This is a genomic window from Streptomyces sp. NPDC028928 (genome assembly GCF_055564915.1).
This window is the reverse complement of sequence record NZ_JBVHVI010000001.1, coordinates 541,963-591,309: the sequence shown is the minus strand read 5'-3', so window position 1 is coordinate 591,309 and position 49,347 is coordinate 541,963. Positions and strand designations below refer to the sequence as shown.

The 49,347-nt window shown below is 73.0% G+C and carries 40 protein-coding genes and 3 pseudogenes (1 of these 43 only partly in view); 31 read left to right on the top strand and 12 right to left on the bottom strand.

Annotated features, from left to right (window positions below):
• Positions 1 to 181: 181 nt before the first annotated feature.
• On the bottom strand, positions 182 to 580 hold the full coding sequence (locus ACZ4U1_RS02680; protein ID WP_467898738.1) for an ACT domain-containing protein: 399 nt from the start codon (positions 578 to 580) through the stop codon (positions 182 to 184).
• 209 nt (positions 581 to 789) lie between these two features.
• On the opposite strand from ACZ4U1_RS02680, the gene ACZ4U1_RS02675 reads away from it, so the two are divergent.
• The 4 genes from ACZ4U1_RS02675 to ACZ4U1_RS02660 all read left to right on the top strand — a co-directional run bounded on the left by ACZ4U1_RS02675 (position 790) and on the right by ACZ4U1_RS02660 (position 4,692).
• The gene (locus ACZ4U1_RS02675) at positions 790 to 1,512 is read left to right on the top strand and encodes an FAD binding domain-containing protein (protein ID WP_467900042.1); all 723 of its coding nucleotides are present in this window, start codon (positions 790 to 792) and stop codon (positions 1,510 to 1,512) included.
• Between the two features lie 98 nt (positions 1,513 to 1,610).
• Positions 1,611 to 3,053: an MFS transporter gene (locus ACZ4U1_RS02670; RefSeq protein WP_467898735.1), complete on the top strand. Its 1,443-nt coding sequence runs from the start codon at positions 1,611 to 1,613 to the stop codon at positions 3,051 to 3,053.
• Positions 3,054 to 3,105: 52 nt separating this feature from the next.
• Positions 3,106 to 3,621, top strand: a complete 516-nt coding sequence (locus ACZ4U1_RS02665; protein WP_467898732.1) for an AAA family ATPase — start codon at positions 3,106 to 3,108, stop codon at positions 3,619 to 3,621.
• A gap of 201 nt (positions 3,622 to 3,822) precedes the next feature.
• Positions 3,823 to 4,692, top strand: a complete 870-nt coding sequence (locus tag ACZ4U1_RS02660; protein WP_467898730.1) for an MBL fold metallo-hydrolase — start codon at positions 3,823 to 3,825, stop codon at positions 4,690 to 4,692.
• Between the two features lie 78 nt (positions 4,693 to 4,770).
• Here ACZ4U1_RS02660 and ACZ4U1_RS02655 read toward each other — a convergent pair.
• Both ACZ4U1_RS02655 and ACZ4U1_RS02650 read right to left on the bottom strand, forming a co-directional pair.
• A pseudogene (locus tag ACZ4U1_RS02655) lies at positions 4,771 to 5,274 on the bottom strand (carbohydrate ABC transporter permease); the annotation flags it as partial.
• 108 nt (positions 5,275 to 5,382) lie between these two features.
• On the bottom strand, positions 5,383 to 5,511 hold the full coding sequence (locus ACZ4U1_RS02650; RefSeq protein ID WP_467898728.1) for a hypothetical protein: 129 nt from the start codon (positions 5,509 to 5,511) through the stop codon (positions 5,383 to 5,385).
• Positions 5,512 to 5,828: 317 nt separating this feature from the next.
• Here ACZ4U1_RS02650 and ACZ4U1_RS02645 point away from each other — a divergent pair, with 317 nt between their 5' ends.
• The 3 genes from ACZ4U1_RS02645 to ACZ4U1_RS02635 all read left to right on the top strand — a co-directional run bounded on the left by ACZ4U1_RS02645 (position 5,829) and on the right by ACZ4U1_RS02635 (position 6,976).
• Positions 5,829 to 6,086 carry a DUF6400 family protein gene (locus tag ACZ4U1_RS02645; protein ID WP_467898726.1) on the top strand — a complete coding sequence of 86 codons (258 nt, stop codon included), beginning with the start codon at positions 5,829 to 5,831 and terminating at the stop codon, positions 6,084 to 6,086.
• The gene (locus tag ACZ4U1_RS02640) at positions 6,073 to 6,321 is read left to right on the top strand and encodes a hypothetical protein (RefSeq protein WP_467898724.1); all 249 of its coding nucleotides are present in this window, start codon (positions 6,073 to 6,075) and stop codon (positions 6,319 to 6,321) included. The genes ACZ4U1_RS02645 and ACZ4U1_RS02640 overlap by 14 nt, the downstream gene beginning before the upstream one ends.
• Positions 6,322 to 6,436: 115 nt before the next feature.
• On the top strand, positions 6,437 to 6,976 hold the full coding sequence (locus ACZ4U1_RS02635) for a hypothetical protein (protein ID WP_467898722.1): 540 nt from the start codon (positions 6,437 to 6,439) through the stop codon (positions 6,974 to 6,976).
• Positions 6,977 to 7,274: 298 nt separating this feature from the next.
• On the opposite strand, the gene ACZ4U1_RS02630 is transcribed toward ACZ4U1_RS02635, so the two are convergent.
• Together ACZ4U1_RS02630 and ACZ4U1_RS02625 are read right to left on the bottom strand one after the other, a co-directional pair.
• Positions 7,275 to 7,850: a Dps family protein gene (locus ACZ4U1_RS02630; protein ID WP_467898720.1), complete on the bottom strand. Its 576-nt coding sequence runs from the start codon at positions 7,848 to 7,850 to the stop codon at positions 7,275 to 7,277.
• Between the two features lie 115 nt (positions 7,851 to 7,965).
• Entirely contained in the window at positions 7,966 to 8,409 is a 444-nt protein-coding gene (locus tag ACZ4U1_RS02625) for an SsgA family sporulation/cell division regulator (RefSeq protein WP_467898717.1), read from the bottom strand.
• Between the two features lie 232 nt (positions 8,410 to 8,641).
• Between ACZ4U1_RS02625 and ACZ4U1_RS02620 the strand changes: the two genes are divergently transcribed.
• Positions 8,642 to 9,631, top strand: a complete 990-nt coding sequence (locus ACZ4U1_RS02620; RefSeq protein ID WP_467898716.1) for a pirin family protein — start codon at positions 8,642 to 8,644, stop codon at positions 9,629 to 9,631.
• A gap of 20 nt (positions 9,632 to 9,651) precedes the next feature.
• Positions 9,652 to 9,990: a GNAT family N-acetyltransferase gene (locus ACZ4U1_RS02615; protein WP_467898714.1), complete on the top strand. Its 339-nt coding sequence runs from the start codon at positions 9,652 to 9,654 to the stop codon at positions 9,988 to 9,990.
• A 368-nt stretch (positions 9,991 to 10,358) separates the two neighbouring features.
• On the opposite strand, the gene ACZ4U1_RS02610 is transcribed toward ACZ4U1_RS02615, so the two are convergent.
• On the bottom strand, positions 10,359 to 11,096 hold the full coding sequence (locus ACZ4U1_RS02610) for a YoaK family protein (protein WP_467900041.1): 738 nt from the start codon (positions 11,094 to 11,096) through the stop codon (positions 10,359 to 10,361).
• Positions 11,097 to 11,404: 308 nt separating this feature from the next.
• Positions 11,405 to 11,985: pseudogene (locus ACZ4U1_RS02605) on the bottom strand (hydrolase).
• A 590-nt stretch (positions 11,986 to 12,575) separates the two neighbouring features.
• Here ACZ4U1_RS02605 and ACZ4U1_RS02600 point away from each other — a divergent pair.
• Entirely contained in the window at positions 12,576 to 13,547 is a 972-nt protein-coding gene (locus tag ACZ4U1_RS02600) for an alpha/beta hydrolase (protein WP_467898711.1), read from the top strand.
• 20 nt (positions 13,548 to 13,567) lie between these two features.
• On the top strand, positions 13,568 to 14,287 hold the full coding sequence (locus tag ACZ4U1_RS02595) for an alpha/beta fold hydrolase (RefSeq protein WP_467898708.1): 720 nt from the start codon (positions 13,568 to 13,570) through the stop codon (positions 14,285 to 14,287).
• Between the two features lie 143 nt (positions 14,288 to 14,430).
• Here the strand turns inward: ACZ4U1_RS02595 and ACZ4U1_RS02590 are convergent, their stop codons facing one another.
• Positions 14,431 to 15,393 (bottom strand): hypothetical protein, encoded by a 963-nt coding sequence (locus tag ACZ4U1_RS02590; RefSeq protein ID WP_467898706.1) that lies wholly within the window; start codon positions 15,391 to 15,393, stop codon positions 14,431 to 14,433.
• A 192-nt stretch (positions 15,394 to 15,585) separates the two neighbouring features.
• Here ACZ4U1_RS02590 and ACZ4U1_RS02585 point away from each other — a divergent pair, with 192 nt between their 5' ends.
• From ACZ4U1_RS02585 to ACZ4U1_RS02555, 7 genes and pseudogenes are all read left to right on the top strand, one after another.
• A complete protein-coding gene (locus ACZ4U1_RS02585; protein ID WP_467898704.1) occupies positions 15,586 to 16,017 on the top strand; it encodes a hypothetical protein in 432 nt (143 codons plus the stop codon).
• Positions 16,018 to 16,157: 140 nt separating this feature from the next.
• Positions 16,158 to 17,282 (top strand): annotated as a pseudogene (locus ACZ4U1_RS02580) (PLP-dependent cysteine synthase family protein); the annotation flags it as partial.
• A gap of 461 nt (positions 17,283 to 17,743) precedes the next feature.
• Entirely contained in the window at positions 17,744 to 18,985 is a 1,242-nt protein-coding gene (locus ACZ4U1_RS02575) for an MFS transporter (RefSeq protein ID WP_467898701.1), read from the top strand.
• Positions 18,986 to 19,103: 118 nt separating this feature from the next.
• Positions 19,104 to 19,388, top strand: a complete 285-nt coding sequence (locus ACZ4U1_RS02570; RefSeq protein WP_467898699.1) for a heavy-metal-associated domain-containing protein — start codon at positions 19,104 to 19,106, stop codon at positions 19,386 to 19,388.
• Positions 19,389 to 19,647: 259 nt separating this feature from the next.
• Positions 19,648 to 20,763 carry a Gfo/Idh/MocA family protein gene (locus tag ACZ4U1_RS02565; RefSeq protein WP_467900039.1) on the top strand — a complete coding sequence of 372 codons (1,116 nt, stop codon included), beginning with the start codon at positions 19,648 to 19,650 and terminating at the stop codon, positions 20,761 to 20,763.
• Entirely contained in the window at positions 20,760 to 21,689 is a 930-nt protein-coding gene (locus tag ACZ4U1_RS02560) for a DUF6807 domain-containing protein (RefSeq protein ID WP_467898696.1), read from the top strand. The genes ACZ4U1_RS02565 and ACZ4U1_RS02560 overlap by 4 nt, the downstream gene beginning before the upstream one ends.
• Entirely contained in the window at positions 21,683 to 22,444 is a 762-nt protein-coding gene (locus tag ACZ4U1_RS02555) for a cupin domain-containing protein (protein WP_467898692.1), read from the top strand. The genes ACZ4U1_RS02560 and ACZ4U1_RS02555 overlap by 7 nt, the downstream gene beginning before the upstream one ends.
• Before the next feature lie 112 nt (positions 22,445 to 22,556).
• Here ACZ4U1_RS02555 and fxsT read toward each other — a convergent pair whose 3' ends face one another.
• Positions 22,557 to 26,117 (bottom strand): FxSxx-COOH system tetratricopeptide repeat protein, encoded by a 3,561-nt coding sequence (fxsT, locus tag ACZ4U1_RS02550; protein WP_467898689.1) that lies wholly within the window; start codon positions 26,115 to 26,117, stop codon positions 22,557 to 22,559.
• A gap of 188 nt (positions 26,118 to 26,305) precedes the next feature.
• On the opposite strand from fxsT, the gene ACZ4U1_RS02545 reads away from it, so the two are divergent.
• Positions 26,306 to 26,518 carry a hypothetical protein gene (locus ACZ4U1_RS02545; protein ID WP_467898686.1) on the top strand — a complete coding sequence of 71 codons (213 nt, stop codon included), beginning with the start codon at positions 26,306 to 26,308 and terminating at the stop codon, positions 26,516 to 26,518.
• 401 nt (positions 26,519 to 26,919) lie between these two features.
• Positions 26,920 to 28,137 carry an alginate lyase family protein gene (locus ACZ4U1_RS02540; RefSeq protein ID WP_467898683.1) on the top strand — a complete coding sequence of 406 codons (1,218 nt, stop codon included), beginning with the start codon at positions 26,920 to 26,922 and terminating at the stop codon, positions 28,135 to 28,137.
• Between the two features lie 82 nt (positions 28,138 to 28,219).
• On the opposite strand, the gene ACZ4U1_RS02535 is transcribed toward ACZ4U1_RS02540, so the two are convergent.
• On the bottom strand, positions 28,220 to 29,134 hold the full coding sequence (locus tag ACZ4U1_RS02535) for a hypothetical protein (RefSeq protein ID WP_467898680.1): 915 nt from the start codon (positions 29,132 to 29,134) through the stop codon (positions 28,220 to 28,222).
• Between the two features lie 97 nt (positions 29,135 to 29,231).
• Positions 29,232 to 30,128, bottom strand: coding sequence for a DUF6424 family protein (locus tag ACZ4U1_RS02530; protein WP_467898679.1), 897 nt, complete (start codon positions 30,126 to 30,128; stop codon positions 29,232 to 29,234).
• 247 nt (positions 30,129 to 30,375) lie between these two features.
• Here ACZ4U1_RS02530 and ACZ4U1_RS02525 point away from each other — a divergent pair, with 247 nt between their 5' ends.
• Positions 30,376 to 30,909 (top strand): AAA family ATPase, encoded by a 534-nt coding sequence (locus ACZ4U1_RS02525; protein WP_467898676.1) that lies wholly within the window; start codon positions 30,376 to 30,378, stop codon positions 30,907 to 30,909.
• 142 nt (positions 30,910 to 31,051) lie between these two features.
• Here ACZ4U1_RS02525 and ACZ4U1_RS02520 read toward each other — a convergent pair whose 3' ends face one another.
• Complete coding sequence (locus tag ACZ4U1_RS02520) at positions 31,052 to 31,531, bottom strand: SRPBCC family protein (RefSeq protein WP_467898674.1); 480 nt, start codon at positions 31,529 to 31,531, stop codon at positions 31,052 to 31,054.
• 264 nt (positions 31,532 to 31,795) lie between these two features.
• Here ACZ4U1_RS02520 and htpG point away from each other — a divergent pair, with 264 nt between their 5' ends.
• The 10 genes from htpG to ACZ4U1_RS02470 all read left to right on the top strand — a co-directional run.
• Positions 31,796 to 33,697, top strand: coding sequence for a molecular chaperone HtpG (gene htpG, locus ACZ4U1_RS02515; RefSeq protein ID WP_467898670.1), 1,902 nt, complete (start codon positions 31,796 to 31,798; stop codon positions 33,695 to 33,697).
• Positions 33,698 to 33,862: 165 nt separating this feature from the next.
• Positions 33,863 to 34,369 (top strand): SMI1/KNR4 family protein, encoded by a 507-nt coding sequence (locus ACZ4U1_RS02510; RefSeq protein WP_467898668.1) that lies wholly within the window; start codon positions 33,863 to 33,865, stop codon positions 34,367 to 34,369.
• Positions 34,370 to 34,708: 339 nt separating this feature from the next.
• The gene (locus ACZ4U1_RS02505; protein ID WP_467898665.1) at positions 34,709 to 35,938 is read left to right on the top strand and encodes a S1 family peptidase; all 1,230 of its coding nucleotides are present in this window, start codon (positions 34,709 to 34,711) and stop codon (positions 35,936 to 35,938) included.
• A gap of 100 nt (positions 35,939 to 36,038) precedes the next feature.
• On the top strand, positions 36,039 to 38,354 hold the full coding sequence (locus tag ACZ4U1_RS02500; RefSeq protein ID WP_467900037.1) for an AbfB domain-containing protein: 2,316 nt from the start codon (positions 36,039 to 36,041) through the stop codon (positions 38,352 to 38,354).
• Between the two features lie 88 nt (positions 38,355 to 38,442).
• The gene (locus tag ACZ4U1_RS02495) at positions 38,443 to 38,985 is read left to right on the top strand and encodes a DUF2269 domain-containing protein (RefSeq protein WP_467898663.1); all 543 of its coding nucleotides are present in this window, start codon (positions 38,443 to 38,445) and stop codon (positions 38,983 to 38,985) included.
• A 108-nt stretch (positions 38,986 to 39,093) separates the two neighbouring features.
• Positions 39,094 to 42,513: a DUF4132 domain-containing protein gene (locus ACZ4U1_RS02490; RefSeq protein ID WP_467898660.1), complete on the top strand. Its 3,420-nt coding sequence runs from the start codon at positions 39,094 to 39,096 to the stop codon at positions 42,511 to 42,513.
• On the top strand, positions 42,510 to 43,649 hold the full coding sequence (locus tag ACZ4U1_RS02485; protein WP_467898657.1) for an ATP-binding protein: 1,140 nt from the start codon (positions 42,510 to 42,512) through the stop codon (positions 43,647 to 43,649). Before ACZ4U1_RS02490 ends, ACZ4U1_RS02485 begins: the two co-directional genes overlap by 4 nt.
• Positions 43,649 to 46,237, top strand: coding sequence for a DUF5682 family protein (locus ACZ4U1_RS02480; protein WP_467898654.1), 2,589 nt, complete (start codon positions 43,649 to 43,651; stop codon positions 46,235 to 46,237). Before ACZ4U1_RS02485 ends, ACZ4U1_RS02480 begins: the two co-directional genes overlap by 1 nt.
• Positions 46,234 to 47,649, top strand: a complete 1,416-nt coding sequence (locus tag ACZ4U1_RS02475; protein WP_467898651.1) for a VWA domain-containing protein — start codon at positions 46,234 to 46,236, stop codon at positions 47,647 to 47,649. The genes ACZ4U1_RS02480 and ACZ4U1_RS02475 overlap by 4 nt, the downstream gene beginning before the upstream one ends.
• Positions 47,646 to 49,347: the 5' portion of a hypothetical protein gene (locus ACZ4U1_RS02470; protein WP_467898648.1), read on the top strand. 290 nt of this gene lie beyond the right edge of the window; the window shows 1,702 of its 1,992 coding nt (coding positions 1-1,702); its start codon is at positions 47,646 to 47,648; the stop codon falls past the right edge of the window. Before ACZ4U1_RS02475 ends, ACZ4U1_RS02470 begins: the two co-directional genes overlap by 4 nt.

The following is a 49,347-nucleotide window of genomic DNA, read 5'->3' as shown; positions in this document are numbered from 1 at the left end:
GGGAAAAGAAGAACGGGAAAAGCCCCGCCAACGCCCCCGCTGGTCTCGGCGGTGGGCGAAGGCTGGGGTGGTCGGGGGGTTCCTCCTGGACCGGCCGCCCCGCCAGGACCTTTTCACGTCCGGGGCCGGAAGCCACCCGGGGCCGGAAGCCGGGCCGGGACCGGCCTGGCGCCAGGACCGCTCAGCGGGCGGTGTCCGCCAGGCGCCCCAGGGTCTCCACCGCCCGCTCGGCCTGGTCGTAGGGCACGAAGAGGTGGTCGTGGTGGAAGCCGGCGACGACATTGCAGCTCAGGCCCGCGTCGGCCAGGGCGCGGGCGACGGCGGCGGTCAGGCCGACCGCGTCGAGCGCGGAGTGGACGCGCAGGGTGATCCACGCGGCGACGTAGTCGTACGCCATCCCGGCCGCGTCCGCGTCCGCCTGCGACACCACGAGGGTGAGGCCCTCCTGCTCGGCGACCGTGACCACCGGGGAGACACCGGAGGGTACGCCGCCCTCGGCCATGGTGAAGACATAGCGGCCCGGGTTCAATTCCGGTCGCATCTCGCTGAGCAGGGTGCGCAGATCAGTTTCGCCCGTCACATGTCCCACCCTAAGGGCCGCGCGGGAGGGCTGCCCGGCAGGGAGCAGCCGGTCCCCGCCCGGGCGCGCGTGGTGTGCTCGTGTGAGCCCTGGATGCGCCCCCTGCCGCGCGACAAGACTGCGCTGTCGGCGGACGGATGGCCGACTTCGTTCGCCCGACGTTCGAGCAGTTCGAGCAGTTCGAGCACCAGAAAGGCAGGGGGACCGCTGTGCTGTTGCGTCTGCCCACGTCCGTGACGGAAGCCCGGGAATGCCTGGCGGAGGGGGCCGTGCCGATAGGCGGGGCGACGCTCGTGTGGGCGACCTGGCAGCGGGACGGGTTTCCCGACCTGGCGATGTCGCTCCGCGAGCTGCCGGAGGCCAACGTGATCGGGCGGGACACCCTGGGCGGCGCCGTGGTCCTGCACCGGATCGACGCCCAGGTGCCCGACGTCCTGCGGCTGGCCGCCGCCACCGTCGGCACCGGTGCCGTACGCCGGACGGCGACCGTCGGCGGCAACGTGGTCGGCAGTACGCTGCGCTGTCTGCTGCCCGCCGCACTCGTCCTGGACGCCCGGGCGACGGTGCTGGAACCCGAGGGCGTCCGCGAGGCCGACCTGGCCGAGGTGGTCGCCAAGCGCCCCGTCCTGCTCAGCCTGCGCTGGCGGCCGCCGACCGCCTCGGCGTACCGCAAGATGCCCGGCGAGGCCGGCGGAGCGCCGCCCCTCGTCGTCGCCTCGGCCCTGCACGCCGAGCACGGGGCACCCGACCGCGTCCGGGTCGCCGTACGGGACGGCTACGACGTCCTCAGCGGCACCACCCGCCGCGCGACCGACGCCGAGGCGACCCTCGGCGCGCTGCGCGGCACGGCCCTCGGCGATGTGCCCGCCGCCGCGTGGGAGGCCGTACGAGCGCAGGTCGCCGGCCTTCTGGAGGGCCGCGGATCCGGCTGACGGGGCGGCTGTTTGCCGTCTCCGCAAAGAAGTTGGCCGACCGGCGTCACCCTGCCCGAGCCTGGCCCGGTACGACCCGTGTACCGGAGAGGCGGACGATGACCGTGACGACGACTTCCCCTGTTCAACCCCCGGCGCTGAGCAGACGCGGACGCTGGACCGTGCTCGCCGTCTGCTGCCTGAGCATGTTCCTGGTCGGCCTGGACACCACCATCGTCAACGTCGGCCTGCCGGCCATCGGGCACGGCCTGGACGTGGGGACACGCGGCCTGGAGTGGACCGTGGACGCGTACACCGTCGTCCTGGCCGGGCTGCTGATCTCCTCCGGCGCGCTGGCGGACCGCTTCGGGCGGCGGCGTGTGTTCCAGTGGGGGCTGACCGTCTTCGGCCTGGCCTCGCTGGCCTGCGCGCTGGCCCCGTCGGTGGGCGCACTGGTCGCGGCCCGCGCCGTGCAGGGCGTCGGCGCCTCGATGCTCAGTCCCGTGGCCCTCGCCATCGTGGTGAACGCCATGCCCGATCCCCGCGAGCGGGCCCAGGCGATCGGCGTCTGGGCCTCGGTGTTCGGGCTCAGCATGGCGGCCGGCCCGGTCACCGGCGGCGCCCTCGTCGCGGCGCTCGGCTGGCGGTCGCTGTTCTGGATCAACGCGCCGGTCATCGTGGCCGCCCTCGTGCTCAGCGCGGTGTTCGTGCCCGAGTCCCGGGCCGGGAAGGCGCGGCGGCTCGACGTTCCGGGGCAGCTCCTGCTGACCGTGACGATCGGGGTCTGGGTCGGCGTCCTCATCGAGGGACCCCGCATCGGCTGGACCTCGCCGGTGGCGCTGGCCGCCTGTACGGTCGCCACCGCGGCCACGGCGGGATTCGTGTGGCTGGAGTGCCGCCGGGACGAACCGCTCATCGACCCCAGGCTGTTTCGCGCCCCGGGGTTCAGCGGTGCCGTCCTCGGTGCCGTGGCCGTGTTCGTCGCCCTGAACGCGGCGCTTCTCCTGAACACCCTCTACCTGCAGCACGCCCGCGGATTCACCCCGCTGGCCGCGGGAACGGCGACCCTGCCCATGGCGCTCGGGGCGACCGTCTGCGCCCCGTGGTCCGGCCGTCTGGTCGGCCGGAGCGGCCCGCGGCTGCCGCTGTGCCTGGCGGGCGGCTTCCTCACCGCCGGCGGACTCTGCCTGGCCGGCCTGGACCAGGACACGAGCGTCGTCCTCCTGCTGGTCGCCTACCTGCTCATCGGCATCGGGTTCGGCTTCGCCAACGCGCCGCTCACCCACACCGCTGTCAGCGGGCTGCCGCCCGCCCGGGCCGGCGTGGCGGGCGCGATCACGTCCACCGCACGACAGATCGGCGCCGCCCTCGGCATCGCCCTCGCCGGCGGCCTGGTCGCGGACACCGGCCCGGCGGGACTCGCCCATGCCTCCCGTCCGGGCTGGCTCCTGGTCGCCGCCTGCGGACTCGTCGTCCTCCTCGTCGCCCGCGCCGCACGGCCCAAGCCCCGGGCGCGGAACGAGATGCCCGGTACGGCGCCGGAGGTGGCGCGGGCCCGCTGAGCACCCCGCGGGCGGTCGCCGGGCTGCCCGGCGGCGTGCCATCGTGGCCGACATGACCGGTGTGACGCGTACGGCGGGTACGGGTGGTTCGGCGGGTAGGTCGGGTTCGTCGGCAGACCCGGACCTGGCGGTGCTGGTCGGGCTGCAGGCCGCCGGGAAGTCCACCTTCTACGCGCAGCGCCTGGCCGACCGGTACGAGCTGGTCAGCAAGGACCTGTTCCCGCGTGGCGCCCGGAACAAGCAGGTCCGGCAGATGCGGCTGGTCGCGGAGCACCTGGCGGCCGGCCGGCCCGTGGCCGTGGACAACACGAACCCCTCGCCGCAGGAGTGGGGGCCGCTGGTGGAGGCGGCCCACGCCCATGGCGCGACCGCCACGGCCTACTGGTTCCCGCCTGACGTCACGGGCTCCCTGCGGCGCAACGCCGCGCGCGAGGGCCGCGACCGGGTCCCCGACGTCGGCGTCCTGGCCACGCTGAAGCGGCTGCGCAGGCCGTCGTCGGCGGACGGGTTCGACGCGGTGCACGAGGTGCGGTTCGACGGGCGGGGCGGCTTCGAGGTACGGCCCTGACCCACGGCCCTGACCCACGGACCGACCCGCCATCCCGATTGTCGGGATTATTCTGTTTGCCCCTTTCCTGGAATCGCGCGCCGAGAGCGCCACGGAACCGGAAACACAAGGTCAGCAGGGCCTACCGATTCGACGGCCGACGGGATACCCCTGGAAGGGCGGTCTCCGCCGAGGCCGCTTCCCCCTGGAAGGAGCCCAGCCGTGGACGGATGGTACGTGGACGACCGCTGCACCAACTGCGATGTGGCCCGGCAGTTCGCACCCGGGCTGATCGGCGAGGCCGACGGGAAGTCGCGGATCCTGCGCCCGCCGGCCGACGAGGCGGAGAACCGGCGCTTACACGCCGCGGTCTTCGCCTGCCCCACCCGCTCGATCCGCCCCGTGACCGGCCGGGCGGACCAGTCGCTGGACCCGTTCCCGCTCGCCCTCGACGACGGCGTACTGATCTGCGGGCACAACTCGCCCCACACCGCGGGCGCCAACTCCTACCTGCTCCGGCGGCCCTCCGGCACCAGCATGATGATCGACACCCCGCGCTGGAGCCGTGCACTGGCCGAGCGCTACACGGCCTTCGGCCCCGTCACCGATGTACTGCTGACCCACCGCGACCACGCGGCACACGGCCGCCGCTACGCCGACCACTTCGGTGCCCGGCTGTGGATCCACGAGGGCGACCTGGACGCCGCCCCCGACGCCGACCAGGTGATCCGCGGACTCGACCCGCTGGAGATCGCCGAAGGCGTCACCGTCCACCCCCTCCCGGGCCACACCCGGGGCAGCGTCCTCTACCTCGCCGACGACCGGTACTGCTTCACCGGCGACAGCTTCTACTGGTCCCGTACGACCGGTGATCTGGAAGTCGCCGAGAGCGTGACCTGGTACTCCATCGAGGAGCTGGCCGCGTCCCTGGCCAGGACGGCGGGACGGCTGCGCTTCGAGTGGGTCCTGCCGGGCCACGGAGACCGGCGCCGTCTGCCGGCCGACGAGATGGCCCGGCGCCTGCACGACCTGACGGCACGCACGCGCCTGCTGCACCCGCGCCCGATCGACTTCACGGCCGTCCGCTGGTGACGGCGGGCCGGCCTGCCGAAGTGCACGAGGAGAGGGGGCAGGGGTGACCGACGGGGGAGAGCCGCGAGGCACGTGATCCCCGGCTCCGGTACCCACTGACACATGGCGCTGGGAGAGGACGAGCAGCGCGGACGCGGGGAGGGGTGCCAGGACCGCGTTGGCCATGACGGCGTTCCACTGGTTCGTGTGGGCGCCGATGTACTCGTAGATGCCGACGGTGACCGGCCGGATTGTGTCCGTGGTGTTCAGGGTGAGGGCGAAGAGGAAGTCGCTCCAGGAGAAGAGGAAGGCGAAGAGGCCCGCGGTGATCAGCGCGTTGCGGCTCACCGGGAGCACCACGGACCACAGGACGCGCAGCCTCCCGGCGCCGTCCACGCGGGCGGCTTCGACGAGGTAGGAGTTCAGCGGCCCGAGGTCGGTGTAGGCGCTGTACAGCGCGTTGGCCACGACGATGCCCGGCACCATCTGGGTGACCAGGACGCCGAACGGCACGAGCGTGGTGCCCCGGAAGCGGAACTGGGCCAGCGCGTAGGCCGCCGGCGCGGCGAGGGCGAGGCTCAGCACCACGCTTCCGAGGGCCACGACACGAGGGTGAACAGCCGGTCACGTGCGGGCGGGCGTTTCACGGAGGTGGACAAGGGCGAAGGTGAGCAAGACGAGGATAAGGACGTTGCCCAGGGCGGCGCCGCGTCAGAAGTCGTCGTCCTGCTCGATGCGGGCGACCCCTCTGCTCAGCAGCTTCACCACCACGTGGTCGTCGTTGTCGCTGCCCGCGATGAGCCGCCGGGTGCGCAGGGCCCGCAGCGGATCGCCGTCCACGGTGACCGCCTGCAGCGGGCCCAGCAGCGACGCGCGTATCGTGCCGCACTCGACCTAGTACGCCCGCCGCCGGTGGGTGGGGACCGTCTTCGTGGTGTACAGGGCCCCGTGGTGTCGGTTTCCGGTGACGATGACTGCGGCGACATGATCTCCACCCTTCGACAGGCGCGTTTTCCAGACACACCGTGCCAGCGCGGCCGGCTCACCACATCACGTGAATCCGTGAGACCAGGAGTACGGGCAGCCGGACGTCGGCCTGGTGTGAGGTGCCCCACGGACCCTTGGCCTGGCCGAAAAACGTACCTAAGTTCGGTCATATGTCCAGCCAAGACGCCGCACGTCCCGCCGAGCCGCTCGACTTCGCCGTGGATCTCACCGGCCATGAGATGACCCGGCGCGCCCACGTGATGGAAGCGCTCGGCGCCGACTGGGACCCCGTCGAGGCGATGCGCGGCGAGGAGGAGGCGTACGACCTGCTGTACTCGGGTCTCGACGAGGAACAGCAGCGGATCTACGACACCCTCGTGGCGGCCGGTGTCCTCCCGCGGCGCGGGAGCGGCCGTGCTGCCCCTTGATCCCCAGGCGGACATCGGGCGCCGTGCCTGGGTGACCTGCCCGCACTGCGAGGACCACCGGGACTGCCCCACCTGCCGGGAGGGCCGCAGGTGCCGGGACCACTGGCGCTACCTCCTCGCCAACACCGGCAGCCTCCTCCACCTCCAATGCCCCTCGTGCACCCACATCTGGGACCACGAGACGGGCTTCGGCGCCACGCGCACCGCCTGGACCCGCCGGACCAGCGGCCTGTGACACACGGCGTGCGCGACGCCGGGCCCGTACCTCCCGGTGGGCCGCGCGCGTGCGCCGGGGCCGACGTGCCGGTGCGGTGATTGCCTCGGTGCGCGAGACCGGCCACCGTGGACCGGTGATTCTCGTTCCGGGCTGGATGTGGCAGCGGGGGCCGGTGAGCCGGGGTGTGAGCGCGGGTCTCGCCGCCGGTGTCTTCTGCGGCGCCTTCGTCCTCCTTGAGTCCGGGGCATGGCTGGGCGCCGCCGTCGTCTTCGTCGTCATGAGCCTGTTCCCAGGGATCCGGGTGGCGCGCCGCATGAACCGTCTCTGGCCCGAGGCCCGGGCCATGAGCGGCGCCGACCGGGCGGCCGTGGTCCGCGCCACCCGGCGCGGCGAGGCCGTCGACGACGCCCGGCTGGCACCCTCGGTCGTCGGGTACGCCGCCGCGCTGCACAGGGCCGCGGAGGAGGAACGGCTGCCCCGCTGGGTCGTCCTGCTCGTCACCGCGCTCGTGCTGGCCCTCGCCGTGCTCGACACCCTGACCGGTTCCACCGGCGAACTCATCGCCTCGTGGCTGGTGGTCGCACTCGTCGTGACCGAGCTGATGTGGGGGCCCCGCCTACGCCGCCATCTGCTGGCCCGGGCCGACCGGGCGGCGGCGTCGGCCCGTCCGTGACCCGGCCGGCGCGGTTCGCGCACGTGGCCGAGGTGGCCGACGGCCGTGGGGGTCCTTCCCGCGGACCGGTGTCTCGGCGACGGCCCGGGCCGGTACCGCGTGCACCGGCGTGCTTCGAGGGGCGCGGAGGAGCCGGGGAGCGGGAGACCGGCCGTTGCGAGGGGGCGGCCGATCGGCCCGCGCCGGCCGGCGGACAGCAGCACCTCGCCCACCATGCGCACACGCACCCGGCGGGATCGCGGTCGTGCGCTCACGGGCGCCCCCGCCGGTTCCGCCGTCGGCCGGCGCCCGGCCGGGCTCAGGAGCGGACGAGCGGGGTGTCCACCAGGTGTTCGGCCAGGAACCAGGCCTGGAGTTCGCCGGTGCGGATGATCTGCGAGACCAGCAGGTCGTTGGTGCCGTCGTCGCCCAGCTCGGCGACCCGTGCGGCCGCGTCATGGGCGTCGGCCAGGATGGTCTCGTGGGCCTCCAGCAGCCGGGAGAGCATCGCCGGGACCTCCTCGACACCGTCCGGCGGGCGCGGAATCGAGGTGATCTCGGCGACGTGCCGGGTGTCGCCCACCGCGACGCCGCCCAGGGTCTGGACGCGCTCGGCGAGGGTGTCCACGAGTTCCAGCTGGTCGCCGGCGTGCTTGTCCAGCAGCAGGTGCAGCTGGTAGAAGGTCGCGCCCCGCATGATCCAGTGGTGCTTCTTGTAGAGGCCGTAGAGGATCTGGGTGTCCGCGAGCACCTTGTTCAGGCGCTGGGCGGAGTACATGCGTGCCTCGTAGGACAGGGCGAGCGGGAACTGCTTGACGGTTCCGAACTCCTGGATGACCTCGCCCTTCTGGTGCAGCCACGGCTGGCTGCTCGGGTGCGTGGTGCCGGTGGTCATGTCGGTGCCTCCTGCGGATGGCGTGCTGTGCGTACGCCGTCGACGCTAGGGGCTGAACCACCGGGCACATTGCCCAGGAGCGCATGCGTCGGTGCTTGTCAGCGCACCGGCCGGGTCATTCGCTGCCGGCCATGAGCTGCTCCACGACGCGGTCCACGTCGATGTGGCGGTGCTCGGTGCCCGGCGGCACCATCGCGTGGGTGCGGCGCAGGAAGGCCGTGACGGCGGAGCCGGCGATCTCCAGGAGCGCGGCCCCCGTGTGTGTCCGGAGCAGGACGCGGACCGTGGCCGGATTCCGCCGGCGGTCCGGGAACACCACGACGTCTCCGGTCCCGGTGGGCCGGGTCAGCCCCTGGGCGAGGAGCGACCGGGCGAAGACCCAGTCGACGGAGCGGGCGGAGGGGGCGCCGAGGGACAGGCACACGGCGTAGGGATCGGCCGCCGTGTACCGGAGTTCGGCGGTGAGGGGCACCGGCGGTTCGTCGGCGACGGCGACGCGGACGCTCGTCGTGCATACGATCGGATCTTGGTCCGTGGTCTCGGCGGGATCGTGTCTCATGCGGGCCCCCTGTGGGCGACGGTTGCGGTTCGGTTCGTCGGCCCGTGCTCCGACGGGCCCGAGGTGGTGACGACCCTACGGCGGGCCTGGGGGGCGCCTTGCCGACGAGCGCACGGGTTGTTGTCCGAAGAGGAATCGCCATGGCGTCCGGTCCTGTCCGGGCGCATGATGGTTGAATATAGAACAATTACTGGGCGGAGAGAACCATGACTGGGTGGAGAGGTGGCCCCCGATGAGCAATGTCGAAACCGAGCCCGTCGAAGTGCGGTGCGGCACTGCGGTGGACGACGCACCGGCGGACCGGACGCCCCGGGTCGAGCTGCTGACCCCGCGGGATGTGCCCCTGGGCGGCCCCCGCGCGATGACCGTACGGCGCACGCTGCCGCAGCGGGCCCGGACCCTGATCGGCGCCTGGTGCTTCGCCGACCACTACGGCCCCGACGACGTCTCCCGGACCGGAGGCATGGACGTCGCCCCGCATCCCCACACCGGTCTGCAGACCGTGAGCTGGCTCTTCAGCGGGGAGATCGAGCACCGCGACAGCCTCGGCAGCCACGCCTTCGTACGGCCCGGCGAGCTGAACCTCATGACCGGCGGGTACGGCATCAGCCACTCCGAGGTCTCCACCCCGCGCACCACCGTCCTGCACGGCGTCCAGCTGTGGGTGGCCCTGCCGGAGGAGCACCGGGCCGCCCGCCGGGACTTCCAGCACTACGTTCCCGAGCCCGTGCGGACCGACGGCGCCGAGATCAGCGTTTTCCTAGGGTCCCTCGCCGGGTCCGCCTCCCCGGTGCCGACCTTCACGCCCCTGCTCGGCGCCGAGATCGTCCTCGGTCCGCGCGCGGCCGTCACGCTCGCCCTGGACCCCGGCTTCGAACACGGTCTCCTGGTCGACCAGGGAGCCGTCCGCGTCGCGGACGTCCTCCTGAACCCCGCCGAGCTGGGCTACGTCCACCCGGGCCCCCGCACCCTGACCCTCACGAACGAGTCGGACGGCACCGCGCGGGCGGTACTCCTCGGCGGCACGCCCTTCGAGGAGGAGATCGTCATGTGGTGGAATTTCATCGGCCGCAACCACGAGGACATCGTCAGGGCCCGCGAGGAATGGCAGAACTCTTCCGATCGTTTCGGCGCGGTCGAAGGATATCCGGGAGACCGTCTCCCCGCCCCCGCCCTGCCGAATGCGACCATCACCCCGCGCCGGAATCCACCGCGTCACTGACGCCCTTCGAAAGGCATCCGATGAGCCAGCCTTCCGCTGTTCCCGTGGTCGAGCACGCAGCCGCGAGAAACCGCTACGAAATCCTTGTCGACGGCAAGCGCGCCGGCCTCACCGCCTACCGCGACCGCGGTGTGCAGCGCGTCTTCCACCACACCGAGATCGATGACGCCTTCGCCGGGCAGGGCCTGGCCTCCCGGCTGGTCCAGGAAGCGCTCACCGACGTACGGAACTCCGGGAAGCGGATCGTGCCCGTCTGCCCGTACGTGGCCAAGTTCCTCAAGCGCCACGAGGAGTTCGCCGACCTGGTCGACGACGCGACGCCCGACGTCCTGCAGTGGCTGGACACCCAACTGGCCTGACTCCTCACGCACGGCGCCCGTGCGCCGCTCACACCACGGCATTTCCCGACGACCGGCGCCGGATATGCCCGTCGCCCGGCGCATTCCCGCACACACGCGAACGAGGTGTTGTGCGGAGCGACGGACAGGTGAGGACGAGTGGCCGCTCACCGGGAAAGGCCGGTACGTCCCCGATCCGTATGCCGGGATATCCGGTCGCCGCATTCGTGAGAAGCAGGGTCGCCCACGGCTCGCCGCGCGGCGTGGACCGTACGGCCGCCCGCGAGGTGCCCGGCGCCGGCGGCTGGCCGAGTGCCGGCGCGCGCTGACGCTGCGGTCCGGGGAGAACGTGCCCTCGTGGCGATCGCCGACTGATCGTCGCCCGTTCCTCAGGACGGCGGCCGGGTCCAGGCCGCGCCGGAGGCGGCCGGCCGGTGCGTCACCACGGAGGTGAGCGCCAGGAGCAGCAGGCACAGCATCAGGGTGAGCACGAGGTGGCCGTGCAGGACGAGCCCGGCTCCGGCGAGGGCGCCGAGCAGCATCGCCAGCACCGACAGGATCCGGCGCCCGGGCCTGGGCGCCGCCCCGCCCGCCGGGGCCGAGTCCGCGGCCAGACCGGTGAGGGTCAGCGTCAGCACGGTGGTGGTGAGGTCCGGGACCCCGAGGCGGCGGGCGACCGCGTTCTGCAGCCCCAGGGCGAGCCCCAGACACACGATCAGCGTGTACTCGACCCCGGTGGTGACCCGGCCGCCGGTGACCGCCGTGACGACGACGGCGACAGCGACCAGGGCCGTCTGCACCGCGGTGGCCGTCGTCAGCAACCGCCCGCGGTTCCCGGCGAACCGTGTGCCGAGGCTGCCGCCGGTCAGCGCGCCGAGGAGGAACGCCGCCGGCGCGACGACGGAGGCGAGCGCGGACAGCGTCGCCGCACCGCCCAGCGCGAAGCCGAGGAACACCACGTTGCCGGTCATGTTGGCGACGAAGACGTGCCCCAGCGCCAGACAGCTCACCGCGTCGACCAGACCGGTGACCAGGGTCAGCGTCAGCATCAGCGGAGGCAACGGGCCGTGAGGGTCCCCCTTGGGCGGTGCCAGCGTGCGGAGCGCGTCGGTCAGCAGGCCGCGCAGGGATCTTCCCTTCCGTCGCCGTGGGCGCCCGGTGCGGCACCAGGCGGGTCAGCAGCCCGCTGACCGGGCCGATCACGATCGCGGCGAGCGCGACCGGCACCGGCCACGGGGTGACGCCCAGCGCCGCATGCTGCTGTGCTGGGTGTCGATCAGCCGGCGGCGTGCCCGCCGATGAAGGCCTGCGCGTAACCTTCTGCACTCCGTGGCCGGCGATGAGGAGTCCCGCCACCACCCGGAGGACCAGCAGTCCCGCGTCCATCTCTTCCTGCCTGTTCCTGACTCGTCCTTGCTGCTGTGCTGGGTGTCGATCAGCCGGCGGCGTGCCCGCCGATGAAGGCCTGCGCGTAGACCAGGCCGAGGCCGTAGGCGCCGCCGTGCTCCTTGACGACCTCCGTCCCTGGATCATGCGCTGGACGGCGTGCTCGTGGGCCTGCGGGCTGACGCCGCCGGAGGCGTCGGTGACGACGTAGACCTCGTAGCCCTGGGCGATGGCGGAGAGCACCGGCAGGACGACGCAGACCTCGGTCCACAGACCGGCGATGACCAGCTTCTTACGGCCGGTCGCCTTGACGGCCTCGACGAATGCGGGGTCCTCCCAGGCGTTCCTCGTGGTCCGGTCGATGATCTTCTGGTCCGGGAACACGTCGGCCAGCCGCGGCATGATCGGACCGGAGAAGGACTCGGCGGCCACGGTGCTCAGCACGACCGGCACATCGAATGTCCTGGCGGCCTTGGCCAGACCGACGGTGGAGTTGATGATCGCGGTCCGGTCGCCGCTGCCGGTGCCGAAGAACATCTGCGGCTGGTGGTCCACGAAGAGGACCGCAGAGTTGTCCGGGGTCAGCAGGTCGGGGCTGGGGGACGCGGTGACCTGCGCGATGTCGACCATGAGAGTGCCTTTCCATGAGTAACGGCGCGGACGGGCGTCCGCGTCGGGCAACAGCCGTACGGTGGACGGGGGTTGTGGGTGCTCGTCCCACTCGGAGGACGAATCAGAGGACGAAGCAGGGATCGAAGGGGGATTCGACGGCATCGGACGCCAGACCGCGCCGCACGCGCCACGCCCGGTGCCGCTCCGACTCCGCGACGGCCTCGCCGAGGGACTCCGCCTGGCGCACTCGGACTCGGCGAGCCTCGGACTGGGCGAACGAGGAGCGCGACGACAGAAGCGGACGGCGAGCGGTGAGGCGCGGGAGACCGCCGTCCGACCGAGGGGCGTGCCGCGACCGCTGCCCTTACGCTAGGTCCCGGGAGCGTCGCTGTGTGTCCCGTCCGTGCACTGGCTTTTTCCCGCAGCGCACCGGATCCGGGGCGGGGGGCCGCCGTGCGCTGTGAGGACGTCGGGCGTGCGCTGGCGGGCAACCGCCGGGCGGACGGCGGCCCTACGGTGGCGGTCAGCGGCGCCGGAGTGCCCAGCACAACGATCCGGGTCGTCTGCCGGAACGACCGGCGTCCCCCTACGTAATGCAGGAGTTTCCCATGTCTGATGCCCAGGAGCCGGCGAACCCGGTGCTGGAACCCGCGGCGGCCGAGTTCGCGGCGGCGACCGCCAACCCGCCCTACCTGTTCGACCTGACCCCGGCCGAGGGCCGCAAGGCGGTCGACGAGGTGCAGTCCGGGGAGATCGACAAGCCGGCCGTCGACGAGGAGTGGATCACCGTCCAGGGCGGCCCCACGGGCAGCGCCCGGGCCCGGATCGTCAAGCCCGCCGGTGCCACCGGCACCCTTCCGGTCATCGTCTACATCCACGGTGCCGGCTGGGTGTTCGGCAACGCCCACACCCACGACCGCCTCGTCCGTGAACTCGCCGTCGGTGCGCGGGCCGCCGTCGTCTTCCCCGAGTACGACCTCTCGCCCGAGGCCCGCTACCCCGTCGCCATCGAGCAGAACTTCACCGTCGCCAAGTGGGTGGTGGAGCAGGGGGCGTCCAAGGGACTGGACGGCTCCCGGCTGGCCGTGGCCGGCGACTCGGTCGGCGGGAACATGACCGCCGCCCTGACCCTGATGGCCAAGGAGCGCGGCGGGATCCCGCTGGTGCAGCAGGTGCTGTTCTATCCGGTCACGGACGCGAACTTCGACACGCCGTCCTACCACCAGTTCGCCACCGGCTACTTCCTGCGCCGCGACGGCATGCAGTGGTTCTGGGACCAGTACACCACCGACGAGGCCGAGCGGGCCCAGATCACCGCCTCCCCGCTGCGCGCCACCACCGAGCAGCTCAGGAACCTGCCCCCGGCCCTGGTCATCACCGGCGAAGCAGATGTCCTGCGTGACGAGGGCGAGGCCTACGCCAACAAGCTCCGCGAGGCCGGTGTCCCGGTCACCGCGGTCCGCTTCCAGGGCATCATCCACGACTTCGTGATGCTCAACGCCCTGCGCGGCACCCACGCCGCCGAGGCTGCCATCGCCATGGCCGTCCGCACGCTGCACGCGGCCCTGCACACCGCCTGATCCCGAGGGGAACCACAGACATGACCGTCTCCACCCCCACCGTCGTCCTCGTCCACGGCGCCTTCGCCGACGCCGCCGGCTGGTCCGGGGTCATCGAGGAGCTGCAGAGCGACGGCATCCCCGTGATCGCTCCGCCGAACCCGCTCCGCGGCCTGGCGTCCGACGCCGCGTACGTCGCCTCGGTCGCCGCCCAGATCGACGGTCCGGTCGTGCTGGTCGGGCACTCCTACGGTGGTGCGCTCATCACCGTGGCCGGCGTCACGGAGAACGTCGTCGGTCTGGTCTACGTCGCCGCGTACGCCCTCGAAGAGGGCGAGAGCCTCGGTGAACTCCAGGGCCGCTTCCCGCTCTCCCCGCTGGTGAGCAACCTCAAGCAGTGGACGTACCCGGTCGCGGGCGCGGACCCCGCCGTCGAGGTCACCATCGCGGAGGAGGCCTTCCCGTCGGTGTTCGCCGCCGACGTGCCCGCGGAGGTCACGAAGGTCCTCGCGGTGGCGCAGCGCCCGCTCGCGGCCGCGGCCTTCGAGGAGAAGGCCTCCGCCGCCGCGTGGCAGACCAAGCCCTCCTGGGCCCTGGTGGCCGGCGCGGACAACGCCATCAACCCGGAGGTGGAACGCTTCGGCGCGAAGCGGGCCGGCGCGACCGTCGTCGAGATCGAGGGCGCCTCGCACGCGGTGGCCGTCTCCCAGCCGAAGGCGGTCGCCGACCTGATCCGCGAGGCGGTCCGCGCGACGAGCTGACCGCATCCCGGGAACGACCGCGCGGACGCCGCTCCCGCATGGCGTCCGCGCGGTCTCGCTTCCTGCTCGGGCTCGGGAGAGTTGGCCGTCCCGGCCGAGGAACCGAGCGAGGATCGCCCGCGCGGAAGGGCACGTGGCGTGGCTCAGTGGCTGTGCCCGGAGTGCTTCCCGGACTGCGGGGACGGCGTCGCGGTGGCGTCCGGCCGCTGTGCCGGCGTGCCGACGCGGACGGTGAAGGCGGCGGTGTGGACCTCGCCGGCGTGCTGGAAGTCCAGGAACAGCCGGTAGGTGCCGACGCCGGGAGCCGTGGTGGTGAAGGAGATGTCCGGCCCCGGCTCGGTCGTTCCGTCGCCGGGCTCGCCGCCGGGGTGCACGTGGAGGTAGCCGAGGTCCCCGGAGCGCAGTGCCACCAGGTGGCCGTAGGCGCCGAGGTACGGCTGGAGGTCGCGCACCGGCTTGCCGTTCCTGGTCACGCTCAGGGTCAGCTCGCTGCTCTCGGCGGGCGCGAGCCGGCCCTTGAGGCGCACCTGGTAACCGTCGACCTGGGCCTTGTCCGTGGGGGCCGGAGGGGGTGTGGGCGCGTAGCTGCCCGACGCGGTGAGGTCGGCGCCGAGGGTGAGGCCCCGGCCGCCGCGGGGCGTGAAGTCGGCGAAGACCCGGTAGGCGCCGGCCTCGGGCAGGGTCACGGGGGTGGACCAGGTGCCGTCGGCGGCGCGGGCCGGGTGCAGGTGGCGGAAGTGGGTCAGGTCGCGCGAGGCGATGATCAGGTGCAGTTCCTTGGTGTGTTCCTCCTGATAGGCGGTCAGGGGGCGCCCGCTCGTGTCCCGTATCACCGCGAACCGCAGGTCGGTGCGCCGGCCCGCCGCGACGGCCGGGGTCTTCAGGTCGAGGGTGTAGCCCCCTTGGGACACCTGGAGTCCTCCGGGCGGTTCCGCCGTCTTGCCCTCCGTGTGGTTCCCGCCGTGCGAGGCGCTCGCGTGCTGGTCGTGTGCCGCGCTCCTGCCCTCCAGGGAGATCTCGCCGACCCCGCCGCCGACGCCGTAGGCGATGCCGAAGGTGGCGGCGAGCGCGGCGGCGTAGGCGGTGATCCGCAGCCCGGTGTTCATGGTGACTCCTCGTCTCCTGGCCGCCGGCGGGCGGCTCGATGACGCTCAACATACCCCATAGGGGTATCGAGTCAAGAGGTGGGCAGTGTCGCCTGGCATACGGATGGGGGGTATATGGGGAGAGTCGTCCGGGTGGGCGAGTCACGTCGGTGACGTTATGACACGTCGTCATCTCACGATTACGCTGTGCATGTGATCGGGTCATGGGTCAGCGAGGGCGGGCACGCGAGGCGTCTCCGTCGCGCCGCCCTCCTGGTCGGGCTGGTGCTGCTGATCGCCGCCCATCTCACCGGCGCGGTGCACGCGTGCTCCTTCGCCGGTCCGGACCCGGCCGCCGCCGTGGCACACCACGTTCCCCCCGTGGCGGACGGTGCCGGCGGCACGGGCTCGACCGCGCCGCCTCCCCATCACCGGCACACGGCGGACGGGCACGCCGATCACACGGCGGACCGGCCCCGCCCCGCCCTCGACGACACCGGGCTCGGCGACGAGACGGACCAGTCGCACCATCCCGTCGTGTCGAACGGGCGCTTCACGGACACCGCCCGGCGCAGGCCGCCCGGCGCCTCCCGCCCCTGTGGGAACGGCCCCTCACTCGCTGTCGTCGGCGTGCTGCGGCAGTAGGCCCGCGCCCGCACGCCCCGGCCCCGCTCCCGGCCCCCGGTCCATGAGGAGAGTGCCCGGCCCGAGGCGTGCCCGCGCGCCCTGCCCCCCTCGCACAGCGCCCGCCGTACAGCCGCCGGGTGCGAAGGAGCCGTACGCCCATGCACCTCTCCCTGCCCGCATACCCGCCCGAACTCGTCGGGGCCCGCACCCCCCTTCTCCGGACCGCCCGGCGCCCCGCCCACCTCGTCGGCGACACCCCCGTCCTGTGGGTGGACGCCCCCTTCGCCCCGCCCGGCCGCGGCTTCCACGCCAAACTGGAAGGCGCCAACCCCGGTGGCCTCAAGGACCGGCCCGCCCTGCACATGGTCCGCGAGGCCCGCCGGCGCGGGGACCTCACGCCGGGCGCACCGATCGTGGAGTCCTCCAGCGGCACCCTCGGACTCGGTCTCGCCCTGGCCGGGCTGACCCATGGTCACCCGGTGACCGTCGTGACCGACCCGGGCATGGAACCGGCCGTGGCACGCCTGCTCACCGCGCGGGGCGCACGGGTCCTCCAGGTCACCGCACCGCACCCCGACGGCGGCTGGCAGGAGGCGCGCCGGGCCCGGGTCGCCGAGCTGCTGGCCCGCACCCCGGGCGCGTACTGCCCGGACCAGTACCGCAATCCCGACAACGTCGCCGCCTACCGGCAGCTCGGCACCGAGCTGATCGCCCAACTCGGGCGCGTCGACGTGCTGGTGGCGGCGGTCGGTACGGGCGGACACTCCGCCGGTGTCTCCGCCGTGCTGCGGGCGGCCTTCCCGCGGCTGACGCTCATCGGCGTCGACTCGGTCGGCTCGGTGATCTTCGGCCAGCCGGCGGGGCCGCGGCTGATGCGCGGCCTGGGGTCCAGCATCCATCCGGACAACGTCGACTACGCGGCCTTCACCGAGGTCCACTGGGTGGCCCCGGCCGAGGCGGTCTGGGCCTGCCGCGCACTCGCCCGCCGTCACTACGTCTCCGGCGGCTGGAGCGTCGGAGCGGTGGCGCTCGTCGCCGGGTGGGCGGCGCGCACCCACCCCGCCGGGACCAGGATCGCCGCCATCTTCCCCGACGGACCGCACCGTTACCTCGGCACGATCTACGACGACGCCTGGTGCCGCGAGCAAGGCCTCCTCGGGCGGACACCACCGCCCGAGCCCGACGACATCGCCGAGCCGGACGCGCGCCGGGTGACCCGGTGGACCCGGTGCGGCCGCGTCCGCGATCCGCTCGCGCGCGAGGGGGCGAAGGCGCGTGACCGGGGCGAGGCGGGGACCCGGGGGAGGGCGGAGGTCCGGTCCGAGGTGGGGGCCCGGGGGAAGGCGGGGGTGCGGGTCGCGGCGGGGGTGCGGGTGAGGGCGGGCGTTCGGGTGGAGGCAGAGGGGCAAACGGAGGCAGAGGGTCAAACGGAGGCGGGGGTCCGGGCCGAGGCGGGGGGCCGGGCCGAGGCAGGGGTCCGGGCGGAGGCGGGGGTTCAGGCGAGGGCGGGCGTTCGGGTGGAGGCAGAGGGTCAAACGGGGGCGGGGGTCCGGGCGGTGGCGGGGGTCCGGGCGGAGGCAGAGATCCGGGCCCAGGCGGAGGCGGGGCTTCGGGTGGAGGCAGAGGCAGGGATCCGGGCCGAGGCTGCGGCCCAGGCGGAGGCGGGTGGCCGGGGGAAGGCGGAGGCCCAGGCGGAGACGGGGATCCCGGCGAGGGCAGGGATCCCGGCGAGGGCGGGGAGCCGGTGAAGCGGCCGTGGGCCCAGGTGGCCTCCTTCGACCGGCCGGCCCGTCTGCTGATGGTGAACCAGTTCGCCATCAACCTGGGCTTCTACATGCTCATGCCCTACCTGGCCGACCACCTCGCCCACGGCCTCGGCCTCGCCGCCTGGGCGGTCGGTCTGGTGCTGGGCGTCCGCAACTTCTCCCAGCAGGGCATGTTCCTCGTCGGCGGTACCCTCGCCGACCGCTACGGCTGCAAGCCGATGATCCTGACCGGGTGCGCTCTGCGCGCGGTCGCGTTCGGACTGCTGGCGGTGGCCGGCTCGCTGCCCGCCCTCGTGGCGGCGTCGGCGCTGACCGGCCTGGCGGGGGCGCTGTTCAACCCGGCCGTACGGGCGTATCTCGCGGCGGACGCCGGGGAGGAGCGGCGGGTGGCGGCGTTCGCCGCGTTCAACGTCTTCTACCAGGCGGGCATCCTGGTCGGCCCGCTCGCCGGACTGGCCCTGCTTGCCTGGGACTTCAGGGCGGTCTGCACGGCCGCGGCGCTCATCTTCGGTGCCCTGGCCGTCCTGCAGTCCCGAGCCCTGCCCGCCCGGCCCCCGGTCGGCCGTGACCGCGAACCCGCCTGGCGGGCGGTCGCCGCCGACTGGCGCTCCATCGCCGCCAACCGCCCCTTCCTCCTCTTCGCGGCCGCCATGAGCGGTTCCTACGTCCTGTCCTTCCAGGTCTATCTCGCGCTCCCGCTGTACGCCCGCACGCTCTTCGGCGAGCGCACCGGACCGGTCACCGGCGCGGTCTTCGCCGCCTCGGCGCTGGCGGCGCTCGCGGGCCAGTTGAAACTGACCTCTTGGGCCCAGCGGACCCTGACCGGGCCGCAGGCCGTCGCCCGCGGGCTGGCGATCATGGGCGCCGCCTTCCTGCCGCTGCTGCCCCGATCGCCCGGCGCACCGTCCGGTGCGGTCGCCCTGACGCTGTGCGCGGTCATGCTCGCGTGGGGCGGGGCGCTGCTGTACCCGTTCGAGATGGACACCGTTGTACGGCTCTCCGGCGACCGGCTCGTCGCGACGTACTACGGCGCCTACAACACCGCCTCCGGCGTCGCGGTCTCGCTGGGCAACCTCGCCGTCGGGGCGCTGTTCGACACCGGGGTGCGCTGGCTGCCGTGGGCCGTCCTGGCCGCGACCGGGCTCGGCTGCGCCGCGCTGCTCGCACGCCTGCACCGGACCGGACAGCTGCGGGCGACACCGGCTGCGGCGGCCGGATGACTTGCCGCTGGATACGGGGAGGGGGTATACCTGTGCCTCGTCAGTGCGTTTATACCCCAACCCCCTAGGGGTAATCGAACGCATTCAGTCTCTGTCCCCAACCCCCAGGAGGAAGCCCATGTCGTCCTGCTGCACCACCGACGGCATCTGCCACTCCGGCGCGACGGCCATCGAGACCGTGAGCGCCGGCATCACGACCGTCTACGCCGTGTCGGGCATGACGTGCGGCCACTGCAAGGCCGCGGTCACCGGAGCCGTCAGCGAGGTCGACGGCGTGCTCTCGGTCGACGTGGACGTGGACGCCGGCCGGGTCACGGTGATCGCCGAGCAGAACCCCGACGACGCGCTGATCGCCAAGGCCGTCGACGAGGCGGGGTACGAACTGACCGGCCGCGCTTCCTGACACCGGCCGCGCAGGGCGCTCCCCGCGGGATGCCGGGGGGGCTGCGGGTTGCTCCGCCCGGCTGTCCCCGCCCGGCTGTCCCCGCCCGGCTGTCCTCGCCCGGCTGTCCTCGCCCGGCTGTCCCCAGGAGGCCGTCCCACCGGCCAACAGCCCCGCAGAGGGGTTGTCCTGACAATCCCTCGGCCCCTAGGGTCGAGCGGTACGGGAGCAAGCGCTTTCCATGGCTGCTCCCGTCCTGTCGATCTCCGAGGAGCGCCGTATGTCCCTGCCCGCAACCCGCCGCCGGGTCGCCGTGATCGGCACCGGTGCCATCGTCACCGGCAGCCATCTGCCCGCGCTGAGAGCCCATGCGGAGCGGGTCGAACTGGTCGCCGCCGTCGACGTGGACCAGGGCCGGCTGGACGCCTTCCGGCAGCAGGCGGGCGCACAGGTCGCCGGGTACACCTCGACGGACGCCATGCTGGACGCCGTACGCCCGGACCTGGTGCTGATCGGCACCCCGCCGGCGCTGCACCGCGAGCAGACCGTGGCCGCGCTCAAGGCGGGCGCCTGGGTGCTGTGCGAGAAACCGCTGTGTCTGTCACCGGCCGAACTGGACGACATCACCGCCGCCGAGGAGGCCTCCGGCGCCTACGCCTCGGTCGTCTTCCAGCACCGCTACGGCTCCGGCGCCGTACACGCCCGCGACCTGATCGCCCGTGGCGAGCTGGGCGCTCCGCTGGTGGCGCACTGCCAGACCACCTGGCACCGGGACACCGCGTACTACGCCCTGCCCTGGCGCGGCCGGTGGGCCACCGAGGGCGGCGGACCCACCATGGGGCACGGCATCCACCAGTACGACCTGCTGCTGCACCTGCTCGGCGAGTGGGGGGAGGTACGGGCCATGGCGGCCCGGCTGGTCCACGACATCGAGAGCGAGGACGTCTCCACCGCCCTGGTCCGCTTCCGCAGCGGCGCGCTGGCCACCGTCGTCAACAGCGTGCTCTCCCCGGACGAGGTGAGCCGTATCCGCATCGACTGCGCCGACGCCACGGTGGAGCTGACCCATCTGTACGGACACGGCAACGACGACTGGGTCTACACACCGGCCCCGCACGTGCGCCCGGAGCGCGCCGCCGCCTGGCGCACTCCCGGCGAGGACGTCCCCAGTTCGCACACCGCCCAGCTCGGCGCCGTCCTCGACGCCTACGACCGTGGCGTACGGCCCCCCGGCAGCGGCCAGGACGCCCGCGCCGCCCTGGACTTCGCCGCCGCGCTTTACAAGGCGGCGTTCACCGGGCAGCCGGTGCGCGCGGGCGAGATCGGCCCCGGCGACCCCTACTACACGGCCATGCACGGAGGCCACCCCGACTGGGCCCCGAAGGAGCGCGCATGAGCATCCGCGTCAGCCACGTCCACGGCGAGCACCTCGCGGTCGAGGCACCGAACGGCACCGAGATCCTCCGCTACGTCTACCGCCCCGACCCCGACCCCTTCGAGTCCCGCAAGCCGTACGCCCACCCCGTGCGCACCCTGGCCGGCCGCACGGTCACCGGATACCGGCCGAGCGACCACCGCTGGCACAAGGGCCTGCAGATGACGGCCAGTCACCTGTCCGGGCAGAATTTCTGGGGCGGCAACTGCTATGTGCACGGCGAGGGTTACCTGGCGCTGCCCGACCGGGTCGGCTCCATGCGCCACGACGGCTTCACCGCGCTCACGGCCGAGGACGAGCGGCTCGCGTTCACCGAGGAGCTGACCTGGGTCGAGAACGGCGGGCAGGAGTGGGCCCGCGAGGTGCGCGGGATCCAGGTGCACTCGGTCGACGTCGAGGCCGGCGCCTGGGCGCTGGACTGGTCCATCCGGCTCAGCAACGTCCGCGGCGAACGCCTGGTGTTCGGTTCCCCGACCACCGCGGGCCGGGAAATGGCCGGATACACCGGCCTCCAGTGGCGCGGGCCGCGCGACTTCACCGGCGGCCGGGTCCTCGCCCCCGACACCGAGGACGCCGACGCCGGGAAGCTGATGGGCCGCCAGGGACCGTGGCTGGCGTTCACCGCCGAGCACGACGAGGTCGACGGGCACTCCACGCTGGTCTTCGCGCACGCGCCGGAGAACCTGGACGAGACGTCCGCGATCCACGAGTCCCACTGGTTCGTGCGCGCCGAACCCGTCCCCACGGTCGCGTTCTCCTGGGCGTTCTTCGAGGAGTTCACGCTGGAGCCGGGGGAGTCCTTCGGCTACCGCTACCGGGTGGTGATCGCCGACGGGGACTGGGACCGCGACCGGATCGCCGCCCACCTGGAGGGACTGCCGTGGTGAGGGAACCGAAGGACGCGCTGCCCCACCCGCTGCCCGGGGCCGTCGGCCTGTCCCACCTCACGGCCTACGACTGGGAGGCCGCCGACGGCGTGTGCGGCGGCAGCCCGCATCTGCACCTGGTGTGCACCGAGGCGTACGTCGTCACCGGCGGCCGGGGCGCGGTACAGACCCTCAGCCCCGACGGTCACCGGGACATCCCGCTGGCGCCGGGCTCCGTCGCCTGGTTCACACCGGGCACCGTGCACCGCATGGTGCAGGGCGGCGACCTGCGCGTCACCGTGCTCATGCAGAACAGCGGCCTGCCGGAGGCCGGGGACGCCGTCTTCACCTTCCCGCCCGAGGTGCTCGCCGACCCGGAGCGGTACGCCGCCGCGGCCACGCTCCCGCAGGGCACCGGCCCGGAGACGGAGGCGGCGGCCCGGCGCCGCAGGGACCTCGCCGTCGAGGGCTACCTCCCGCTGCGCGAGGCCCTCGCCGCCGGCGACGACGGCCCCTACCGGGCCTTCCAGCGCGCCGCCGCCCGCCTGGTCCGCGACCGCGTGCCCGCCTGGCGCGAGCTGTGGCGCGCGGGCGCCCTCGCCACCGCCGAACGCACCGGCGCCCAGCTCGACGCGCTGGAGGCCGGCGACCCGGCCTATCTCGGCGAGGCGACCGCCTACGGGAGCGCGCCCACCCGGCTCGGCGGCTTCGGCATGTGCGGGCGCCGGGACGAGTACGCGCTGCCCGGGACCACACTGCCGTACCACACCGGCTGACCCCCTTACGGCAGCCCACGAGACGTCCGACCCGGCCTTGGCCCTCACCGCCGTCGACCTGCGGCGCACCTCGGCGGCGTGAGGCGGAGAACGCCGGAGACGACCGCGGTCGTCACAGAACCTCCGGCTCGAAGTCCCAGTACGGGCGGCTGCGGGCGCGGGCGGCGGCGGTACGCGGATGCTGCGGGCCCAGCGTGTCCTCCAGGTCCCACAGCGCCATCCGCTCGAACCCGTCGGCGTCCTTTCGTCGCCTGAGATCGCGCAGATCGGCGGCGTGGGCGATGCGAGCCGACAGGGTGAGCGGGTGGGCGGGGCCGAGGGCCTCGGTGGCGCGGGTGACGGTCTCCTTGCTGAGCGCGGCCGCGCCCTCGGTGTCACCGATGCCGTTGCGCAGGCCGGAGGCGTTGAGGGCACAGCCGAGGGCGTAGGGGTGGCTCTCCCCGAGGGCGGCGGTCAGGTCGGACAGCGCCTGCTCGGTCAGGGCGTACGCGGAGTCCCGCCGTCCGGTCCGCTCCAGGATCAGGGCATGGTTGGCGTGGACACCCGCGAGGAACGGATGCCCCGCGGGCAGGAGCCGCTCGTACCCGGACATGATCGACTCACTGGCGGTCCGGGCCCCGTGCAGATCGCCCTCCTCCCTGGCGAGACAACTCAGGGTTGCGGCGAAGGCCAGTGTGCCGGGGTGCTCCGCGCCCAGCCTGTCCCCGGCCACCCGGACCACCCGGTCCAGAACCTGCCTGGCCCCGGCGTGACCGCCGTGGTGGCGGCACAGGGCGAGGTTGTGCTCCGCCCGCAGCGTCTGCGGATGGTCCGCACCCAGCACCTCCCGGTGCTCGCGCGTGCTGACCGCCAGCGTGGACTCGGCGGCCTCGTACCGGCCCAGCAGGCGCAGGTCGGTCGCGTACGCGAGGTGGGCGGACAGCGTCAGGGGATGGCCGGGCCGCAGCTGTTGGCGCCGCCCCTCCAGCGATTCGCCGTCGCTCTCCAAGGCCTCCTCGTACCGGCCCAGCAGCCGCAGGCAGGAGCCGAGTCCGCCGAGGACATGCAGGGTCCGGGACTCCAGCGGACCGAGCTGGGCACGGTGGCTGCCGTACACCCACTGGCACAGCTCCAACGCCTCCTGCCAGCGGCCCAGGGCGCGCAGATCCGCGGCGAGATCCTCGGTCGCCCGCAGGTGGTAGGGATCCGGCAGTCCGCGCTCCGCCCGCAGCTGCTCCCGGGCCGCGCGGTCCATCGCGTGGACCCGCTCGTACCGGCCGCAGGCGCGCAGCAGACCGGTGGCGCCGTGGACGAGGTCCCACACCCACGGATGCGACGCGCCCAGCAGCTCCCGCACGGTGTCCAGGGCACGCTGGGCGAGCGCGGCTCCGGACTCGTACTCGCCGGCGAGGTACAGGTACTGGAAGCAGTTGAGCCTCAGCTCCTGCACCCTGATGTCCGAGACGTTGCTCAGGACGTCGGCGTACTCCAGGTGGGGGACGATCTCGGCGTAGGCGTCCCAGTGCCGGGTGTCCGCGGGCTTGCGGGGGTCGGCGGCGGTCAGCGCCCGGCGCGCCGCGCCGCCGAACTCCAGCCGGTCCGTCTCGGGCATGTCCCTGCGCACGAAGTCGTGCACCATGCGATGCAGATACAAGGACTCGCCGGGGTCCGCTCCGTCCTCAGCCGCCGCCTCGTGCGAGCCCTGGCGCACGACGGAGTACTGGTACAGGCGGTTGATCGCCCTGTTCAACCGTACGGGGTCGCCGAGGAGCGCGGCGAGCCGCTTGGACAGGGCCCCGACCGGCATCTCTCTCAGCAGCCGTACGGGGATGCGGCCGGGTGCGAAGAACGCGCACAGCCGGAGCAGGTCCACCGACTCCGGGTCGCTCTCGCGGAGCTTGTTCAGCTGGATCGCCCAGGCGGCCTCGAAGGGGAGGGGGTAGTCGGCGGACACCAGGGCCACGTCGCGGACGAAGCCCTCCTGCCCCTGGGCGAGGTAGTCGTCCACGGAGAGGCCCGAGGCGTTGAGCCAGCCCGCGACCTGGTCCAGCAGCAGCGGCAGGCCCTCCAGGGCCTCGGCCAGCCGATGCGCGACCCCCACCGTCAGCCCCGGGGCGCGGCGCCGTACGAAGGCGACCGACTCCTCCTGGTCGAGGACCCCGACCTCGAGCAGCGCGCTCTGGTGCTCACCCCACCCGGGACTGCGGGAGGTGATGAGCACGTGTCCGGGGCCGGTGGGCACCAGGTCCCCGATCAGGTCGGGGTCGTCGGCGCCGTCCAGGACCAGCAGCCAGCGGGAGTGCGGTGTCCCCCGGCGCAGCGCGTCACGCACCGCGCTCAGCCGCTCGCCGTACTCGGGGCCGGTGGACAGGCCGAGCTGCTGCGCGAGTTCGGCCAGCCGGTGCCGATACCCCACGCGGCTGTCGGCGTTGATCCACCACACGGCGTCGTACTCGGATCCGAACCGGTACACGTACTCGGTGGCGAGCTGGGTCTTGCCGACTCCCAGCATGCCGTACAGCGTCACCACGCCGGCGTGGGGACCGCTGCTCGTCAGCAGCCGGCGCGTCTCGTGCAGCAGCGGCTCACGGCCGGTGAACCGTGGGTTGCGGCGCGGCACGTTGTACCCCGGGGGCGACGCGTCGGGGGTCTCGGCCGGAGCGTCGACCACGGGAGCCTGGATGCCCGCGGGGATGTCCGGCGGGTTGTCCGCCGTGTCGGCGCTGGCGGGGGAGTTGTCCGCGGCGTTGTCCGAGGGGATGTCCGTGGCGTTGTCGAGCCGCAGTTCGTCGGCGAGGCGGTCCAGGCGGTCCGAGCCGCCGTCCAGGTACCGGGCGGCCTTGGCCAGCGCCTGGTCGATGTCCTCGGCGTCCGCGTCCAGGCGCTCGTGCCCGCTCGGCTCCGGGGTGACGACGACCGGGACCGGTCCGTCCTCGGCGGCGGCCGCGTGGCGGCGCAGCAGTTCCAGCTCGGCGGTGAGCGCACGGACCTGGTCGGCGGCCTCCTCGGCGAGGCGGTCCGCCCGCCGGCGTTCGGCTCTGGCCCGGTCCAGCTCGTGCTCGGCCTTGCGGCGCTGCTCCTCGCTGCGCTCCAGACGCTCGTGCACCTCCTGGACGAGGGGCTGCGTGACGTCGCCGCGCAGCCGCTCCCGCTCGGAGGCCAGCGTCTCGATGTCGCGGTGGAGTTTGTCCACCATCGCCAGCAGCAACAGCACCATCTGGTTGGCGTTGTTGCGCTCCCGCTCCAGCTCGGCGACCCGCTCCATGGCGCGTAACAGCTTGTCCGACACCGCCAGGGAATGCCGCTGTACGACGATGAGTTCGCCGGCGATGCCGCCGTCACCGGCGGGCGCGGCCTGCCGGTGCGGCTGCTGCCGGGGCACCTGGCCGTTCCTGACGGCCCGCGCCTGGTCCAGCAGACGCTGCCGCTCGGCGGCGTCGGCCGAGCACACGTCGGCGACCGCCTCCACGAAGTCGTTGTCCAGGCCGACGCCGGCCAGCCGGTCCGCCACGGTGGTCCGGCTCGGCACCCGCCCGGTGGTGAAGTGTTCGGGCGTCAGCCGGTTTCGCAGATCATCGACCCGGAGGTTCGCGCCGTCGAGCCAGCCGCGCAGCAACTGTGCCAGGGCGTCGGCCTGCCGGTCCGGGCCTTTCAGCGGTCCCCACGGGCGGGTGCGTCGGCGTCCCTCGACCAACGTGCGGCTCCTCGACTCCCGTGTGGACGACAGGGCTTGTCCGCCTTGTCCGGGCCTTGTCCGGCCGGGCGGCCGGACAAGTAGACCACTCCGTCTCAGCAGCCGCAGCCTGGTCGGCACATCCCGTCACCGCGTTCCGGTTCTTCTCCGGCATGTGGTGGAGCCCGTCCCTGAAGGAGACCGTACCGATGCCCGACTTCCTGCGGCACACCGCCGAACTCCTGGCGCACGGACTGCTGACCGAGCTGCCCGCCCAGCTGGTCACCGCGGCCGTCGTCACCGGCACGGCGGGAGCGGTGCGCGCCTGGCGCCGGCGCCGCGCAGCACGTCCCGAGCAGCCGGCTGTCCGCGACCACGGCGACCGGGCTCCCGCCGGCGGCACCGAGGACGGCACGACCTGAGCCGTCCTGACGGGCCCTCGGCCATGGCAGAGCCCGGCACAACAGGGCCGCGGGGCCGGGACCGCTGCTGTCGAGCAGCCCGTCACCGAGGAACGGGCCTCGTGCCGGAGGGCGGGCAGTGCCGGCGCCACCGGCGCGCCGCCCAGCGCGGTGCCGAGCACGGTTCTCCGGGTGACGGGTCCATTCGGCCGACTGAACAGTGACGCATCCGACGTATCGAGGATCGCGGACTGCGATGTCGGGGATATCGGTCGTGCTGACCGCCGGGCGGCCCGGGCGACGCAGGACGTGAACGGCGCTCGTTTCCCAGCCCCTTGACGTGTACCTGGTCCGTACCTATGGTCTCGGACAACTCACCCGTTCAACGAGCCGCATGGCGTTCATATATGAGGACGGATCAGATGCGCGACACACCCGCCCGGCGCCGCCTCAAGCCCCTGCGTTCCGCTCTCGCTCTCACGGCCGCCGTCACCCTGCTCGGCGCCGGACTGCTCTCCTGGCCCGGCACCCAGCGGGCGGAGGCGGCGCCCGCGGCCTTCACCCACCCCGGCGTCACCGTCTCCCGCGCCCAACTCGACTTCGTCCGCGGCAAGGTGCTCGCCGGCGCCCAGCCCTGGAAGAGCGCGTACGACCAGATGATGGCGAGCAAGTACGCGAGCCTCAGCCGCACACCCAAACCCCGCGCCGTGGTCGAGTGCGGTTCGTACTCCAACCCCAACTACGGCTGCACCGACGAACGCGAGGACGCCATCGCGGCCTACACCGACGCCCTCGCCTGGTACATCACCCGCGACGAGCGCTACGCCAAGAAGGCGATCGAGCTGATGGACGCCTGGTCCGCCCTGCTCCGGGACCACACCAACAGCAACGCGCCGCTGCAGACGGGCTGGGCGGGCTCCTCCTGGCCGAAGGCCGCCGAGATCATCAAGTACACGTACACCGGCACCTGGGCCGACTCCGGGCGCTTCGCGACCATGCTCCGCAACGTCTATCTGCCCGAGGTCATCAACGGCTCGAACTCCAACGGCAACTGGGAGCTGTCGATGATGGAGGCGGCCGTCGGCATCTCCGTCTTCCTGGAGGACAAGGCGTCGTACGACACGGCCATGGCCAAGTTCCGCACCCGCACCGCCGCCTACGTGTACCTCGCCTCCGACGGCGACCTGCCGAAGACGGTACCGAGCCAGAACCTCGACACCCGCGACAAGATCGTCTCCTATTGGCAGGGCCAGTCCACCTTCGTCACCGGCCTCACCCAGGAGACCTGCCGCGACTTCACCCACACCGGGTACGGCATCTCCGCCATCTCCCATGTCGCCGAGACCAGCCGGATCCAGGGCCAGGACCTGTACGGCACCGACGTCGGCGAGCGACTGCGGCAGGCACTCGGCTTCCAGTCCAAGTACGAACTGGGCGCCGCCGTTCCGAGCTGGCTGTGCGGCGGGTCCGTCAAGCGGGGGCTGGGCCCGGTCACCGAGGTCGGCTACAACGCCCTGCACAACCGCCTGGGCATCGCCATGACCAACACCCAGACCCTGACCGGACAGAACCGCCCGGCCGGCAGCAACAACCTCTTCGTCGCTTGGGAGACCCTCACCCACGGGGACAACCCGAACTGATCCCGCGCGAGGCCGGACCGGACCGGCGCCCGGGTCGTCGCAGGCTCACGGCGGCCCGGGCGCGCCGGACCGCCGACCGGACTCACAGCCTGACCACGGCCATCCACAGGTCCAGGTCGGAGAGCATCAGCCGGCCGGGGCGCTGGCCGGCGGTGTCCGGGACGGCCGCGCGCACCAGAGGCTGCTCGCCCTTCTCCACGGTGACCTTCGCGCCGTCGTACCGTGGCGATGTGTCACGGACGACCGAGCGCAGCTTGGCCGACAGGCGCCGAGCAGTTCCCTCGTCCTTCACCACGACGCAGAGCACCTCGGTGTTCTTGCCTGTCGAGTCGGCCTGTTGGCCCAGTGCCGACAGCCGTACCGGCTTGGTGGCCGTGAGCGGGTTGAAGTCGGCCCGGTAGACGTCGTCGCCCAGACACGCGACTGCGCGCCGGTATTCCTCGATGTCGGCCAGCGAAGCGCCTTTGCCCGGGTGGACGGCCGACAGGGGGGTGCCCGGGGTCGTGTAGGAGATGGTGTCCTTCGAGACCTGCAAGGCCACTCCCTTGGTGGGGGAACGTGTCCAGGTCTGCCTGCCGTCCTGCTCGCTGCGGGCGTAGCCGTTCGCCTTCAGGGACGCGGTGATGGCCGCCGCGTCGAACGACCCCTCCCAGTGGCCCGCCCCCTTGGCGTCGATCGCGGTGTCGATCTGCTCGGCCTTCAGGTGGCCGGCCCACGGGCCGGGGTCGTACGCGTTCAGCAGGCTGCTGCTCGGCTGCCCGACGGCGGCGAACCGCTTCCCGCCCTCCTTGCTCAGCCTGCGTACCGCGGCGGCGTCGAGATAGGTCACCTGCCCCTTGCCGCTGTCGCCGCCCAAGGCGCCCAGCCCCTTCAGCACCGGGGAACCGCCGTCGCCTTCGCCGTGTCCGGAGCCGGCGGAACAGCCGGCGACGCCGAGCAGGCAGACGGCAACGAGAGCAGCGGTGCCGGCGACGGAACTGCGGGTTGCTGTGGACATGCCGGGCAGCCTAGCGGCTCGGACGCCGCCGGAAGTGTCCGGCCGGCAGGCGTCGCGCCCGCAGTGCGCCGCCGCGCTGAGGGGTGAGGCCGAAGGGTCAACCGGCCTGGGAGGGCCCGCCGTTGCCGCGTACGCGGCGCCGGACCAGTGGTCCGGACGCGGTCCGCTGTCCCTGCTCGATCTGCCCGGCGAACGCCTGCAGCGCGGCCGAGCTGTTCGGCGGCAGGACCGCCATCAGTCCGTGCTCCTGCGCCTCGGCCAGCGTGTCCGCGGCCTCGCTGCCCTCCGGGGCGAGCACCAGACGCACATGCCCGTCACCGGAGCCGCGCCGGTCCACCGGCACCACGGCGCCATGGGTGCCGTCGGGCAGGGTCACCCACAGCTGGAAGTCGTCGTACCGGAAGAAGTCCGCGCCCTTCACGGGCCACGGGTAATGGTGCTCACCGGGCACCTTCGGCAGGATTCCCTGGTGGTTCCCGCGGCTCATCGGCACGCACGCGTTGAACAAGGAGTCGGTCCACGCCTCGACGCCGTCGGCGTCCGTGACCGGCGTGCGGAGCAGCTCCTCGGCCTCCTCGTAGCCCAGTTCCGCCAGGGCGGGGAGCGTGTCCGGGAAGGCCGCGACGAGTTCGGCCGCGTCCCGGCGCAGCCGGTCGATCTTGGGCGGCTCGGCGCAGAACTGCATGCTCCACTCGATGCCCACACGGGCCCGGTACATCCGCCAGCCGCCCGCCGTCCGCACCCACAGGCTGCCCCCGTGGTGCATCTCCCAGCGCTCGGGCGGCACGGGCCGGGGTCCGTAGGGCAGGTCCGCGTCGTCCATCTCGTCCAGGATCCGGTGCGCCGTCCGCTTCGCGGCCTGGAAGAACGGCGACTCGAAACGCTTCGGATGCTTGACCAGCCGGATCCTCCAGGGATGGCTCTCGGAGAGGACGCCGCCCGGTTCGACCGTGTCGGGCGTCCGGCCTCCGGCGACGGTGCCGGCGCGGGTCATGATGCCCTCCTCGTGCCGCCCGCGGCCCGGGTACGGCCCGCGGTGCCGAGTGCCCCCTGTGACCATCGTGCGCCTTGGGACGGGAGTGTGCGAACGCAGCCACCGACGTGAACCGCCCTGCCGTCACCGTCCGGTCCTACGGTCGTGTACAGGGCGTGCACGGGTGAGGGCGGACAGCGGCAACCGGACTGACAACGCCCGGACGGGCGGCTGCGGTTCGGATGCCAGTGGGTAGCGTGACGGTGTGATGGTGGGCACCGAAGAGACCCGGCTGGTCGTGCTGCGCGGCAACAGCGCCTCGGGGAAGTCGTCCGTCGCGGCCGGTGTCCGCGAACGGTTCGGCCGCGGCCTGGCCCTGGTCGGACAGGACAATCTGCGCCGCGTCGTGCTCCGTGAACGGGACCGCCCCGGAGCCGCCAACATCGGCCTGATCGACCTCACGGCCCGCTACGCCCTGAACGCCGGATTCCACGTCGTCGTGGAGGGCATCCTCTACGCCGCCCACTACGGCGACATGCTCGCCCGCCTGCGCGCCGACCACCGCGGACCGACCCACGGCTACTACCTGGACGTCCCGTTCGAGGAGACCCTCGCCCGCCACGCCACCAAGCCGCAGGCGGTCGACGTCGGCGAGGCGGAGCTGCGCGCGTGGTACCGGCCCCTCGACCTGTTGCCCGGCGCAGTCGAGACCGTGATCGGAGCCGGCAGCTCCCTGCGGGAGACCGTCGACCGCGTCATGTCCGACACCGGACTGCACGGGCTTTCGCCGCGGGAATCGTGACCGGCACACGCGCGGGGACAGCGGCATGGGGTCCCAAGACAGCCGCATGGCCCGAGCCATGTGGCCGGGCCATGCGCTGCTCGTCTCCGTGTGTCTGTCTGCGTCTGTCCGCGTCTGTCCGCGCGAAGCGACTCCCGCGGGGTCAGAGCGGTGTCGGCCCCCCGCCACCCGGCTTGATCCGGCCGCGCCATCCGCCGGACTCCGCGCCGCGCTCCTCGATGAACTGCTTGAACCGCTTCATGTCACCCTTGACGCGCCGGTCGATCGTGCCGAGCAGATCCGCGGTCCGCTCCACGGCTCCGCTGGGTTCGACGTCCATCACCAGCTCGACCTTGGTGTGGGAGTCGTCCACACGCTCGAAGCGCACTGTCCCCTTCTGGTTGGTGTCGCCGCTGGTGGTGCGCCAGGTGATGCGTTCGTCGGGCAGCTGGTCGATGATCTCGGTGTCGAACTCCCGCCGTACTCCGCCGATCTTCGTGGTCCAGTGGTTGTGCCGGTCGTCCAGTTGCCTGACCTCCTCGACGCCTTCCATGAAGTTCGGGAACTCCTCGAACTGCGTCCACTGGTTGTAGGCGGTGTGGAGCGGAACCTCGACTTCCACTGCTTCCCTGACGGTGCTCATCTCAGCGCCTCCGTAGTCAGTGCTTGGCTGCACCCGGCGAGTACCCGGGGGACCGGCGGTTATGAGCGCCGGTGTGACCCCGCCCGACCCCCTCTCCCGTAGGGCGAGTGATCCGCTACGCTGAGTGAGGGGCGCCTTCGGTCGCGCCCCGGAAAGGGGGGCGGATCCAGCCAGCGCCCCCCACTTCCGGCCACCGCGCTGACGTGGTGTTTTACAGTGGCTGCCACCAGTTCCGGCGACAGGACCTGTGAGGTATTCGCGATCATGCCGTCTGAGACCTTTGAGTTTCAGGTAGAGGCCCGTCAGCTGCTCCAGCTGATGATTCACTCGGTCTACTCGAACAAGGACGTCTTCCTGCGGGAGCTCGTGTCCAACGCCTCCGACGCGCTGGACAAGCTGCGCCTGGAGAAGCTGTGGGACGACTCGCTCGACGCCGACGTGTCCGACCTGCACATCGAGATCGACATCGACAAGGAGGCCCGTACCCTCACCGTGCGGGACAACGGTGTCGGGATGTCGTACGACGAGGTCGGGCAGCTCATCGGCACGATCGCCAACTCGGGCACCGCGAAGTTCCTGCAGGAGCTGAGGGACGCCAAGGACAAGGCCGGGGAGGAGGGGCTCATCGGCCAGTTCGGTGTCGGTTTCTACTCCGGCTTCATGGTGGCGGACGAGGTCACCCTGCTCACCCGGCGCGCCGGCGAGACCCAGGGCACCCGCTGGACCTCGCGCGGCGAGGGCACGTACACGCTGGAGACGGTCGACAACGCTCCGCAGGGCACCTCGGTCACGCTCCACCTCAAGCCGGCCGACCCGGAGAACCAGCTCCACGACTACACCTCCCCGTGGAAGATCAGGGAGATCATCAAGCGGTACTCGGACTTCATCACCTGGCCCATCCGGATGGTGCCCGAGAAGTCCGGCGACAGCGACGAGGCGCCCGAGCCCGAGACGCTCAACTCCATGAAGGCGTTGTGGGCGCGGCCGCGCGACGAGGTGTCCGACGACGAGTACCACGAGTTGTACAAGCACATCGGCCACGACTGGCGCGACCCGCTGGAGACGATCCGGCTCCAGGCGGAGGGCACCTTCGAGTACCAGGCCCTGCTCTTCCTCCCCGCGCACGCCCCCCACGACCTGTTCGCCCGCGACTTCAAGCGCGGTGTGCAGCTCTACGTCAAGCGCGTGTTCATCATGGACGACTGCGAGGCGCTGCTGCCGCCGTACCTCCGCTTCGTCAAGGGCGTGGTCGACGCGGCGGACCTGTCGCTCAACGTGTCCCGCGAGATCCTCCAGCAGGACCGCCACATCGAGATGATGCGGCGACGGCTGACGAAGAAGGTCCTGTCCACGGTCAAGGACATGATGGCCAAGGACCGGGAGAGGTACGGCACGTTCTGGCGGGAGTTCGGCACGGTCCTGAAGGAGGGACTGGTCACCGACTCCGAGAACCGTGACGCCATCCTCGCCGTCGCCTCGTTCGCCAGCACGCACCACGACACCGAGCCGACCACCCTCAAGGGTTACGTGGAGCGGATGAAGGACGGTCAGGAGGACATCTACTACCTGACCGGCGAGTCCCGGCAGAGCATCGAGAACTCCCCGCACATGGAGGCGTTCCGGGAGCGGGGCATCGAGGTGCTGCTGCTCACCGACCCGGTGGACGAGGTGTGGGCGGATGCCGTCGGCGAGTACGAGGGCAAGAAGCTGCGCTCCGTCGCCAAGGGCCAGATCGACCTCGACGCGAAGGACGAGGACACCTCCGACGAGGAGCGCGAGAAGCAGACCGAGGACTACGCCGGGCTGCTCGGCTGGATGAAGGAGCAGCTCGACGAGGACATCAAGGAGGTGCGCCTGTCCTCCCGCCTCACCGTCTCCCCGGCCTGCGTGGTCTCCGACGCGCACGACCTGACCCCGGCCCTGGAGAACATGTACCGCGCCATGGGCCAGGAGGTGCCCCGCGCCAAGCGGATCCTGGAACTCAACCCGGACCACCAGCTGGTCAAGGGCCTCAACCAGGCGTACAAGGAGCGCGAGGACCGCACGGAACTCGCCGAGACCGCCGAGCTCCTGCACGGCCTGGCGGTGCTCGCCGAGGGCGGCCAGCCGAAGGAACCGGCCCGCTTCGTCAAGCTGATGGCGGACCGCCTGGAACGCGCGCTGTAACCCGGCCCGCCGGGCGCCGACGTCCCGCCCGGGGCACACCCCCGGGCGGGACGGGTGCGCGAGCCGTCCGCCGGGGACCTGGTAGGGTCCGCAGCCGCATCCGGGCCGCCGGCTCCCTATCGGCCGGCCCGTCCGTGGACAGGCAGGCGAGGTTCTTTCATGTGGGTGGACTCCCTTCTCCGGGTCACAGACCGTGAGGCGCGGGACGCCGCACAGCCCTGGGCGGAGATCGAAGCCGCGCTGGGGACGGAACTGCCCGCTGACTACAAGGAGTTGTGCCAGGCGTTCGGTGCCGGCGAGTTCTCGCAGGTGGTGTCGGTGCTGTGTGCCGATGAGACCCGCGTGGCGGACCTGCTGAGGACGTGGCGCGTGCTGCTGGAGAACGACGACCGTGCGGAGGGCGCGTTCGCGCCCTATCCGATCCATGTGCCCGGAACGACGGGGGGCCTGATCCCCTGGGGGATCTCGCGTGCGGCCGACAGCTTCTTCTGGCAGGTCACGGACGGCTCGGCGGACACATGGCCGGTCCTCGCCAAGATGGAGGACAGCGAGTCCTGGGACCGTTACGAGATGCCCGCGACGGAGTTCCTGTACCGGATCCTCACCGACCCCCGGTTCCGGCCCTACACCATCGCCGACTCCGTGCCCGAGCCGTTCTTCGAGCCCACCTGAGCGGCCGGAGTCGCAAGGGGGCCGCGTACGGCAGAGGCCGGCGCCCCAGGGCTGCCGGCGAGCGAAGAGGACAGCGCCGGGCGTGCTCGTGTCGGGGTCGAGCAACAGGTGGGCCCCGACCGTGAACCCGGCGGCCCGCAGCAGCTCCGAGGCCTGGCCGGACCGGCGGTGGTGGACGCGCCGGTTCCGCCCGGCGCGCCCGCTCGAGTCTTCCGTGAAGACGTGCATTGGCATGGACCTGGCGGGCGGGGACGGCTAGGCTCTGCCCCGCCACGCATGAGAGCGCTCTCAGACATCGGCTGTTCCACCCCACCCCTGGAACGACGAAGGGCAACTCCCGTGAGACGCAGACGACTTACGCATGCCGCGCTGGCCACGCTCCTGCTCCTCGGCGGCCTGAGCGCAGCGGGAACGATCCCCGCGGCGGCGACCGGCTCCACGCCGACCACCGGATCCACCGGCTCCACTCCGTCGGCCGAATCCGCTGGGTCCGCCGAATCCACCGGATCCACCGCGTCCGCCAAGCCCGCCTCCGACGGACTCCTGGCCGCCATGCAGCGCGACCTCGGCCTCACGCGGCACCAGGCCGAGGCGCGGATCGCGGCCGAGCGGGCCGCCGCGGCGCTCGCTCCGAGGATGCGCCAGGCGGCCGGCGAGGCCTACGCGGGCTCCTGGTTCGACCCCGCGCGGGGGCGCCTGGTGGTGGCGCTCACCTCGGACGCCTCGACGGGCGCCCGCCGCGCGATCAGGGCGGCCGGGGCCGAAATCCGTACGGCCGTCCACACGGCCCGGCAACTGGACGCCGTCAAGGCGCGCATCGACCGGCTGTCCGCCCCGCCGGGGGTCAGCGGCTGGCACGTCGATCCGGTGGCGAACACGGTGGTCGTCGACATCGTACGCGACCGCTCTGACAACGATGTCCGACGCTTCGTGTCCCGCGCTCGCGAGGAGGGCCCCGTCACCGTCAGGACCGTCTCAGCCACGCCACGGACCTTCGCCGCGGGAACGGTCGGCGGTGACCCCTACTACACGGGCAACGTCCGCTGCTCCATAGGCTTTTCGGTGTACGGCGGCTTCGTGACCGCCGGGCACTGCGGCCGGCCCGGCGCCGGCGTCAACGGCTGGGACGGCTCCTACATCGGCACCTTCCAGGGCTCGTCGTTCCCGGACAACGACTACGCCTGGGTGAGCGTGGGCAGCGGCTGGTGGACGGTCCCGGTGGTGCTGGGCTGGGGCACGGTGCCCGACCAGCTCGTGCGCGGCTCGGCCGTGGCGCCCGTGGGGTCCTCCGTCTGCCGCTCGGGATCCACGTCGCACTGGCACTGCGGGACGGTGCTGGCGACGAACGAGACCGTCAACTACAGCGAGGGCGCGGTGCACCAGCTGACGAAGACCAGCGCCTGCGCCGAGCCCGGGGACTCCGGGGGTTCCTTCATCACCGGGGACCAGGCCCAGGGCGTCACCTCGGGCGGCTGGGGCAACTGCGCCGGCGGCGGCGAGACCTGGTTCCAGCCGGTCAACGAGATCCTCAACCGGTACGGCCTGACCCTGCACACGTACACCGGCTGACCACGGACCCGTCCGGAACACACCTGGAGCAGACACCGTGCTGAGACCCCCACCCCGCAGGGCCCTCCCGCCGGACCGGCCGAGACAGGCCTTACGGCACCTGCGGCACCTCCTGGCCGCCCTCGTGGTGACGACGCTGACCGTCACCACCCTCCTCGCCGCGGGGGCGTCCCCCTCACGAGCCGCCGTGCCCTGGACATCCGAACCGGCGCCGATGTCCACTCCCTGGACCGATCAGGTGCCCGTGGACCACCCCCTGCCGGAGTACCCCCGCCCGCAGCTCACCCGGTCCGACTGGGCCGGCCTCAACGGCATCTGGGACTTCGCCGTCACCTCCCGCGACGCCCCGCGGCCGACGACGTTCGGCGAGCGGATCCGCGTACCGTTCGTGCCCGAGTCCGCGCTCTCCGGCATCCAGCGCAAGATCACCGGCAACGACCGGCTCTGGTACAAGCGCACCTTCACCGTGCCCGCCGGCTGGGACGGCCGGCGGGTCCAGCTCAACTTCGGTGCCTCCGACTGGGAGACGACCGTCTGGATCAACGGCCGGCAGGCGGGCGCCGTGCACCGCGGCGGCTACGACGCCTTCACGTACGACATCACGCCCCTGCTGAACCGCGGCACCAACACCGTCCTCGTCTCGGTGTACGACCCGACGGAGGCCGGCGGCCAGGCCATCGGCAAGCAGCGCGTCCAGGACGTCACCCCGCACGCCGGCCACAGCATCGTCTACACCGCCTCGTCGGGCATCTGGCAGACCGTCTGGCTGGAGCCGACGCCGACGGCACACATCACCCGGCTCGACATGGTCCCGCACCTGGAGGACGGCACCCTGCGCGTGACCGTGCGCGGCAGCGGAACCGCCGGCGCCGCCGTCAGGGTCACCGTCTCCAGCGGTGGTACGACGGTCGCGAGCGCCACCGGCACGGTCGGCACCGAACTCTCCGTCCGGGTGCCCGACGCCCACCTGTGGTCGCCGGACGACCCCTTCCTGTACGACGTCACGGCCCAGCTGACCGGCAGCCCCGGCGGCGACAGGGTCGGCAGCTACGCCGGTATGCGCTCGATCGCCGTCAAGGACGTGAACGGCGTCCGCCGGCCGGTCCTGAACGGACGGTTCGTCTTCCAGACCGGCACCCTGGACCAGGGCTACTGGCCGGACGGCATCCACACCGCGCCCACCGACGCGGCACTCAGGTTCGACGTGCAGAAACACAAGGATCTAGGCTTCAACATGGTCCGCAAACACATCAAGGTGGAACCGCAGCGCTGGTTCTACTGGGCGGACCGGCTCGGGCTGCTGGTGTGGCAGGACATGCCGTCCATGGACAGCGGCAAGACCCCGGACAACGCGGCCCGCACCCAGTGGGAGAGCGAGTACCGCGCCCTCATCGACCAGCACCGCAGCTCGCCCGCGCTCATCCAGTGGGTCGACCAGAACGAGGGCTGGGGCCAGTACGACCAGGCACGCGTCGCGGACATGGTCAAGGCCTACGACCCCTCGCGCCTCGTGGACAACATGAGCGGCGTCAACTGCTGCGGCGCCCGGGACGGCGGCAACGGCGACGTGATCGACAACCACAACTACGTCGGACCGGGCAACACTCCGACGGAGCCGGCGCGCGCCTCGGTGCTGGGGGAGTACGGCGGACTCGGCTACCGGATCACCGGCCACGAGTGGTACCCGGGCGGCGGATTCAGCTACGAGGACCAGCCGAGCCTGTCCGCCCTGGACGACCGCCTCGTCGGGCTGCTCGACGGCATCCGCGAGAACGCCATGCCCGCCGGCGGCCTGTCCGCCTCCGTCTACACGCAGAACACCGACGTCGAGAACGAGACCAACGGCCTGATGACCTACGACCGCCGGGTGGTCAAGGTGGACGAGGCCCGCGTCCGCGCGGCCAACCAGGCGCTCATCGCCGCCTCCCGCGGCATCGGCCCGCCGGTGCGACTACCCCTGGAGGAGTACGTCTCGCTCCGCGTCACCACGCCCGGCCACACCGATCGCTACATCCGTCACCACGACGGGCTCGGCTACACCGCGGTGGTCGACCCCGCAAGCAGTGACCTGCTGAAGCAGGACGCCACCTGGAAGGTGCGGCCGGGACTCGCGAACAAGCTCTGCTACTCCTTCGAGTCGCGCAACTACCCCGGTGAATACCTGCGGCACCGCGACTTCCGGGTCCGCCGCGAGGCGGGCGACGACTCCGCCCTGTACCAGGCCGACGCCACCTGGTGTCCCGTCCAGGGCGACGGCGGCATCAGACTGTCCGCGGCCGGCTTCCCCGGCCAGTACCTGCGGCACATCAACGCCGAACTCTGGCTGGCCCGGTCCGGAGGGACACACAGCTGGGACGATCCAAACCTCTTCACCGAGGACACCACCTGGTCCGTCGGGGCTCCCTGGGCTCCCTGAGCGGTCAGCGGCGTACTCCGCGCCGAGTATGCCGGGTTACTCCAGCGGCCAGACGGCAACACAGGCCTGCTCCGGCACCGTGTCGTACATGAAGCTGAGCCGACCCGCGCGCCGGGCTTTCCTCGTCGTCCATGTGGCCGCCTCCGCGAGCTGGCTCGGGCTCACGCTCGGGCTGCTCGCTCTCGCCGTCACCGCCACCACGACCGGATCGGCGGTGACGGCCGAGGCATCCGTCCGAGCGATGAAGCTCTTCGCGGACTGGCTGCTGCTCCCCCTCGCGTTCCTCACCTTCCTCAGCGGAGTCCTGCTGTCCGTGGGCACGCCCTGGGGACTGGCCCGCCACCGGTGGGTCGCCACGAAGTTCTGGCTGACCCTCGCCGCCACCGCCGCCACGGCGTTCGCCCTGCGCCCGGGGCTGAACTCCGCGCTCGCGGACACGGCGGCGGGCGGACCACCGCCCGGCCCCGGCGACCTCCTCCCGGGCCCGATCGTCTCCCTGTGCGCCTACCTCTTCATGACGGCGATCTCCGTCCTCAAGCCCTGGGGCCTCACCAGGCGCGGCAGAAACCACCGCACCGCCTCCCGTACACCGGCAGCGGCACCGGCCGAGCACGCAGGCAGCAGCCGCTGAACAGGCCTGTCGGCGGCCGGCGAAGGGGGCGTTGTCAGTGGGGCCGGATACCGTGACGGACATCTGATCAAGCTAGCGATCCCGCCCGGGATCGGTGCAGGAGGGGTTGTGCGGCGCACGGAGTCGGTCGGGGTGGGGTCGGCGCAGGAGGAGGCCGAGGGGGAGGCTCTCGCGGCCGCCGGACAGCCGGCGGAGGCGGAGGAGGCGCCGGTCGAGCTGCCCGACGAGGAGACGTTCCGGATGCCGGCCGCCTGGCGGCGGCTGGTGTATCCGCGGCGGGGCGGGATCGAGCGCGGCGTGGCCGGGCCGCACCCCGAGGCCGAGCAGCGGACGGCGTTCCGGCTGCACGAGGAGGCAGACTGGATCGAGGCGATGCTCAGCGCCCCGAAGAGCCATCCGCGGATCGTCCAGGCCACCCGGGACCACCTGGGCGGTCGTCACAACCCGCTGGGCGCCGCGGTGATCGCGTCGCTGACCTTCCACTGGCAGTACCCGGACGGCATCTACGTCGACGCCTGGGTCCGCGCGCACGGCCTGGCGTTCGCCGCGCAGGCGGTGGTGGAGTACTTCGACGTCGAGCCGCACTACCACCAGAGCGGCACCCGCCGCGAAGACCCCTGGCTCGGCTTCCGCAGCGGCGCGACCACAGGCGCCCACTGGGCGCGGTCGAAGTTCGCCGACCGCGTACGCGCCCTGCTGTCCGTGGCCGACGAGGACACCTACCGGGAGACGGTCGCCGCGCTGGCCGGCTGCCGGACCGGCGTACGCCGCCGCATCGTCGTGTCCTACCTGCTCCCGACCGAGCAGGAGTGGGTCGACGAGTGCTGCGTCGACGTCCCGCAGGCCGACGAGCTGCTGCGCGCGATGCTGCTGTGCTCGCTGAACTCCCCGGAACAGCTGAAGCACTTCGGCCGCCGGGCGGGCCTGGGCTGGAACGGCTGGACGACGGCGCTCGTCGCCACCCTCGCCGAGGGCACCGGCACGGCCTTCGCCCCGCTCCTCGACGAGGCCCTCGACCGGGCCTACAACTCCGAGCAGACCAAGAGCTTCGCGAACGCCCTGGGCGAGCTGCCGACGGACGAGGCGTTCCAGCTGCTCCTGGACCGCATCGCGGACAAGCACGTCCGCCCGCACCTGCTGGACGCGATGCGCCGGTACCCGGTGCGCGCCCTGCGCCTGCTCGGCGCGGAGGCGACCGGCTCCGGCAAGAACGCGTCCATGGCCGGGCAGCTGCTCGTCTCGCACGTCCTCGCGCACACCGGCCCCGCCGCGGCCGTGCTGCCCGATCTGCCCGCCGAGGTCGCCGCCCTCGTGACGCCTCACCTCACCCGCACCGACCGGGTCGCCGAGGCTCCCGCCGAGGCGCTGCCCGCGCTGCTGGTCAGCCCGCCGTGGGCAGGCAAGCGCACGGTCCGCAAGGCGCGTGTGGCCGCCGAGGCCCCCGTGGCCCCGGAGCCGCGGGTGGTGTGGCAGCCGGGCGAGCAGGAGGCCTGGGGCAAGGCCGACACCTGGTACGGCAGGTGGCGCGTCGACTACGACTGGTCCAAAGAGATCGAGTACCTGAAGCAGACCGGGCAGCTCGCGAGCTTCCACCACGTGCGCCTGTTCGTCCACGGCCCCGAGGACGTCGTCCGGCCGCTGCTCGCCGACTGCGCCCCCGACGACTACTGGGACGGCGAGACGGTGCTGAAGCCGGTCGCCGCCAAGCACGCGCTGGCGGCCCTGCCGCTGATGCGGCGGGCCGCCGCCCGGCATCCGAGCACCCTGGGGATGCTGGTGCTGCCGTACCAGGACGTCGAGGTCGCCGCGCTGGTGTGCGACTGGCTGGACCGGCTGAAGTCCGCCGACGCCACCGCCCGCGCCTGGCTGGCCCGGCACGGACTGGACGCGGTGCCCTTCCTCGTCCCGCACGCGGTGGGGCCGGCCGGCACGGTCCGGCGCGGTGCGGAGAAGGCGCTGCGGCTGCTGGCGGCCGCCCACTCAGGCGCGGCGGTCACCGCGGCCGTCGCCGGGTGCGGGGCGGAGGCGGCGGCCATCGTGGAGGAGACGCTGGCCGTCGACCCGCTGGTCAGCGCCCTGCCCGCGCGCCTGCCGGCGGTCGGCGCCTGGGCGGACCCGGCGCTGCTGCCGCAGATCCTGCTCACCGAGGGCGGCGCCCTGCCCGCAGACGCCGTCCGCAACGCCCTGATGGTGCTGGCGCTGTCCAAGCCCGGCGAGGTCTACCCGGGCGTGGAGGTGCTGAGGGCGCACTGCACCGCCGACTCCCTAGCCGGTTTCGCCTGGGGCCTGTTCGAGCAGTGGCGGCTGGCCGGCATGCCGCCCAAGGAGAACTGGGCGCTGCACGCGCTCGGCTGGCTCGGCGACGACGACACCGTGCGCCGGCTCACCCCCGTCGTGCGGGCCTGGCCCGGTGAGGGCGGCCACCAGCGTGCCGTGGAGGGGCTGACCGTGCTCGCGACGATCGGCACCGACGTCGCGCTGATGCATCTGCACGGCATCGCCCAGCGCGTCCCGTTCAAGGCGCTCAAGCTGCGCGCCCAGGAGAAGATCGCCGAGGTCGCCGAGGGCCTGGGCCTGACCGGCGAGCAGCTCGGGGACCGGCTCGTGCCCGACTTGGGCCTCGACGCGGACGGCAGCACCGTCATCGACTACGGCCCCCGGCAGTTCACCGTGGGCTTCGACGAGCAGCTGCGCCCCTACGTCCGGGACGCCGACGGCAAGCAGCGCAAGGCGCTGCCCGCGCCCGGCGTCAAGGACGACCCGGAGCTGGCCCCGGCCGAGCGCAAGCGGTTCGCCGCGCTGAAGAAGGACGTCCGCACCGTCGCGAGCGACCAGGTGCGGCGTCTGGAGGCCGCGATGGTGAACCAGCGCACCTGGACCGGCGCGGAGTTCCAGGAGCTGTTCGTCGCCCACCCGCTGGTGTGGCACCTGGTCCGCCGCCTGGTCTGGATCAGCGGCACCGGCGATACCGCGACGGCCTTCCGGGTGGCCGAGGACCGCACCTTCGCCGACGTCCACGACGACGAGCTGACGCTGCCCGAGGAGGCGTCGGTCCGCGTGGCGCACCCGCTGCACCTGGCGGACGACCTGGACGCGTGGTCGGAGCTGTTCGCCGACTACGAGATCCTCCAGCCCTTCCCGCAGCTGGGCCGGGCCGTGCACGCGCTGACCGAGGAGGAGGCCGCCGGGCACCGGCTGACCCGGTTCGAGGGCGCGACGGTGCCGGTCGGCAAGCTGCTCGGCCTCACCAAGCGGGGCTGGGAGCGCGGCGAACCGCAGGACGCGGGCGTGGAACGCTGGTTCCACCGGCGTATAGACGACGACCGCTACGTGGTCATCGGACTGAACGAGGGCATCGCCGTGGGCGCGCTCGACGTGTTCCCCGACCAGACCTTCGAGAACGTCTGGCTCGACTCCACACCGGGCGACTACTGGCCCCGCCGCGCGTACCCGCTGCGGTTCGGCGACCTCGACCCGGTCATCGCCTCCGAGATCCTCGCCGACCTCACCGAGGTGACCGCCAAGTGACCACCACCGTCGAACTCGAAGAGACCGGAGAGACCGGAGAGACGGGAGAAACCGGAGAGGCGGGAGAGGCGCTGCTCCAGCGGCCGCCCGCCGAGGTCCGCCACGCCGGCGAACTGGCCGCCCTGCGCGCCGCGGACGACGACCCGCGCCCCCCGGGCTGGCAGCTCAGCCTGCGGGCGGCCCGCCGTTTCATCGTCGGCGACGAACAGGCCGGCATCAGCCGCAAGTTCGTCGGCAACGTCTCCCTGGTCGAGCGCGCCCTGGTGACGCTGGCCACCAACCGCGGCCTGATGCTCGTGGGCGAGCCCGGCACCGCCAAGTCGCTGCTGTCGGAGCTGATCGCGGCGGCCGTCAGCGGCAGCAGCGCGCTCACCGTGCAGGGCGGCGCGGCCACCACCGAGGACCAGATCAAGTACTCCTGGAACTACGCCCTGCTGGTCTCCGAGGGCCCCTCCGCGCGCTCTCTGGTGCCCGCGCCGATGCTGCGCGGCATGGCCGAGGGGCGGATCGTACGGTTCGAGGAGATCACCCGCTGCCCGCTGGAGGTGCAGGACTGCCTGCTCTCCCTGCTCTCCGACCGGGTCATCACCATCCCCGAACTCGACGGGCCCAACGGCCTGGTCTTCGCCCGGCAGGGCTTCAACGTCATCGCCACCGCCAACACCCGCGACCGCGGTGTCAACGAGATGAGCGCCGCCCTCAAACGGCGCTTCAACTTCGAGACTGTGCTGCCCATCGCCGACTTCGAGACCGAACTGGGCCTGGTGGAGGCCGAGGCCGCGGCGCTGCTGCGGCAGTCCGGAGTGCAGCCGCCGCCGCGCCGGGACGTGCTGGAGGTGCTGGTCGGTACCTTCCGTGAACTGCGGGGCGGCGCGGCGAGGGGCGAGCGGATGTCGACGGTGATGAGCACCGCGGAGGCCGTGTCCGTGGCCCACGCGGTCGGGGTGCGGGCCTGGTTCCTGCGCGGCGAGCCCGGCGGCGCCGACGACGTGGTGGCCTGTCTGGCGGGTACGGCCGCGAAGGACAGCCCCGAGGACCTCGCCCGGCTGCGCCGCTTCCTGGAACAGGAGGCACCGCGCCGGCCCGGACCGCAGTGGCAGGCCCTCCACGAGGCCCGTCACCTCCTGGCGGACTGATGCCCACCGCAGCGACGAAGCACCCGGGAGCCGAGGCGAACCCGGCACCGACAACCTCCCCCGTCTTCCTCGGCGTGCGCCACCACTCGCCCGCCTGCGCGCGTCTGGTCGCCCACGCGATCCGGACGGTGCGGCCGGCCTTCGTACTGGTGGAGGGCCCGGCGGACATGAACGACCGGCTGGACGAACTGCTGCTCGGACACACGCTGCCCGTCGCCGTGTTCAGCCACTACCGCGACGACCAGCGGGTCGCCACGTCCTGGACGCCGCTGTGCGACTACTCCCCGGAGTGGATCGCGCTGCGGGAGGGCCGCGCGTCCGGTGCCGAGGTGCGGTTCGTCGACCTGCCCGCCTGGCACCCGGCCGTGGCCGGTCACACCGACCGGTACGCCAACCGCTACGCGGACGCGGAGGCACGGTACGAGGAGGCCACGCGCAGGCTGTGCGAGCACTTCTCCGTCGACTCCGTGGACGCCCTGTGGGACGGGCTGTTCGAGGTCGCGGAGCCGGGCGCCGACCCGGAGGAGCTGCGCGCCCGGCTCGACGCCTACTTCGAGCTGGTGCGGGGCGACGCCCAGGCGGACGCCGCGGACCAGGCGCGCGAGGAGTACATGGCCTCCTGGGTGCGGGCCGCGCTGGCCCGCGCCGGCGACCGCCCGGTGCTGGTGGTCACCGGCGGCTTCCACCAGCCGGCCCTGCGGGCCCTGTCCGCACGGCACGGAGCCGCCGCGGCCCCGGCCGACTGGCCCGCGGTGCCCGAGCCGCCGCACGGCGCGCTCGGCGGCAGCTTCCTCGTGCCGTACTCCTTCCGGCAGTTGGACGCCTTCGCCGGCTACCAGTCCGGCATGCCCTCGCCCGGCTACTACCAGCACCTCTGGGAGACGGGACCAGAGGCCGCCGGGCAGGGCCTGCTGCGTGCGGTCACCGAGCGGCTGAGGGCCCGCGGGATCCCGCTGTCCACGGCCGGCCTGATCGCCGCCCGCTCGCTGTCCCAGGGCCTGGCCCGGCTGCGCGGCCACCCGTACGAGACTCGGGTGGACGTCCTCGACGGCCTGGCCGGCGCACTGATCAGCGATGACCTGGACCGGCCGCTGCCGTGGACGACGCGGGGTGCCCTCGGCGCGGGCACCCACCCCGTGGTGGTGGAGATGGTCGCCGCCTGCACCGGCGAGGCCGTGGGCCGGCTGCACCCGGACACGCCCCTGCCCCCGCTGGTGCACGACGTGGCCGCCCACCTCGCCCACCTGGGACTGACCGACGCCGACACGCCGGTCACCCTCCACCTGACGAAGGAGGGGGACCTGGCCCGCAGCCGTGCCCTGCACCGGCTGCGCGTCCTGGGCATCCCGGGCTTCACCCGGGTCTCGGGCCCGGCCGACGGGGCCGATCCGGTCTTCACCGAGGTGTGGGAGCCCCGCCCGGCGGCAGCCGGCCGGGAGGCCGCGCTGATCGAGGCCGGCGCCTACGGGGCCCGCCTGGACGAGGCGGCCGCGGCGCTGCTCGGCGAGCGCATGCGCGCGGCGGGCCCGGACGCCGGGGCGCTGGCCGGCCTGCTGTTCGACACCGTGCTGTGCGGGATCGGCCCGCTCTGCGCCGACCTGCTGACCGCGCTCGCGGCCCAGGTGGGGCGGCTCGGCGACCTGGGCCCGCTCGGCGAGATCCTGTCGGCGGCGCTGGGCCTGTGGCGGCACGACCGGGTGTTCGGTACGGCCCGGGAGGAGCTGCTGGGCACGGTGGTGGGAAGCGCCGTGGACCGGGTGTTCTGGCTGGCGGAAGGGGTGCACGGCGGCCCCTCGGTGGACCTGGCCGCGCTGCGCGCCCTGGTCGCCGCGCGGGACGCGCTACGGCATGCGCCCGGCCTGCTGCCGGTCACCCCTGAGGCCGCCGCCGAAGCCGCCGCCCGCATCAGCCGCGACCCGCGCGCCCCGGCCGGACTGCGCGGCGCCGCCTTCGGGCTGCGCTGGGCGCTGGGCGTCCCGGATGATCCCGGGCCCATGGCGCAGGCGCTCGCCGCTGCCGCGGTGGACACCCTCGGCGACTGGCTGACCGGCCTGTTCGCGGTGGCCCGCGAGGAGGTCGCGCACGGCACCACGGCCGAAGGGCACCCCCTGATCGACATCGTGGACGGCATCGTGTCGGCGCTGCCCGAGGCCGACTTCCTCATCGGACTGCCCGCGCTCCGCCAGGCCTTCGCCTTTTTCCCGCCCCGCGAACGGCAGCGCATCGCCGAGCGCCTGCTGGAGCGCCGCGGGCTGCGCGGCTCGGCCCGCTCCCTGCTGCGCACCCCCGCCGACCCCCTGCTGCTGGCCCGCGCCAGAGCCCTGGAGGAGAACGTGACCCGCCTGCTCGACCACCACGGCCTCAGAACGGCACCCGCAACACCGGCGGCGGAGCCCGCGACACCGGCGGTGGAGCCCGTGACGGCGGGGGTGGAGCCCGTGACGGCGGGGGTGGAGCCCGTGACGGCGGGGGTGGAGCCCGTGACGGCGGGGGTGGAGCCCGTGACGGCGGGGGCGGCACCCATGACACCGGCGGCGGCACCCGTGAACCCGGCCGTGCCCGCCGCTGGCCCGGAGGCGAGCCGATGAACCCCGTACCCACCGACCCGACCCCGGCCCTGCCCGGCACCCCGCCGGTCCCGGCACGGACTCCAGTGCCGCCCAACGCTTCACAGGTCCCCAACCCGACTCCGGCCCTGCCCGGCACTCCGCCGGTCCTTACCCCGCTCCCAGCACCGCCCGGCACCCCACCGGCCCCCGCCCGGACTCCGGCGCCGCCCAGCCCCTCACCGGCCCCCAAGCCGACTCCGGCACTGCCCAGCACCTCACCGGTCCCGCCCAGCACCCCGCCCGTCCCCGACCCCGGTCTGGAGCGCTGGCGGCTCATCCTCGGTGCCGCCGCCGAGAGCTGCACCGGTCCGCTGCACGGCGAGTCCGCAGCCAGGGACGCCGCGCTGGACTGGCTGTACGGCCGCGACGAGGATCTGCGCCGCCGCGGGGTGCGCCGCGGGGCGGCCGACGCCCGCGAGGGCGGCAGCGGACCGTCTCAGCTCACCGCGGTGGACTGGCTGGACGACATCCACCGGTTGTTCCCGAAGGAGACCGTGGAGCGGCTGGAGCACGACGCGGTGGAGCAGTACGAGATCCACGAGATCGTCACCGAACCGGACGTCCTCGCCCGCGTCGAGCCCAGCCAGACCCTGCTGCGGGCCGTCCTGCGCACCAAGCACCTGATGAACCCCCAGGTGCTGGCGGCGGCCAGACGGATCGTGGAAACGGTGGTGCGCCAGCTGATGGAACGGCTCCAGCCGGAGGTGCGCCGGGCGTTCACCGGCTCCCGCTCCCGCCGCCCCAGCCGGCTGCCGCTCGCCCGCGACTTCGACTTCCGCACCACCATCCGCGCCAACCTCGCCCACTACCAGCCCGAGGAACGCCGCATCCTCATCCAGCGGCCGCACTTCCACTCCCGCACCCACCGCCATCTGGAGCAGTGGCAACTGGTGCTGCTGGTGGACCAGTCGGGCTCCATGGCCGGCTCGGTGATCCACTCGGCGGTCACGGCCGCCTGCCTGTGGAGCCTGCCAGGCCTGAAGACCCATTTGGTCGCCTTCGACACCGCGGTGGTGGACCTGACCTCCGATGTGACGGATCCCGTGGAGCTGCTGATGCGGGTCCAGCTCGGCGGCGGCACCGACATCGCCCGCGCCGTCGACTACGGCGCCTCGCTCGTGGAGAACCCGCGGCGGACGATCGTCGCCCTCATCTCCGACTTCTACGAGGGCGGCGACCCGTTCCGCCTGGTCCGCACCGTGCGGCAGCTGGTCGAGCAGGGCACGACCGTGCTGTGCCTGGCCGCCCTGGACGAGGCCGCCGACCCCGTCTACGACCGTGAGCTGGCCGGACGGCTGGCCGCGGTGGGCGCCCCGGTGGGCGCCATGACGCCGGGCCGGCTCGCGGAGTTCGTCGCGGAGCACATCGGTCGCGGAGGGCAGGCCCGATGACCCGCTCCGACCTGCTGGCGCTGACGCCGGACACGCTCGCCTCGCTCGCCAACCGGGGCCTGGTCAAGCGCGCCGACAAGGACCTGGCGGCCGGTGCCGGCCCGAGGGTGACCATCGGCGACGACGGCACCGTACACGGCACCTTCCCGGACGGCACCGAGACCGCGCTGCCCCCGGGCCGCGGCCTGGACGCGGCCGACTGCTCCTGCGCCGCGGCGGCGATCTGCCGGCACCGGATCGGGCTGGTGCTGGCCTACCAGCGCGGCGCGCTGGAAGACGAGGCACCGGCCGCCGCCGAGCCCCTGGTGGACTGGTCGCCCGGTGAGTTCGACGACGACGCGCTGGCCGCCGCGCTGGGCCGCACCGCCCTGACCGCCGCCCACCGCACCCACGCCCGCGGCTACACGGCCCGCGTGCACCGCGCCACCGTCGAGGACCCGGCGCCCCGCGTGGAACTGCCCACCTGCACCGTTCGTTTCCCCGTCCCGCACGAGCTGGGCTACGCCCTCACCGACGCGGCAGCCGCCCTGCGCGGCGAGGTCATCACCCTGGCGGTGTGGGCCTTTCGCGCCGCGGACGCCGAGCGGGCGGCCGAGGTGTCCGTCGGCGGCCGTACGACGGTGCGGACCCCCGCCGCCGCCGAGGCACTGCGCGCGGCCGTGGCGCTCGCCGACGAACTCCTGCTGGACGGCGTGCGGCAAGCGGGCCCGGTGTTCGCCGGCTCGCTCCGCCGCGCCGGGCGGGCCCTGGCCGACACCTCCCAGCACTGGCCCGCGGGCGCGGTGGCCGAGCTGCGGGAACAACTCGACGCGTACACGGCCCGCGCGACCCGCTACACCCCCGAGCGCCTGGCCCTCCTCCTCGCCGAACTCCACGCCCGGCAGCGCGCCGCCGGCCACGACCCGGTCGGCGTGCTGGGCACCGCGGAGCCACCGGTGACCCCGCTGCGGCGGGTGCGGCTGGTGGCCCTCGGCTGCCGGATCGGCGGCACCGCCCGGGACCGTACGGCCGAGATGTACTTCGCGCACGCCGACGCCGGTATCGCCCTGGTCCTGCGCAAGCGCTGGGAGCTGACGGAGGACCAGGCCCCGACCGGCCACGGCCTGTCCACACGGCGTCTGCTCGGCTCCCCGCTGCACACGCTGGCCACGGCGAACGTCGTCAGCGAGCACACCACGCGCGCCGCGGACCGCACCGTCACCCTCTCCCGCGGCCGGATCGCGGCGACGAGCGTCACGCCGGTCGGTTCGGCCTGGACGGAGCTGCCCGAGAGCCTGCTGCTGCGGGACACCGCGGCACACCTGCGGGCGGCGGGCGAGCGTCCGCCACGGCTGATCCGCCCGAGGGTCGAGGCGGACACCGTACGGGTGATCATGGTGGACTCCGTCGACGGGATCGGCTACGACCCCGCCGCGCAGCGCCTCGAAGCGGTGCTCCGCGACCCGGCGGGGAACGGCGTGCACCTCCACGCCGAGTACAACCCGATCTGCCCCGGCGGCCTCGACGCGCTCGCCGCCGCCCTGGCCGACCCGGGGCTCCGCGCCGTCAGCGGCATGCTGGGCCGGGCCCGCGGCCGTACCGTGCTGGACCCGCTCGCCGTCCTGACCGCCGGCGGCGTGACCGTCCCCGACCTGGCTCCCGGCACGGGCGACACCGCCCTCGGAACGGCCGCGCGCCCGCAGGCAGACCCGATCACCG

What these genes read in the sequence shown, in the direction of transcription:
- ACZ4U1_RS02670 (WP_467898735.1), top strand. Translation starts at nt 1,611, where the DNA reads ATGACCGTGACGACGACTTCCCCTGTTCAACCCCCGGCGCTGAGCAGA.
- ACZ4U1_RS02665 (WP_467898732.1), top strand. Translation starts at nt 3,106, where the DNA reads ATGACCGGTGTGACGCGTACGGCGGGTACGGGTGGTTCGGCGGGTAGG.
- ACZ4U1_RS02645 (WP_467898726.1), top strand. Translation starts at nt 5,829, where the DNA reads ATGTCCAGCCAAGACGCCGCACGTCCCGCCGAGCCGCTCGACTTCGCC.
- ACZ4U1_RS02630 (WP_467898720.1), bottom strand. Translation starts at nt 7,850, where the DNA reads ATGACCACCGGCACCACGCACCCGAGCAGCCAGCCGTGGCTGCACCAG.
- ACZ4U1_RS02625 (WP_467898717.1), bottom strand. Translation starts at nt 8,409, where the DNA reads ATGAGACACGATCCCGCCGAGACCACGGACCAAGATCCGATCGTATGC.
- ACZ4U1_RS02620 (WP_467898716.1), top strand. Translation starts at nt 8,642, where the DNA reads ATGAGCAATGTCGAAACCGAGCCCGTCGAAGTGCGGTGCGGCACTGCG.
- ACZ4U1_RS02615 (WP_467898714.1), top strand. Translation starts at nt 9,652, where the DNA reads ATGAGCCAGCCTTCCGCTGTTCCCGTGGTCGAGCACGCAGCCGCGAGA.
- ACZ4U1_RS02600 (WP_467898711.1), top strand. Translation starts at nt 12,576, where the DNA reads ATGTCTGATGCCCAGGAGCCGGCGAACCCGGTGCTGGAACCCGCGGCG.
- ACZ4U1_RS02595 (WP_467898708.1), top strand. Translation starts at nt 13,568, where the DNA reads ATGACCGTCTCCACCCCCACCGTCGTCCTCGTCCACGGCGCCTTCGCC.
- ACZ4U1_RS02590 (WP_467898706.1), bottom strand. Translation starts at nt 15,393, where the DNA reads ATGAACACCGGGCTGCGGATCACCGCCTACGCCGCCGCGCTCGCCGCC.
- ACZ4U1_RS02570 (WP_467898699.1), top strand. Translation starts at nt 19,104, where the DNA reads ATGTCGTCCTGCTGCACCACCGACGGCATCTGCCACTCCGGCGCGACG.
- ACZ4U1_RS02565 (WP_467900039.1), top strand. Translation starts at nt 19,648, where the DNA reads ATGTCCCTGCCCGCAACCCGCCGCCGGGTCGCCGTGATCGGCACCGGT.
- ACZ4U1_RS02560 (WP_467898696.1), top strand. Translation starts at nt 20,760, where the DNA reads ATGAGCATCCGCGTCAGCCACGTCCACGGCGAGCACCTCGCGGTCGAG.
- ACZ4U1_RS02545 (WP_467898686.1), top strand. Translation starts at nt 26,306, where the DNA reads ATGCCCGACTTCCTGCGGCACACCGCCGAACTCCTGGCGCACGGACTG.
- ACZ4U1_RS02540 (WP_467898683.1), top strand. Translation starts at nt 26,920, where the DNA reads ATGCGCGACACACCCGCCCGGCGCCGCCTCAAGCCCCTGCGTTCCGCT.
- ACZ4U1_RS02535 (WP_467898680.1), bottom strand. Translation starts at nt 29,134, where the DNA reads ATGTCCACAGCAACCCGCAGTTCCGTCGCCGGCACCGCTGCTCTCGTT.
- ACZ4U1_RS02530 (WP_467898679.1), bottom strand. Translation starts at nt 30,128, where the DNA reads ATGACCCGCGCCGGCACCGTCGCCGGAGGCCGGACGCCCGACACGGTC.
- ACZ4U1_RS02525 (WP_467898676.1), top strand. Translation starts at nt 30,376, where the DNA reads ATGGTGGGCACCGAAGAGACCCGGCTGGTCGTGCTGCGCGGCAACAGC.
- ACZ4U1_RS02520 (WP_467898674.1), bottom strand. Translation starts at nt 31,531, where the DNA reads ATGAGCACCGTCAGGGAAGCAGTGGAAGTCGAGGTTCCGCTCCACACC.
- htpG (WP_467898670.1), top strand. Translation starts at nt 31,796, where the DNA reads ATGCCGTCTGAGACCTTTGAGTTTCAGGTAGAGGCCCGTCAGCTGCTC.
- ACZ4U1_RS02495 (WP_467898663.1), top strand. Translation starts at nt 38,443, where the DNA reads ATGAAGCTGAGCCGACCCGCGCGCCGGGCTTTCCTCGTCGTCCATGTG.
- ACZ4U1_RS02480 (WP_467898654.1), top strand. Translation starts at nt 43,649, where the DNA reads ATGCCCACCGCAGCGACGAAGCACCCGGGAGCCGAGGCGAACCCGGCA.
- ACZ4U1_RS02475 (WP_467898651.1), top strand. Translation starts at nt 46,234, where the DNA reads ATGAACCCCGTACCCACCGACCCGACCCCGGCCCTGCCCGGCACCCCG.